General features: G+C 71.1%; 41 protein-coding genes and 1 pseudogene. 26 read left to right on the forward strand and 16 right to left on the reverse strand.

Annotated features, from left to right (window positions below):
- Positions 1-215: 215 nt before the first annotated feature.
- Positions 216-866 carry a nitroreductase gene (locus tag AB0M08_RS40635; RefSeq protein ID WP_364505582.1) on the forward strand — a complete coding sequence of 217 codons (651 nt, stop codon included), beginning with the start codon at positions 216-218 and terminating at the stop codon, positions 864-866.
- Between the two features lie 179 nt (positions 867-1,045).
- Here the strand turns inward: AB0M08_RS40635 and AB0M08_RS40640 are convergent, their stop codons facing one another.
- Positions 1,046-1,894, reverse strand: coding sequence for an alpha/beta hydrolase (locus tag AB0M08_RS40640; protein ID WP_364505584.1), 849 nt, complete (start codon positions 1,892-1,894; stop codon positions 1,046-1,048).
- Positions 1,895-1,953: 59 nt separating this feature from the next.
- On the opposite strand from AB0M08_RS40640, the gene AB0M08_RS40645 reads away from it, so the two are divergent.
- From AB0M08_RS40645 to AB0M08_RS40655, 3 genes are all read left to right on the forward strand, one after another.
- Complete coding sequence (locus tag AB0M08_RS40645) at positions 1,954-2,658, forward strand: TetR/AcrR family transcriptional regulator (RefSeq protein WP_364505586.1); 705 nt, start codon at positions 1,954-1,956, stop codon at positions 2,656-2,658.
- 53 nt (positions 2,659-2,711) lie between these two features.
- Positions 2,712-3,779: a serine hydrolase domain-containing protein gene (locus AB0M08_RS40650; RefSeq protein WP_364505588.1), complete on the forward strand. Its 1,068-nt coding sequence runs from the start codon at positions 2,712-2,714 to the stop codon at positions 3,777-3,779.
- A gap of 110 nt (positions 3,780-3,889) precedes the next feature.
- Positions 3,890-6,181, forward strand: a complete 2,292-nt coding sequence (locus AB0M08_RS40655; RefSeq protein WP_364505590.1) for an EAL domain-containing protein — start codon at positions 3,890-3,892, stop codon at positions 6,179-6,181.
- On the opposite strand, the gene AB0M08_RS40660 is transcribed toward AB0M08_RS40655, so the two are convergent.
- Together AB0M08_RS40660 and AB0M08_RS40665 are read right to left on the reverse strand one after the other, a co-directional pair.
- Positions 6,171-7,322: a DUF6596 domain-containing protein gene (locus tag AB0M08_RS40660; protein WP_364505592.1), complete on the reverse strand. Its 1,152-nt coding sequence runs from the start codon at positions 7,320-7,322 to the stop codon at positions 6,171-6,173. The genes AB0M08_RS40655 and AB0M08_RS40660 overlap by 11 nt on opposite strands.
- Complete coding sequence (locus tag AB0M08_RS40665; protein WP_364505594.1) at positions 7,319-7,726, reverse strand: YciI family protein; 408 nt, start codon at positions 7,724-7,726, stop codon at positions 7,319-7,321. The genes AB0M08_RS40660 and AB0M08_RS40665 overlap by 4 nt, the downstream gene beginning before the upstream one ends.
- A gap of 145 nt (positions 7,727-7,871) precedes the next feature.
- Here AB0M08_RS40665 and AB0M08_RS40670 point away from each other — a divergent pair, with 145 nt between their 5' ends.
- Entirely contained in the window at positions 7,872-8,522 is a 651-nt protein-coding gene (locus AB0M08_RS40670) for a class I SAM-dependent methyltransferase (RefSeq protein WP_364505596.1), read from the forward strand.
- Here the strand turns inward: AB0M08_RS40670 and AB0M08_RS40675 are convergent.
- The 8 genes from AB0M08_RS40675 to AB0M08_RS40710 form a co-directional block, all read right to left on the reverse strand.
- Positions 8,519-8,722, reverse strand: coding sequence for a DUF397 domain-containing protein (locus AB0M08_RS40675; RefSeq protein WP_364505598.1), 204 nt, complete (start codon positions 8,720-8,722; stop codon positions 8,519-8,521). The two genes, AB0M08_RS40670 and AB0M08_RS40675, sit on opposite strands and share 4 nt — an antisense overlap.
- Positions 8,715-9,668 (reverse strand): helix-turn-helix transcriptional regulator, encoded by a 954-nt coding sequence (locus AB0M08_RS40680; RefSeq protein ID WP_364505600.1) that lies wholly within the window; start codon positions 9,666-9,668, stop codon positions 8,715-8,717. The genes AB0M08_RS40675 and AB0M08_RS40680 overlap by 8 nt, the downstream gene beginning before the upstream one ends.
- Before the next feature lie 383 nt (positions 9,669-10,051).
- Positions 10,052-11,059 carry a HEAT repeat domain-containing protein gene (locus tag AB0M08_RS40685; RefSeq protein ID WP_364505602.1) on the reverse strand — a complete coding sequence of 336 codons (1,008 nt, stop codon included), beginning with the start codon at positions 11,057-11,059 and terminating at the stop codon, positions 10,052-10,054.
- Positions 11,046-11,684 (reverse strand): HEAT repeat domain-containing protein, encoded by a 639-nt coding sequence (locus AB0M08_RS40690; RefSeq protein WP_364505604.1) that lies wholly within the window; start codon positions 11,682-11,684, stop codon positions 11,046-11,048. The genes AB0M08_RS40685 and AB0M08_RS40690 overlap by 14 nt, the downstream gene beginning before the upstream one ends.
- A gap of 133 nt (positions 11,685-11,817) precedes the next feature.
- Positions 11,818-12,378, reverse strand: coding sequence for a hypothetical protein (locus AB0M08_RS40695; RefSeq protein ID WP_364505606.1), 561 nt, complete (start codon positions 12,376-12,378; stop codon positions 11,818-11,820).
- A 50-nt stretch (positions 12,379-12,428) separates the two neighbouring features.
- On the reverse strand, positions 12,429-13,439 hold the full coding sequence (locus AB0M08_RS40700) for a nitroreductase (RefSeq protein ID WP_364505608.1): 1,011 nt from the start codon (positions 13,437-13,439) through the stop codon (positions 12,429-12,431).
- 1 nt (position 13,440) lies between these two features.
- The gene (locus AB0M08_RS40705; RefSeq protein ID WP_364505610.1) at positions 13,441-14,388 is read right to left on the reverse strand and encodes a nitroreductase; all 948 of its coding nucleotides are present in this window, start codon (positions 14,386-14,388) and stop codon (positions 13,441-13,443) included.
- Positions 14,389-14,427: 39 nt separating this feature from the next.
- The gene (locus AB0M08_RS40710; protein ID WP_364505612.1) at positions 14,428-16,068 is read right to left on the reverse strand and encodes a GAF domain-containing sensor histidine kinase; all 1,641 of its coding nucleotides are present in this window, start codon (positions 16,066-16,068) and stop codon (positions 14,428-14,430) included.
- A gap of 54 nt (positions 16,069-16,122) precedes the next feature.
- Between AB0M08_RS40710 and AB0M08_RS40715 the strand changes: the two genes are divergently transcribed.
- From AB0M08_RS40715 to AB0M08_RS40750, 8 genes are all read left to right on the forward strand, one after another.
- Positions 16,123-16,779 (forward strand): response regulator transcription factor, encoded by a 657-nt coding sequence (locus AB0M08_RS40715; protein ID WP_364505614.1) that lies wholly within the window; start codon positions 16,123-16,125, stop codon positions 16,777-16,779.
- Positions 16,780-16,819: 40 nt separating this feature from the next.
- A complete protein-coding gene (locus tag AB0M08_RS40720) occupies positions 16,820-18,223 on the forward strand; it encodes a cytochrome ubiquinol oxidase subunit I (RefSeq protein ID WP_364505616.1) in 1,404 nt (467 codons plus the stop codon).
- A gap of 11 nt (positions 18,224-18,234) precedes the next feature.
- Positions 18,235-19,275 carry a cytochrome d ubiquinol oxidase subunit II gene (gene cydB, locus AB0M08_RS40725; protein WP_364505618.1) on the forward strand — a complete coding sequence of 347 codons (1,041 nt, stop codon included), beginning with the start codon at positions 18,235-18,237 and terminating at the stop codon, positions 19,273-19,275.
- Positions 19,272-21,095 carry a thiol reductant ABC exporter subunit CydD gene (gene cydD, locus AB0M08_RS40730; RefSeq protein WP_364505619.1) on the forward strand — a complete coding sequence of 608 codons (1,824 nt, stop codon included), beginning with the start codon at positions 19,272-19,274 and terminating at the stop codon, positions 21,093-21,095. Before cydB ends, cydD begins: the two co-directional genes overlap by 4 nt.
- A 98-nt stretch (positions 21,096-21,193) precedes the next feature.
- Positions 21,194-22,960 carry a thiol reductant ABC exporter subunit CydC gene (gene cydC, locus AB0M08_RS40735; RefSeq protein WP_364505620.1) on the forward strand — a complete coding sequence of 589 codons (1,767 nt, stop codon included), beginning with the start codon at positions 21,194-21,196 and terminating at the stop codon, positions 22,958-22,960.
- Between the two features lie 647 nt (positions 22,961-23,607).
- A complete protein-coding gene (locus AB0M08_RS40740) occupies positions 23,608-24,045 on the forward strand; it encodes a hypothetical protein (protein WP_364505621.1) in 438 nt (145 codons plus the stop codon).
- A gap of 21 nt (positions 24,046-24,066) precedes the next feature.
- Entirely contained in the window at positions 24,067-24,651 is a 585-nt protein-coding gene (locus tag AB0M08_RS40745) for a hypothetical protein (protein ID WP_364505623.1), read from the forward strand.
- A 363-nt stretch (positions 24,652-25,014) separates the two neighbouring features.
- Entirely contained in the window at positions 25,015-27,396 is a 2,382-nt protein-coding gene (locus AB0M08_RS40750; RefSeq protein ID WP_364505625.1) for a protein kinase, read from the forward strand.
- Between the two features lie 168 nt (positions 27,397-27,564).
- Here AB0M08_RS40750 and AB0M08_RS40755 read toward each other — a convergent pair whose 3' ends face one another.
- Positions 27,565-27,954, reverse strand: a complete 390-nt coding sequence (locus tag AB0M08_RS40755; protein WP_364505627.1) for a hypothetical protein — start codon at positions 27,952-27,954, stop codon at positions 27,565-27,567.
- 104 nt (positions 27,955-28,058) lie between these two features.
- Between AB0M08_RS40755 and AB0M08_RS40760 the strand changes: the two genes are divergently transcribed.
- The 4 genes from AB0M08_RS40760 to AB0M08_RS40775 all read left to right on the forward strand — a co-directional run bounded on the left by AB0M08_RS40760 (position 28,059) and on the right by AB0M08_RS40775 (position 32,741).
- Positions 28,059-28,955, forward strand: coding sequence for a nucleoside hydrolase (locus AB0M08_RS40760; protein ID WP_364505629.1), 897 nt, complete (start codon positions 28,059-28,061; stop codon positions 28,953-28,955).
- Between the two features lie 49 nt (positions 28,956-29,004).
- Positions 29,005-31,230, forward strand: a complete 2,226-nt coding sequence (gene pflB, locus AB0M08_RS40765; RefSeq protein WP_364505631.1) for a formate C-acetyltransferase — start codon at positions 29,005-29,007, stop codon at positions 31,228-31,230.
- A gap of 8 nt (positions 31,231-31,238) precedes the next feature.
- Positions 31,239-31,976, forward strand: coding sequence for a pyruvate formate-lyase-activating protein (gene pflA, locus AB0M08_RS40770; RefSeq protein ID WP_364505633.1), 738 nt, complete (start codon positions 31,239-31,241; stop codon positions 31,974-31,976).
- A gap of 105 nt (positions 31,977-32,081) precedes the next feature.
- Positions 32,082-32,741 (forward strand): helix-turn-helix domain-containing protein, encoded by a 660-nt coding sequence (locus tag AB0M08_RS40775; protein WP_364505635.1) that lies wholly within the window; start codon positions 32,082-32,084, stop codon positions 32,739-32,741.
- A gap of 27 nt (positions 32,742-32,768) precedes the next feature.
- On the opposite strand, the gene AB0M08_RS40780 is transcribed toward AB0M08_RS40775, so the two are convergent.
- Both AB0M08_RS40780 and AB0M08_RS40785 read right to left on the reverse strand, forming a co-directional pair.
- A complete protein-coding gene (locus AB0M08_RS40780; RefSeq protein WP_364505637.1) occupies positions 32,769-33,635 on the reverse strand; it encodes a phytanoyl-CoA dioxygenase family protein in 867 nt (288 codons plus the stop codon).
- A gap of 42 nt (positions 33,636-33,677) precedes the next feature.
- Positions 33,678-34,124: a hypothetical protein gene (locus AB0M08_RS40785; protein ID WP_364505639.1), complete on the reverse strand. Its 447-nt coding sequence runs from the start codon at positions 34,122-34,124 to the stop codon at positions 33,678-33,680.
- A gap of 389 nt (positions 34,125-34,513) precedes the next feature.
- Between AB0M08_RS40785 and AB0M08_RS40790 the strand changes: the two genes are divergently transcribed.
- From AB0M08_RS40790 to AB0M08_RS40820, 7 genes are all read left to right on the forward strand, one after another.
- Positions 34,514-35,707, forward strand: a complete 1,194-nt coding sequence (locus tag AB0M08_RS40790) for an MFS transporter (RefSeq protein ID WP_364505641.1) — start codon at positions 34,514-34,516, stop codon at positions 35,705-35,707.
- Positions 35,704-36,540 carry a MoaF N-terminal domain-containing protein gene (locus tag AB0M08_RS40795; protein WP_364505643.1) on the forward strand — a complete coding sequence of 279 codons (837 nt, stop codon included), beginning with the start codon at positions 35,704-35,706 and terminating at the stop codon, positions 36,538-36,540. Before AB0M08_RS40790 ends, AB0M08_RS40795 begins: the two co-directional genes overlap by 4 nt.
- Positions 36,541-36,554: 14 nt before the next feature.
- Complete coding sequence (locus AB0M08_RS40800) at positions 36,555-37,226, forward strand: MoaF N-terminal domain-containing protein (protein WP_364505645.1); 672 nt, start codon at positions 36,555-36,557, stop codon at positions 37,224-37,226.
- Between the two features lie 8 nt (positions 37,227-37,234).
- Positions 37,235-38,623, forward strand: coding sequence for an ethanolamine ammonia-lyase subunit EutB (locus AB0M08_RS40805; RefSeq protein WP_364505647.1), 1,389 nt, complete (start codon positions 37,235-37,237; stop codon positions 38,621-38,623).
- Positions 38,620-39,402 carry an ethanolamine ammonia-lyase subunit EutC gene (gene eutC, locus AB0M08_RS40810; protein WP_364505649.1) on the forward strand — a complete coding sequence of 261 codons (783 nt, stop codon included), beginning with the start codon at positions 38,620-38,622 and terminating at the stop codon, positions 39,400-39,402. The genes AB0M08_RS40805 and eutC overlap by 4 nt, the downstream gene beginning before the upstream one ends.
- Positions 39,403-39,537: 135 nt before the next feature.
- A complete protein-coding gene (locus tag AB0M08_RS40815) occupies positions 39,538-39,810 on the forward strand; it encodes a hypothetical protein (RefSeq protein ID WP_364505651.1) in 273 nt (90 codons plus the stop codon).
- Positions 39,807-40,133 carry a hypothetical protein gene (locus tag AB0M08_RS40820; RefSeq protein WP_364505653.1) on the forward strand — a complete coding sequence of 109 codons (327 nt, stop codon included), beginning with the start codon at positions 39,807-39,809 and terminating at the stop codon, positions 40,131-40,133. Before AB0M08_RS40815 ends, AB0M08_RS40820 begins: the two co-directional genes overlap by 4 nt.
- Positions 40,134-40,142: 9 nt before the next feature.
- Here AB0M08_RS40820 and AB0M08_RS40825 read toward each other — a convergent pair whose 3' ends face one another.
- On the reverse strand, positions 40,143-41,474 hold the full coding sequence (locus tag AB0M08_RS40825; protein ID WP_364505655.1) for an NAD(P)/FAD-dependent oxidoreductase: 1,332 nt from the start codon (positions 41,472-41,474) through the stop codon (positions 40,143-40,145).
- A gap of 323 nt (positions 41,475-41,797) precedes the next feature.
- On the opposite strand from AB0M08_RS40825, the gene AB0M08_RS40830 reads away from it, so the two are divergent.
- On the forward strand, positions 41,798-42,301 hold the full coding sequence (locus AB0M08_RS40830; protein WP_364505657.1) for a hypothetical protein: 504 nt from the start codon (positions 41,798-41,800) through the stop codon (positions 42,299-42,301).
- Between the two features lie 109 nt (positions 42,302-42,410).
- On the opposite strand, the gene AB0M08_RS40835 is transcribed toward AB0M08_RS40830, so the two are convergent.
- A complete protein-coding gene (locus tag AB0M08_RS40835; RefSeq protein WP_364505659.1) occupies positions 42,411-42,620 on the reverse strand; it encodes a hypothetical protein in 210 nt (69 codons plus the stop codon).
- Between the two features lie 280 nt (positions 42,621-42,900).
- Between AB0M08_RS40835 and AB0M08_RS40840 the strand changes: the two are divergent.
- Positions 42,901-43,304: pseudogene (locus AB0M08_RS40840) on the forward strand (NUDIX domain-containing protein).
- Positions 43,305-43,463: the final 159 nt, after the last annotated feature.

A 43,463-nucleotide genomic window follows, 5' to 3' on the forward strand; every position in this document is an offset into this window, starting at 1 on the left:
CACGGCTTCGGCTGCATCGACATAACCACACAACCTACCCACCCAGTCCCACGAACGGACACCAGCACCGAATAAGCCAGCAGGGTCACCCGTGAACGCCAGCCGCGAAGATCGATCCCTGGTTGATCACGAAATGTTGATCAAGTGCGGCCGTTGCTTGCGCGGGCCCGATGCGGCCGTGAGGGCCATTCGGGCTCGGCGGGCAGACTGGTGGGATGGATGTGTACGGGGCGGTGCGGACGCGGCAGTCGATCCGGCGGTTCGCGGGGCGGGCGGTGGCGCCGGAGGTGCTGCGGCGGGTGCTGGAGGCGGCGGCGGACGCGCCGTCCGGGAGCAACCTGCAGCCGTGGCACGTCTACGCGGTGACCGGGGAGCCGCTGCGGGAGCTGAAGAAGCGGGTGGCGTCGCGGCTTGCCGCCGGGGACTCCGGGGACGATCGGGAGTTCGCGATCTACCCGCCCGCGCTGCGGGAGCCCTATCTCCGGCGGATGGCCGCGCTGGGGGAGAAGAGGTACGGAGCGCGCGACGACGCGGTAGCGCGGAAACGGTTGCGGGAGGAGAACTGGGACTGCTTCGGTGCCGGTACCGCGCTCTTCTGCTATCTGGACCGGGACATGCCGGCGCCCCGCTGGTCCGATGTGGGCATCTACCTGCAGACCGTGATGCTGCTGCTGCGCGCCGAGGGGCTGCACAGCTGCACGCAGGAGGCGTGGGCCGAGTATCACCGCAGCGTGGCCGAGGTGATCGGCCCGCCGGACGAGCGGTTGCTCTTCTGCGGCATGTCGATCGGGTACGCCGATCCGGCCGTCACCCACCCGCGGATCCCCCGCGCCCCGCTCGCGGAGACCGTGACGTTCCTGGGCTGAGCGGCCTGAGCGGGCGCGGGGCCGGGTGGGGCTGAGCGGGCGCGGGGCCGGGTGGGGCTGAGCGGGCGCGGGGCCGGGTGGGGCTGAGCGGGCGCGGGGCCGGGTGGGGCTGAGCGGGCTGAGAGCCGGTGTCCCGCGCTCCCCGTGAAGCGCGGGACACCGGCCATTGTGAACAAACCTTACTGCACCGGCGTACGGGCCGGGGTGAAGAAGTCGGCGAACGGCTCGACCACCCGGGCCGGTGCGCGGTTGATGCCGTCGTGGCCGCATTTCGGGATCACCAGGCCCCGGGCGTTCGGCAGGGCGCCGACCAGGAGCCGCTGGATGTCCTGGTAGTACGGCGGGCCGCTGCCGCCGCAGGTGAACAGCGTCTCGGCGGTGATGCCGGCCCAGCGCTCCGGCGGGCCGTCGTGCTGCCCGATCAGCACGGTCTCGTCGAGCGTCATGACGAACAGGTCGCCCATCATCCGGCCGATCGGCGTGCGCAGGAACAGGCGGCACATCGCGATCTGCACGCCGAGCGGCAGCCGGCTGGCCGGTGAGTGGGTGTTGATGCCGGCGCTGGTGATCGCCATCGTTCGCGGGAGGTCGCCGGCGCGGGCGGCCTCGAGGGCGTCGGGCAGCCAGCGCCACGGGGCCAGGCCGCTCACCTGGAGTGCGGGGTCGTAGAGCGCGAGCCGGTCGATCGGCAGGCCCCGGGACGCGGCCAGCATGGCGAAGAACCCGCCCGCGCTGTGGCCGATGACGTTGCGGGTGCCGGTCTGCTCCAGCACCGCGGAGAGGTCGGTGATCTCGAACTCGCCGTCGTACGGCTCCGGGCGGGGCGCCGCGTCCGCCCGGCCCCGGCGGTTGTAGAGGTGCACGGTGAAGCGGTCGGCCAGCGCGGCGGCCAGTCGCCGGTAGATCCCGATGGTGACGCCGCCGCCGTGCACCACCGCGATGCCCGGCCCGGACCCGGTCGAGTGCAGCGCGATCTCCGCGCCGTCGGCCGCCGTGATCCGCCGGGTGGTCCAGTTCTGCTGTTGCACGAGAAGCCCCCTTCGGGCGAGCAAAACCGCGAACGCTGTTAGCAGTTTACAGTGTAGGCGTGAACGACGCAGCCCCTCGAACCCCGATCTGGTCCCAGCCCGAACGCGGCGCCCGCGGCCCGGCCCCGGCGCACTCCCGCGACGAGATCGTGGCGGCGGCCATCGCGATCGCCGCCGCGGACGGCCTGGCCGCCGTCTCGATGCGTGCCGTGGCGGCGCGGCTGAACACCGGCGCGGGGTCGCTCTACCGGTACCTCTCCTCCCGCGACGACCTGCTGGACCTGATGGCCGACCGGGCGACCGCCGGGCTGCGGCCCTACCCGGAGCCGGACGGGCCGTGGATGACCACGATGCTGGCGGTGGCCCGCGCGCAGCTGCGGTTGTACCGGGACCACCCGTGGCTGCTCGACCTGCTGAACCGGCCGACCGCGATCGGGCCGGAGAGCCTCGCCTGGTTCGACCACTGCCTGCGGATCCTGCAGCCGGTCCGGGTGACCGCCACGGCGAAGTTCGAGGCGATCGCGATGATGATCGGGGTGGTGTCGCTCTTCGCGCGCAACGAGGCAGCGGCACCGGCGCCGAGCTTCGCCGGGATGGACATGACCGCCTATCCGCATCTGACGGCGCTGTTCGCCGCGCCGCAGCCGGAGAGCCCGGTGGTGCCGCGCGATCTCTTCGAGGTCACCCTGCGCAGTGTGCTCTCCGGGCTGCTGGAGGAGACGGCGCTGTTGGAGGAGACGGCGCTGCTGGAGGAGACGGCCTGATCGGAGCGGGATTGTGCGACGGGGAGCGGTCGCGCCGGGCTAACCTGCGGCTGGTGCGAGGGGCGAGTGGTGAGCGGGCACCCGAGGAGCTGGACTTCCGGCCCGACGCGGTGCGCCGGGTGCGTGAACTGATCATGGCGCGCGGGGCGGCCGCGCAGCTCTGCGTGCTCCGCTACGGCGAGGTGCTGATCGACCGGTCGTACGGCGTACCGGAGAATGCGCCTTTTCTGCTCTTCTCTGCGGGGAAACCGCTCGTGGCGATGCTCGTGCATCAGCTCGCCGAGCAGGGGATGCTGAGCCTGGACGATCCGGTCGCGCGGCACTGGCCCGAGTTCGAGATCAACGGCAAAGGCCTCATTACGGTACGCCACGTGCTCCAGCACCGCTCGGGGCTGCCCTACGTGCGCAGTGTCTGGCGGGACGCTCTCAACGCCCCGGACTGGAACCGATCAGTGCGTGCCCTGGTCGGCGCCCGGCCGCACTGGGCGCCGGGCCAGGTGCCGGCGTACCACATCCTCAGCTACGGATTCCTGCTCGGCGAGCTGATCCAGCGGGTCACCGGGCGGCCGCTGCGCGACGTGCTGCGGGATCGGCTGCTGGAGCCGCTCGGGCTGCGCGACACCCACCTCGGGCTGAGCGCCGGTGTGCCGATGCGCGGCGCCGGGCACGGTGGGCCCCGGCTGCTGCAGACGCTGGCGAACCGGCGGCGGGTGCGCGAGGCGCTGATCCCGGCGGCGACCGTGTCCAGCACGGCCCGGGACCTCGCGACCTTCTATCAGGCCCTGCTCGACGGGCGGGCGCTCTCCGCGGCGACGGTCGCCGGGGCCTGCGAACCGTCCACCGACGGCGAGGTCGACCGGGTGCTCGGCAACCGGATCCGCTGGGCGCACGGCTTCCAGCTGGGCGGCGACGCCGACGGCGAACCGGGACGGCCCCGGCCGATGGGGCGGCTGAGCAGCCGGAAGGCCTTCGGGCACAACGGCTCGAACGCGTGCATCGGGTGGAGCGACCCGGAGCGCGGACTGGTGGTGGCGTACCTGACGAATCGCCTCGAAGCGAGCCCGGAGACGGCGCCGTATCAATGTGAAATGAGCGACGCGATCCTCACCGGCTGCAAGTGACATCTCGCCGACAGGCGACTTGCGGGATACCATCGCTCAGGTTCTCGGCCGGTCCGCCGATTCGCGGAAGGGGCGGGACTGCCGACAGGGCGAGGAGCCGGACGAGCGCGATGACTGGATCGGAAGCCGGCGCCCCTCGCGTACGTTATCTGCTCGTCGCCGTGGCCGCACTCGGGGCGGTCTTCGCCCGGCTGGCCTGGGCGGGCCCGGTCGACTCGGTCCTGGCCAACTCCGGCGGCGCGGTGGTGACCGTCGCCTGCACCCTCGCCATCCTCCGGATCAGCCGGCGGCCGCGCGCACCCCGGGGCCTGCGCGGCTTCTGGCGGCTCTGGGGCTGGTCCGGCGCGATGCTGGTGCTCAGCACGGTCGCGGCGATGGCCGGCGCGTACCGGGGCGACGACGGGATGCCGGTCTACGAGGCGGTCCCGACGCTGGCCAGCCTCGGCGCGGCGATGCTGGCCTTCCGGCACGTACCACTGAGCCGGCGCACCCGGCTGGACTGGGCGCGGCTGCTGCTCGACGGGTTCGCGGTCGCCGTCGCCGGCACCGTCTTCTTCGGGTACGTGGTGCTCAGCTGGGTGCCGGAGAGCACGCCGCTGACCACCCGCGCGCTGGCCGGCACGGTCGGCGTGGGCTGCCTGCTGGCCCTGGTGGTCTTCATGCGGGCGGCGGTGAACCCGGAGGGCCGGGTCGACCCGGGCGCCCTGGCGATCCTGGCGATCGGGCCGGTGGTCGGGATGATCGCCGTGGTGGTCTTCCTCGGCGGTACGCCCACCGGCGTGATGCTGCTGTCCGTGGTCGGCTACCCGCTGGTCGGTACCGGGATGTGCGCGGCGGCGTACCGGCAGGACCGGGTGCTCGCCGGGCGCAGCACCCGCTGGACGCCGAACCGCCCGCGCTGGTCGCTGACCGACCCGCTCCAGGCACTCGCCGTCGCGGTCACCGCCGGGCTCGTCATCACGGTGACCGCCCGGGACCTCGACATGCGCGGCCGGGCCGTGATCGCCGGCGCGGTGCTGATCGCGGCGATCGTGGTGGCCCGGCAGCTGCTCTCGCTCCGGGAGAACACCCTGGCGCTGCGCGGCATCCGGCGCCAGCAGGCCGAGCTGGAACGGCTCGCGCTCTCCGACTCGCTGACCGGCCTGCACAATCGGACCGGCTTCGCGATGGCGCTCGCCGAGCGGATCGAGGAGCACCGGCCGTCGTCGGTCCTGCTGATCGACGTCGACGACTTCAAAATGATCAACGACACGCTCGGCCCGGCCGCCGGTGACCAGCTGCTCTACCAGCTCGGCGACCGGCTGCGGGAGCTCTGCGACGCCGAGGAACTGCCCGCCCGGCTCGGCGGCGACGAGTTCGCGGTGCTGCTCCCGGCCGACGACCCGGCGGCGGCCGAGCGGGCCGCCACCCGCTTCCAGGCGGCGGTCAGCAAGCCGGTGGTCTACGGCGACCAGCAGCTGATGCTGCACGCCAGTGTCGGCATCGCGATCGCCGAGGACGGCGAGACCCCGGACGAGGTGCTGCGCAACGCGGACATCGCGATGTACGCGGCCAAGGAGGCGGGCAAGGCGTCCTGGGTCCGCTACCAGCCCGGCATGCGGCAGGACCTGGCCGAGCACGCCCGGCTCGCCGGCGAGCTGCACGACGCCATCGTCCGCGGCGAGCTGCGCCTGCTCTACCAGCCGGTGTACGACCTGGTCACCGGCCGCCTGCACGGGGCCGAGGCGCTGGTCCGCTGGCAGCACCCGGTGCGCGGTTTCGTCTCGCCCGGCGACTTCATCCCGGTGGCCGAGCGCTCCGGGCTGATCGTGCCGCTCGGTGCCTGGGTGCTGCGTGAGGCGTGCGAGCAGCTGGCCGCCTGGCACGGCACCTTCGGCGACGCGGCGATCGAGGCGATCAACGTCAACGTGGCCGTACGCCAGCTGCGCGGTCCGGAGTTCGTCGACGAGGTGGCCGCGTTGCTCGGCGAGACCGGTCTGACCTCGCGGAACCTGATCCTGGAGGTGACCGAGTCGTCGGTGGTCGACGGCTGGCAGGTGCGCGAGACGTTGCAGGCGCTGCACGCGATGGGGGTGAAGCTGGCGCTGGACGACTTCGGTACCGGGCAGTCCTCGCTGAGCCTGCTGCGGGCGTTCCCGGTCGACGTGCTCAAGCTGGACAAGTCGTTCGTCGACGGCATCGCGGACGGCGCGGACCGGGGCCGGCTCGCGGTCGCCGCGGCCGTCGCCCAGCTGGCCGAGTATCTGGAGCTCAAGGCGGTCGCTGAGGGCATCGAGGACCCGGAACAGCGGGACCGGCTCCGGGAGATGGGCTACCGGTACGGGCAGGGCTACTACATGGCCAAGCCGCTGCCCGCCGACGAGTTCGCCACGCTGATGACCGCCCCGGCGCTCACGCTCTGAGCTCCTGGTTCAGACGGGCCGCCTGCCGGGTCAGGTGATCACGTTCGGCCGGGTTGGTGGCCTTCCGCGCGGCCTCGGCGTACCGGGCGACCGCCCGTTCCCGGTCGCCGTCGCGTTCGTGCAGGTAGGCCGCGACGGCCGCGTACCGGGGCAGTGACCCGTCCAGCGCGGCGAGTGCCGCGAGACCCGCGCGAGGCCCGTCGGCCTCACCGACGGCGACAGCCCGATTGAGGCGTACGACCGGACTCCCGCCGGTGAGCGCGCTCAGCTCGTCGTACCACTCCACGATCTGCACCCAGTCGGTCTCCGCCGCGGTCGGCGCGTCCGCGTGCAGGGCGGCGATCGCGGCCTGGGCCTGGAACTCGCCGAGCCGGTCCCGGGCCAGGGCCGCCTGCAGGACCGCCACACCCTCGGCGATCAGCGCGGTGTCCCAGCGCCCCCGGTCCTGCTCGGCGAGCGTCACCAGGCTGCCGTCCGCGGCCCATCGCGCGCCACGCCGGGCGTGGTGCAGCAGCATCAGCGCCAGCAGCCCGGCCACCTCGGGGTGATCGATCGCGGACCCCAGCTGCCGGGTGAGCCGGATCGCCTCGGCCGCCAGATCCACGTCGCCGGAGTATCCCTCGTTGAAGACCAGGTAGAGCGTTCGCAGTACGGTGCCGACGTCGCCGGGACGGTCGAGGCGGCCGCCGGTGACCGTGCGCTTGGCCCGGCTGATCCGCTGCGCCATGGTCGCCTCCGGCACCAGATACGCCGCGGCGATCTGCCGGGTGGTCAGCCCGCCCACCGCGCGCAGGGTGAGCGCCACCGCCGACGCCGGGGTCAGCGACGGGTGCGCGCAGAGGAAGTAGAGCCGCAGCGTGTCGTCGGTGGACGCGGCCGGGCCGGGCGGCGGCTCCCCGTCGGCCAGGTCCTCGCGCCGGCGCCGGGCGGCGTCCGCCCGGGCCGCGTCCAGGAACCGGCGCCAGGCGACCGTGACCAGCCAGGCCTTCGGGTCGCGCGGCGGGTCGGCAGGCCAGACCCGGAGCGCCTCGACCAGGGCGTCCTGGACCGCGTCCTCCGCCGCCGCGAAGTCGGCTCCGCGGCGGCAGAGGATGCCGAGGACACCCGGGATGAGGCCTCGGAGCTGGGCGGGATCGGTCATTCGGCGGTGGTCGGGGTGTAGCTCAGGAACGGGCGCAGCTCCAGCCACTCGTGGATCGGCCGGCCACCCGCGCCGGGCGCCGCGGACAGCTCCCCGGCGAGCTCCACCGCGCGCTCGTACGTGTCCACGTCGATGATCATCCAGCCGGCGATCAGGTCCTTCGTCTCGGCGAACGGGCCGTCGGTGACCGGCGGGCGGCCCTCGCCGTCGTACGCCACCCAGGCCCCCTCCGGCGCGAGCGCCTGCCCGTCGACGAACTCGCCGGTCTTCACCAGCCGGTTCGCGAAGTCGTCCATGTACGTCATGTGCGCCGAGATCTCCTCCGGTGTCCACTTCTCCATCGGCACGTCGTTGACCGGGTCCGGAGCGCCGCGGTAGTGCTTGAGCAGCAGGTACTTCGCCATGATCGTTCTCCTCGGTGCCGGTGTGACCCATTGTGGCCACGTTCCACCCCGGGGACGGAGCCGATCGTGGGTTCTCGACATCGCTCGTCCTCCCGTGCGACGGCGTCCGTCGTCACCCCACGGCAGCCGGTCTATCGTGGCGCGCATGTCTGCCACCGGCTGGATCGACGACACCCGGAACTCCTACGACACCGTGGCCGCGAGCTACGCCGAGATGCTGCGCGACGCGCTGACCGGAGCACCGTTCCAGCGCGGCATCTTTGCCCTCTTCGCCGAACTGGTCCGCGCCCAGGGTGACGGGAAGGGCCCGGTCGCCGACGTCGGCTGCGGGCCCGGCCGGATCACCGCCCACCTGCACGACATCGGGCTCGACGCGTTCGGCGTGGACCTCTCGCCCGGGATGATCGAGGTGGCCCGGCGGGAGCATCCGGGGCTGCGCTTCGAGGTCGGCTCGATGACCGCGCTGGACATCCCGGACGCCTCGCTGACCGGGGTGCTCGCCTGGTTCTCGCTGATCCACGTCCCGGACGCCCAGGTCCCCGCGGTGCTCGCCGAGTTCCACCGGGTGCTCGCGCCGGGCGGGGCGCTGCTGATCGGGTTCCACGCGGGGGAGGGGAGCCGCCTCAAGACCGAGGGGTACGGCGGCCATCCGATGAAGGTGTACGTGCACCGGCGCTCGGCCACCCGGATCGCGGAGTGGATGCGGGAGGCCGGTTTCGTCGCGGACGCGGAGATGACACACCGCGAGGACGTCAACATCGAGGGCGCCTTCGTCTTCGGCCACCGCCCCGTCTAGCGGTCGAACCCGCCGGCCTTCACGTCCGCGACGAAATCCGACCAGGCGGCGCGCCGAAACACCAGCGTGCCGCCGTCACGATCCTTGCTGTCCCGCACCGCCACGAGCCAGGGCAGGTTGCCCGCCACCTCCACACAGTCCCCGCCACCGCTTCGGGTGCTCGTATGCCAGACGGCACCGACCAGGTCATGGCTACTCACGATGCGACCCTCCTCCGGCGAACAGGATGTCGGTGACCACTGTATTCGAGTCTTTCTCGGACAGGGCGAGGGCTGCCAGTTCGGCCCATGCCTCCTCATATGCGGCTATCTCATGCGGCCTGACCAGGTAGAGCGCGCCGGTCACACCCTCGACGTAGGCGGTCGGCGGCTCGCCCTTGAGCTTGTCGCCCCGTGCCGTATGAGGGAACTCGAGAATGGTGAACCCGCCACCGACGGCGGCTCGGAACGGTCTTACGGCCGCGGGAAGCACCCGTACCGAAATGTGATGTTGCTCGTTCGCCTTGATCAGATGCACCAGTTGCTGGTGCATTCCGCCCGGGTCGTTCACCTCGGCCCGCAGCGCTGACTCCCCGATGATCACCTCAAGGTCGGGTGGGCCGGGGAAATGCCGGCACAGTACCCGTTGCCGTTCCCGCCGGAAGGTGAGCTGTTTCTCCAGTTCTTCCTCGGACAGGTCGGGACCCCAGGTGCGCAGCACGGCCTCCATGTAGGCGGGAGCCTGGAGGAGGCCCGGCATCATGCACGGCTCGAATTTGCGGAGTCGGCTGGCGGCGCTCTCCAGGCCGACGTACAGGTTGAACCAGTCGGGAACCGTGTCGCCGTAGCTGTGCCACCAGCCCTTCTCGCCCGTGGCCTTGGCGAGGTTGATCAGCACCTGGGTGTACTCCGGCTCGGTGCCGTACAGCTCGCACAGGGCCTTGACGTCGAGGAAGCCGACCTTTCCGACGCCGCCCTCGATGCGCCAGATCTTCTGGGTCGAACAGTCCAGGGCCTCGGCGGCCTCCTCGATCGTGACCTTCCGGGGTGGCCTGCCGTCGCCGCGATCCCTCATCGTCTCCCGCTCCGTACGCAGGAAACGCGCGAGCTGCCGACGGGGCACCGTCGATCCGATCCGGTCGCCGTCCTTCTCCGCGTGACTTCTCATCCTGTGATCCCCACTCCCCGGAACATGGAATGCTGTCTCGCTCCTCGTTGGACGGTTTACTCCGGGGCCGAGAGAATTTCCAGGTCACAGGGGTGTGATGGTCGACGATGTGAGGTTGCGTCACTCTTTCGGGGTCGCCAGCATCGAACGCGGCTACCGAGGTGGAAGGGTGGGCACGGGTCGACATGCAGAGCGATGGCGTACCGCAGATTCTCGGGTCTCAAGAGATACGCGCCCGGCTCGGCGCGATAAGCCGCCAGCGCGCACACGCGATCATGGAGAAGCCGAGCTTTCCGGTGCCGGTCGCCACGCTGAGACAGGGGCGGGTCTGGCTGGCGTCCGAGGTCGAGGAGTGGATCAGGACCGAGCGCGGGGGCCGGCTGCTATCCGGGGTGGGGGCCGCGCTTCAGGAAAGCGGTGGCGACCAGGGCCACCGCGCGGTCGTCGTCGGCCGCCAGCTGTCGCAGGACGTCGCGGCCCGCGTCGGCGGGTAGCTCGACGAGGGCCTGGGCCAGGCGGATCCGGATCGCCGGGTCGCCGGGGTGGGCGGCGAGCGCGCCGGTCAGCGCGCGCACGATCGGGTCGCTGCCGCCGGGTTCCGCGGCGAACGCGCCGAGCAGCTCGGCCGCCTCGACGTCGTTGACGCCCTCGACCACCATGCCGACCAGGAACGGCACGGCGGCCGGCACGGACCGGGTGCCCAGGGCGAGGGCGGCGTGCCGGCGTACCGCGGGGTCGTCGTCGCCGAGCGCGGCGGTGAGCAGCGCGGTCGTCTCGTCGCCGGTGATCTCGGCGAGGGCCTGGACGGCGCGGCGGCGGACGGCGGGGTCGTCCGCGTGCAGCCCGGTGGCCAGCCCGGCCACGCCGTCGTCGCCGGTGCGGGCCAGCGCCCAGCGCAGCGCGCCGGCCACGATCGGATCGGATTCGGTCAGGAGCGCGTCGGCCAGCAGGTCGGCGGGCACCCGGACGTCGTCGGCGGAGGCCAGCACCGACCGCTGGCGGGCGGCGGCGTCGGACGAGCCGAGGCCGTGCATCAGCTCGACGATGCGCAGCACGTCCTGCCAGCCGGTGGGGGCCGAGGCGTCCACCCGGCGGAGGCGTTCGAGCAGCTCCCGTTCGCGGGCCAGCCGGTCCTCGGTCCAGCGGATCAGGTCGCGGACCAGGTCGGCCGGGGTGAAGGCGGGATCCTGCAGAGCGCGGCCGATCTGCCGCAGCGACAGGCCGAGCGACCGCAGGCTCTCCACGTGGAAGATCCGGCGGGCGTCCTCCGCGGAGTACTCGCGGTAGCCGCCGACGGTCCGGCCCGTCGGGCGGACCAGCCCGAGGGAGTCGTAGTGCCGGAGCATCCGGACACTCACCCCGGACCGCCGGGCCACCTCACCGATCAGCAAGCGCTGCTCCCCTCGCCTCCGCGACGGCCGCGTCGAAACCGGTGTCCGGGTCCTCGTACAGGATCGCGGTGACCCGGGCGTGCTCGCTGACGTTCGGGTCGTCGCTGTCGATCGCGGTCCGCAGGGCGGGCTCGATCACGTCGCCCAGGACGGCCAGTGCCCGGCTGAGGCTCATCCGCACGGTCCGGTCGCCGCGTCCCAGCTCGGTGACGAGCTCGGCGGCGAGCGCGGCCGCCGCGTCCTGCGGGACCAGGCCGGCGGCGGCCCGCCAGGCGGCGCGGGCCACCTCGTCGTCCGCGTCGTGCAGCAGCGCGCCGGTGATCGCCGGGTACACGCTCCTCTCCTGGATCTTGGAGAGCGTGTGCAGCGCCTGGCTGCGGGCCTGCGGCACCTCCGAGGTGAGCTCTGTCAGCACCCGGGGCGTGACGTCCCGCGCCGGGAGCCGGGTGAGCGCCCAGGTCAGCATGTCGCGGACGAAGAAGTCCGGCTCGATCGCGCACCGCTCGATCAGCGTGCCGAGATAGTCCGGGTGCGGATGCGTGCCGGCGGCCAGGGCCGCCCGGAGCCGCGTGGACGACGTGCCGGAACTCAGTGCCCGGAGCAGACCGCTGTCGGCCGATGTCATGGGAACCACCTCCAGCGCCGAGTCAAGACCCTGTCACAGTGTCAGGGTCAAGTGCCGTCGTGGGGGCGGAGGGGCGTACCCGAAAAAGCAAGCCCGGCCGAAACGGCCGGGCTGTGAGGTGGGGTGCCGGTGTTCAGATGAGCCAGCGGTTCTTCTGGACGAGGGGGAGCTTGGTCCAGAAGCGGCCGAGGCCCCAGGTGTGGCCGGCGTAGGTGAGGGCGATCAGGATGGCGCTGATCGCGTAGACGACGTGGTAGTCGACGATCGGGTTGCTGGAACCGCTGGTCAGCGGCCACTCGGCGGCCCACATCAGTGCCATCATGGCGGTGGCCGAGACGGCGGCGACGCGGAGGCCGATGCCGAGGATCAGGGCCAGGCCGATGCCGAGCATGCCGAGCATGAACGCCCAGTCGGCGACCGGGTTGCCGGCGATCGCGTTGAAGAAGCCCTTGAGCGGTCCGGCCTCCAGGCTCGACAGGAAGCCCTTGGTGGGCGAGCCTCCGTTGATCCAGGCGCGCTCCGACGTGGTCGAGTAGCCGAAGCCGAAGGTCTTGTCGAGGAACGCCCAGAGGAAGACGAACCCGGTGGCGAACCGCAGGACGGCCAGGGCCTTCGCGGCGGTGGTGGTGAGCATCGATCCGGGCGCCTCGACGTGCTCGAGGTGGGCGGCGTGGCTGCGGCCGATGGTTGTCATCGCTCCTCCTCCATCAATCTCTCTGCCCTTGACTCTGCTCCGTCTCCGCGTCATTCGACGGAGGCGAAACACCCGTCCTGCACGGGACTTTCGGCCCCCTCCTCGATGCCGACCAGCACGTCGACCACCCCGCGGCGCGGCGCCGGGTGGCCCGGCATGCCGTACCCGAAGCGGATGGTGATCTGGGGGTAGCCGGAGCGGCCCAGCGAGCGGCGCAACTGGTCGCGGGCGGCCGGGACCTCCACCGGCTGGCTGATCATCGAGGTGTCCAGGGCCGCCGCGGTCGCGGTGAGCAGCACCTTCTGCAGGGCCTGGCCGGCCACCACCTGGTCGAGGGGGCGGTCGCCGGGCACACCGAGGATGCCGATCAGCGGCTCGGGCTCGTAGTCGCGGCCGGGCGCGCGGCGGCGGTCGCTGAACATGCGCTGGGGGAGCAGGTCCTGCGGCTCGCCGACCGGGGCACCGGCCTCGGACGGTACGCCGTCCAGAGCGCCGTCCGCGTGCGCCCAGGCGGCCATCTCGGCCTGGTAGCGGGCGTCGCGGCGGAGCACCCGGTCGGCGCTGCGGGCGATCTCCGCGAAGCCGGTCAGCGCGGTCATCCCGACCAGCAGGTCCAGCCAGGCACCCTCGGCCCGGGCGGCGTCCAGCAGGCGGGCGCGGATGTCCGGGCCGACCGGGTCCGGCCAGAACGGCGAGCGGCTGCTGTGCCGGCGCGGTACGGCGGCGTACAGCTCCTGCTCGGCGTAGGTCGCCGGCCGCTCGTGCCCCGGGGCGAGCCGGGCGATCAGGCCGGGCTCGCGCGGGTCGGGGAGCAGGCGTACGTCGGCGGGCCGCCCGTCCGCCGCGAGGGCCAGCCGGGCGTTGTAGACCGCGGCGCCGCAGGCCAGCCGGGAGGCCCAGCCGGCCCGGTCGGCGACGGCGAGCTTCCGCTCGGGGTCGGCGAGCACCTCGATCGCGCCGTCCCGGAGCCGGAACAGCCAGGGCTGGCTGTTGTGCAGGGACGGCGCCCGGATACCGGCCTCGGCCGCCCGGTTCAGATCAGAATTCTGGTAACCGGCCATGTCATTCCACCTTCTGGACGACGTCGCGCGGGTCACGGCGCGGCATCGGGGGCAGGGGTTCGCGGTCGCCCAGGTAGCCGAGACGGACCACGATGTACGGTTCGCCGAGACCGGCGACCAGGCCCTTGAGGATCTGCCGGGGCCACTCGACCTCGACGGCGTCGCTCAGCGGGGCGGTGGCGAGACCGTCGGCGGTCGCGCGCAGCAGCAGCGCGGAGAGGGCCTCACCGGCGCGGAGCAGGTCCCGGTGGTGGTCACCGGGACCGAAGATGATCACGTACGCGGCACCCTGGTCGTGCTTCTCCCCGGCGGCGAGCCCGGCCTCGGCGTCCGGCGCGAAGTCCCGCAGCGGGACCCGCCGGGCCTCGGGGCGGACGGCGTTGGCGGCGGGAACCCCGTCGCCCCCGGTGCGGCTCGTCCAGTTCGCCAGGTCGGCGCGGTACTCGGGGTCCGAGAGCTCCGCGTCACCGGCCAGCTCCTGGGAGATCGCCAGGGCCGGGATCTGGTCCTTCGGGACGACGTGCAGGTAGACGCCCTCGGCCTCGACGGCCTTGCGCAGCACGGTCAGCTCGTCGTCGGTGACCGGCCGGTCGTCGTACGCCCGCCGGTCGGTCCGCCGCAGCGGGATCGCGGCCGCCAGCCGTTCCGCCTCCTCGTCGGCCGCCACGGGATTCCCCAGCCGGATGCGGGCCAGGACGTCCGGCGCGGGCATCCGCTCGACCGTCGCCGACCAGCCCGCCGCCGCGAGGAACGTACGGGCGTGGTGCAGGGCCGCGCCGCAACTGATCAGCAGCAGGTGATCATCGGGGTCGATGCTCTCCACCCGGCGGTCGGCCGCGGCGCGCAGCTCCATGCCGTCGCCCGTGATCCGCCAGCTCCACGGCTGGGTGTTGAAGACCGAGGGTGCGCGCTGTGCGGCCTGTGCGGCCTGCTCGAGTGGGGTCGTCATATCCCCAACGATGCGATTTCCCGCGACGGAGCAGCAGGGTCAAAGGTCCCTAAGTGGTGCGCGCCAGACGACCAGCGTCCCGTTTCCGCTGGACGCCGGCCCGATCTCGAAGCTGCCGCCGAGATCATAGGCGCGTTCGCCCATGTTGACGACGCCGCCCCGGGCCTTGCCGGGGTCGGTGCCCACGCCGTCGTCCTCGACGCTGAGCACCACCTCGTCCTCGGTGACCCGGACCGAGACCCGGGCGCAGCTGGCCTGGGCGTGCCGGGCGACGTTCGACAGCGCCTCGCGGAGCACCGCGAGCAGCTCCGGGACCAGGTCGTCGGGGATGGCGCTGTCCACCGGCCCGGCCGTGTCCAGGGTCGGGCGGAAGCCGAGCGACTCGGCGGCGGCCTCGGCGGTCTCCCGCAGCTCGCCGCGGAGCGACGGGCCGACCGGGGCGCGCAGCTCGAAGATCGAGCGCCGGATGTCGCGGATGGTGGCGTCCAGGTCGTCGACGGCCGCGTTGATCCGTTTGGCCGCCTCGGGCTTGGGCGCGTGGTGCACCGCGCCCTGCAGCTGCATGCCGGTGGCGAAGAGCCGCTGGATGACGACGTCGTGCAGGTCGCGGGCGATCCGCTCGCGGTCCTCCAGCAGGGCCAGCTGCTGGCGTTCCTCCTGGGCGCGGGCGCGTTCCAGGGCGAGCGCGGCCTGCCCGGCGAAGCTGGCGAGCAGGGCGGCGTTCTCGTCGCCGGTCTCCCCGGTGGTGACGATCAGCGCGCCGCCGGAGGCCAGCGGGGCGACGAGCGCGGGACCCTTCGGCACCGGGCCCGGCCACTCGGCGATCTCCCGCAGGTCGGTCACCCGGTCCTCCAGGGAGAAGACCGGGACCAGACCGCCGACCAGGCCCTCGCCGCCGTCCGCCACCTCGATCCGGTAGCGGTCGTGGCCCTCGTCGGTGAGCAGGACCATCACCAGTTCGGCGCCGGAGATCTCCCGGGCCCGGCGGGCGATCAACCGCAGGGCTTCGGTACGGCGTACGGTCCCGAGCAGCACCGTGGTTATCTCGGCGCTCGCGGCCAGCCACCGCTCCCGGCGCTGGGCGACGGCGTAGAGGCGGGCGTTGTCGATCGCGACACCGGCCGCGGCGGCGAGGGCGACCACGATCTCCTCGTCGTCCTCGCTGAACTCGGCGGCGCCCTGCTTCTCGGCGAGGTAGAGGTTGCCGAAGATCTGCTCCCTGGTGCGCACCGGGACGCCGAGGAAGCTGTGCATCGGCGGGTGCCCGGGCGGGAAGCCGTACGAGTGCGGATGCTTGCGGATGTCCGGCAGCCGGACCGGGTTCGGGTCGGTGATCAGCAGGCCGAGCACGCCCCGCCCGTGCGGCAGGTCACCGATCTTCGCGTGGATCGCCGGGTCCATGCCGTGGGTGATGAAGTCGATGAGCTCGCTCTTGTTCGGGCCGATCACGCCGAGCGCGCCGTACTTCGCGCCGGCCAGCGCGCACGCGGCCTCGACGATGCGCTGCAGGGTGCTACGGAGATCCAGGTCACTGCCGATGCCGACCACCGCGTCGAGCAGGGCGCGCAGCCGCTCCCGGCTGGTCATCACGTCACCGACGCGATCCAGCATCTCCTGGAGCAACTCGTCGAGGCGGACCCGGGACAGCGGACGAAGACCGAGTGAAGGCTGCTCCCCCATGGCAGGGACTTTAGTCCCTGTGTCCGCCGGGCCGCGTATTGGTATGAAGGGGGGATGATCCGAGTCTTCCTTCTCGACGACCACGAGGTGGTCCGCCGCGGCCTGATCGACCTGCTCGAAGCGGGCGGTGACATCGAAGTCATCGGCGAGTCGGGTTCCGCGCAGGAGGCGGCCCGGCGTATCCCCGCCCTCAAGCCGGACGTGGCGATCCTCGACGCCCGGCTGCCCGACGGCAACGGCATCGACGTCTGCCGGGACGTCCGCGCCATCGACTCGTCGATCAAGGGCCTGATCCTGACCTCGTACGAGGACGACGAGGCCCTGTTCGCCGCGATCATGGCGGGTGCCTCCGGGTACGTGCTCAAGCAGATCCGCGGCACCGACCTGGTCGACGCGGTCCACCGGGTGTCCCAGGGGCAGTCGCTGCTCGACCCGGCGGTCACCCAGCGGGTCCTGGAGCGCATCCGCAACGGCGTCGAGCAGCCGCAGGAGCTGGCCGCGCTCACCGACCAGGAACGGCGCATCCTGGAGCTGGTCGCGCAGGGCCTGACCAACCGGGAGATCGCCGGGAAGATGTTCCTGGCCGAGAAGACGGTGAAGAACTACGTCTCCAGTCTGCTGGCCAAACTGGGACTCGAACGGCGTACCCAGGCGGCGGTTCTTGCGACCCGGCTGCTCGGGACTTTAGGCCCTGATGGGGGTCATCACTGATCGAAAGACTCGGGGGGAACCAGCCCGAAAGGATCCCCCCGTGGACACGCTCGATCTTGCCCGTTGGCAGTTCGGCATCATCACCGTTTATCACTACTTATTCGTGCCGATCACGATCGGAATGTCGTTCCTGGTCGCCGGTCTGCAGACCGCCTGGGTGCGGACCGGCAGGGATCGCTGGCTGCGGGCCACGAAGTTCTGGGGCAAGCTCTTCCTGATCAATTTCGCCATCGGCGTGGTGACGGGAATCGTGCAGGAATTCCAGTTCGGGATGAACTGGAGCGACTATTCGCGATTCGTCGGAGACATCTTCGGCGCCCCGCTCGCGATCGAGGGTCTGCTCGCCTTCTTCCTGGAGTCCACGTTCCTCGGATTGTGGATCTTCGGCTGGGACCGGCTCCCTCGCCGCGTGCACCTCGCGACGATCTGGCTGGCCGCCACCGGAACGCTTCTGTCCGCATATTTCATCCTTGCGGCGAATTCGTGGATGCAGCATCCGGTCGGATATCAGGTGAATGCCGAGACCGGCCGCGCGGAACTCACCAGCATCTGGGCCGTGCTCACCAACTCGACGACCCTGGTCACCTTCCCGCACACGGTCACCGCGTGCTTCCTGACCGCCGGCGCGGTGCTGCTCACGGTGAGCGCCTGGCACGTCTTCCGCCGGAACCAGGACGACGTCTTCCGGCCCAGCCTCAAGCTCGGCGCGCTGGTCGTGCTGATCGCCGGCGTCGGCGTGATGGTCACCGGCGACCTGCAGGCCCGGGTGATGACCGAGCAGCAGCCGATGAAGATGGCGGCGGCCGAGGCGCTCTACGAGACGTCCGGCTCGGCGAGCTTCTCGCTCTTCACGCTCGGTTCTCTCAACGGAGATCAAGAGCTTGCGAGTGTACGTATACCGTCCCTGCTCTCGTTCATGGCGACCGGCGACCCCTCCGGTGAGGTCGAGGGCATCAACGACCTCCAGGCGCAGTACGAGGCGAAGTACGGCGAGGGTTCCTACAAGCCGATCGTTCCGGTCACGTACTGGTCCTTCCGGCTCATGATCGGGTTCGGTGGGCTGGCGATGCTGGTCGCCCTGGCCGCCCTCTGGTCGATCCGGAAGGGACGGACACCGCGCAGCCGGGTGCTCTGGATCGCCTCGATGTCCGCGATCGCGCTGCCCCTGCTGGCCAACTCGTTCGGCTGGATCTTCACCGAGATGGGCCGGCAGCCGTGGTCGGTGTTCGGCCTCTTCACCACCTCCGACAGCGTCTCCCCGTCGGTCTCGACCGGTGAGGCGGCCACCTCCCTGATCGTCCTGACCCTGGTCTACGGGGTGCTCGCCGTCGTCGAGGTGGGGTTGTTCGTCCGGTACGCCCGCGCGGGCGCTCCGTCGATCTCGGACATCGCCGATCCGTCATCTGCCTCATCCGAAGATCGCCCGCTCGCCTTCGCCTACTGAGGACGTCGACAATGGAACTCACCACCGTCTGGTTCAGCCTGATCGCCGTCCTCTGGGCCGGCTACTTCCTCCTCGAGGGCTTCGACTTCGGCGTCGGCATCCTGCTGCCCGTCCTCGGCCGCGACAACCGCGAGCGCCGCCTCCTGATCAACACGATCGGCCCGGTCTGGGACGGCAACGAGGTCTGGGTGATCGTCGCGGGCGGCGCCACCTTCGCCGCCTTCCCCGAGTGGTACGCCACCCTCTTCTCCGGCTTCTACCTCCCGCTCCTGCTCATCCTGGTCGCGCTGATCATCCGCGGCGTCGCCTTCGAGTACCGCGGCAAGCGCGACGACGACACCTGGCGCCGCCGCTGGGACTGGTGCATCATCGCCGGCAGCATCCTCCCCGCCGTCCTCTGGGGCGTCGCCTTCGGCAACATCGTCCGCGGCGTCCGGCTCGACGCGGCCCACGAGTACACCGGCGGCTTCTTCGACCTGCTCAACCCGTACGCCCTGCTCGGCGGCCTGACCACGCTGGTCCTCTTCACCCTGCACGGCGCGGTCTTCCTGGCCCTCAAGACCGACGGCGAGATGCGCACCCGGTCCGGCGCGCTCGCCGCCCGCCTCGCCCCGGTCACGGTCGTCGTCGCCGCCGCGTTCCTGCTCTGGACCGGCCTGTCGAACCGCGACGCGATCGGCGCGCTGCTCAGCCTGGTCGCGGCCGTCACCCTGATCGCCGCTTCGGTGCTGATCCGGGTACGCCGTGAGGGCTGGGCGTTCCTCGCCACCGCCACCACCGTCGTGTTCGCGGTCTTCGCCCTCTTCGTCACGCTCTTCCCGAACGTGATGCCCTCCACGATCGCCCCCGCCAACAGCCTCACGGTCACGAACGCGTCCTCCACCCACTACACCCTGACGGTGATGACCTGGGTGGCCGTCATCTTCACCCCGATCGTCCTGATCTACCAGGGCTGGACCTACTGGGTCTTCCGCAAGCGCCTCACCATCGACCACATCCCCGGTCCTGCCACCTCGCCCGAGCCGGTGCCCACCGCGAGTGGGCCGGCGTGAAGCCGTTGGATCCGCGGCTGCTGCGGTACGCCCGTGGCAGCCGCACCTTCCTCGCCGCCACGGTCACGCTGGGCGTCACGCTCGCCGCGCTGATCGTCGCCCAGGCCACGCTCCTGGCCTCCGGCATCACCGCGGTCTTCCTGCACGGCGCCGACCTGACAGACCTCCTCCCCACGCTGGCCTGGCTCTGCGCCGTGGTCCTGGCCCGCGCCGCCGTGGCCTGGGCCCAGGAGACGGTGGCCGTCCGCTCGTCGGCCGCGGTGAAGTCCGAACTCCGCCAGCGCCTCCTCCACCACCTCGTCGCCCTCGGCCCCCTCCGCTCACCCGCGCCCGTGCCCGTCGCGCCCACGGCCGGTACTGCGGCGCCCGTGCCCGTCGCGCCCACGTCCGGTACTGCGGCGCCCGTGCCCGTCGCGCCCGCCGCCGGTCCCGCCGTGGCTGCCGGGACCGGTGACGTCGTCGCACTGGTCACCCGGGGCCTGGACGCGCTCGATGCCTACTTCGCGCGGTACCTGCCCCAGCTGGTCCTCGCCGCACTGGTGCCCGCCGTGGTCCTGGCCCGCCTGTTCCCCGCGGATCTGATCGCCACCGCGACCATCGCGATCACCCTCCCCCTGATCCCGGTCTTCATGATCCTCGTCGGACTGCACACCGAGTCCGCCAACCGCCGCCAGTTCCGTCTGCTCGCCCGCCTGCAGCACCACTTCCTGGACGTGGTCGAGGGCCTGCCCACCCTGAAGATCTTCGGCCGCGCCCGTGCCCAGGCCGAGACGATCCGCCGGGTGAGCGACGAGCAGCGCCGCCAGACCATGCGAACCCTGCGTATCGCCTTCCTCTCCTCCCTGGTCCTGGAGCTCCTCGCCACCCTCTCGGTGGCCCTGGTCGCCGTCGGCATCGGCCTCCGCCTGGTCGAGGGCCGCCTGGACCTGACCACGGCCCTGCTGGTGCTGATCCTGGCGCCGGAGGCCTACCTGCCCCTGCGCCAGGTCGGCGCCCACTACCACGCCAGCGCCGAGGGCCTGGCCGCCGCCGAGGAGGCCTTCACCATCCTGGAGACCCCCGCCCCGAGCCACGGAACGTCGTCCGTTCCGTCCCTCGCGTCGCGGGGGATCGCGTTCGAGGACGTGGTGGTGCGTTACCGGGAGCGGGACGCCCTCCGGCTGTCGACTCACATCGAGCCCGGTGAGATCGTCGCGCTCACCGGCCCCTCGGGCTGCGGCAAGTCGACTGCTCTGAACGTTCTGCTCGGCTTCGTCACCCCCGACTCCGGCCGGGTCACCGTCAACGGCACCGACCTCTCCGCCACGGGCCTCTCCGCCACGGGCCTCTCCGCCACGGGCCTCTCCTCCATGCGCCTTTCCTCCGTGGACCTCTCCTCCATGGACCCCTCCGCCTGGCGCGCCGGGATCTCCTGGGTCCCGCAGCGCCCAGCGCTCTTCGCCGGGACGATCCGCGACAACATCGCTCTCGCCCAGCCCGCCGGTGACGTCACCACCGCCGCGAAGCTCGCCGGCGCGCACGATTTCATCGTCGCGCTGCCCGAGGGATACGACACCGTCCTCGGCGACGGCGGCCAGGGCCTCTCCGCCGGCCAGCGTCAGCGGCTCGCCCTGGCCCGGGCATTCCTCCGTGACGCCCCGCTCGTCCTGCTCGACGAGCCGACCGCCAACCTCGACACCGAAACGGCCCACGACATCATGAACGCCATCCGCCGCCTCTCCGCCGGTCGCACGGTGATCATCGCCGCCCACCGTCCGGAATTGATCGCCCTGGCCGACCGGGTCCTCGACCTCTCCCCCCAGCCGGCGGCGACGCGATGACCACGGCGTCCCGTGGCGCTGACGCGATGACCACGCCGTCCGCCGGCGTAGAGGCAGGGGGCGCGCCGTCGAGTGCCGGTGCGCGTCACGTCGGGTGGGTGCGGCTGCTGTGGCGGGCTTCGGGTCCCGCGAGTGGTGGGCTCCTCCTCGCGGTGCTCGCCGGGGCCGGGGCGGCAGGCGCTGCGGTCGGGCTGATGGCGGTGTCGGCGTGGCTGATCTCGCGGGCCGCGTTGCATCCGCCGGTGCTGCACCTGATGGTCGCCATCGTCGCTGTTCGGGCGCTCGGGCTGAGCCGGGGGGCGCTCCGGTACCTGGAACGGCTCGCCGGGCATGACGCCGCCCTGCGGGTGCTCGGGCGGCTCCGGGCCCGCATCTTCACCCGGCTGGAGGTGCTCGCCCCGGCCGGCCTCGCGAACTTCCGCCGTGCGGACCTCGCGCAGCGCCTCGCCACCGACGTCGACGCCGTGCTCGACATGCTGACCCGGGTGATCCTGCCCTATGCGGTAGCCCTCCTCGTCGGACTCGGTTCGGTCCTGCTCATCGGTGCCTTCTCCCTTCCCGCGGCGGCGGCTCTCGGCGCCGGGCTGCTGCTGGTCGGTGTGATCGTTCCGCTGCTGCAGGGCCGGGCCGCGCGCCGGGCCGACGGACGGCTCGCCCCGCTGCGCGGCGAACTCGCCACCGGGACCGTCACCCTGCTGCACGGGCTGCCGGACCTCGTCGCCCACGCCGCCACGGACGCTCACCTCGACCGCCTGGCGGCCACCAGTGCGGCCCTGCGGAAGGCGGAGCAGCGGTCCGCGGCGATGGCCGGTGTCTCCGCTGCCGTCACCGCCCTGGCCTCCGGTCTGTCGCTGATCGTCGGCCTGGCCGCGGGCGCGGTGGCTGTCCGATCCGGATCACTCTCCGGCGAAATGCTCGCGGTCATCGTGCTGACCCCGCTCGCGGTCTTCGAGAACGCCGCGGGCCTGCCGGTGGCCGCCCAGCGCTTCGCGTCCGCCCGCGCCTCGCTCCGCCGCCTGGCCGAGATCCTGTCGGCTCCGGATCCGCTCGCCGCGGCTCCTGCCCTTCCGCGGCCGCGTGATGGTGAACCTGAAGGTGGAGAGCTCGCGGCGGTGGCGGAGCGAGGCGGGGCGCTCCGGTCCGCGACGTCCGGCGCAGGCGTGCCGGCCATCCGGATGGACGGTGTCGGCGCGCGGTGGGTGGCGGGACGTCCGGTGCTCCGGGACGTCGATCTGGTGTTGCGACCGGGGGAGCGGGTGGCGCTGGTCGGGCCCAGCGGGTGTGGGAAGAGCACCCTCGCGGCGTTGCTGGTGCGGTTCCTGGATCCGGTTGCCGGGCGGATCACGATGGAGGGGACCGATCTGCGGGAGATCGCTCCCGACCGGGTACGGAAGGTCATCGGTTACCTCCCCGAGGACGCTCATCTGTTCGACACCACTATCGCCGCGAACCTGCGCGTCGGACAGCCGGACGCCCCCACTTCTGCGTTGCGGGCTGTCCTGGTGAAAGCACGCCTGGCTGACTGGGTTGACAGCCTGCCGGATGGCCTCGAAACCCTGGTGGGAGAGCACGGGATGGCCCTGTCCGGCGGGCAGCGCCGCCGCCTCGCACTGGCCCGGGCACTGCTCGCCGACTTCCGGGTGCTGATCCTCGACGAGCCCACCGAGCACCTGGACGACGAGACGGCGGCCGCCCTGACGCGGGACCTGCTGGACGCCGCCGGTGACCGTACGGTCCTGCTGATCACCCACCGCACCGACCTGCCGGACAACCTCGACCAGATCGTCCACCTGGACTCCGGGACCGCCACCACGGTGCGAAACACCGTCCCCGCGGCAGTGGGCGGGCGCGCTGGACACTCCTGACCCTGCTGGTCACATCTGGACCACCTGGGCGGTACGCCGGATCCCGTGACCGGGTGCCCGCCCGAGCCACTCGCCGCCCGCGGATCGCCGGCTCCGCCGGCCGGGGTTCGTTCGTGGACCCGGTCGGGCGGTACCCCGCGGGCGGTGAGCCGGCGGTCCGGGGCGCCTCGGCCGGCCCGGCTGGCGAATTCGGGGTGTCTCGGGCCGGTCCGGCTGGCGATCCGGGGTGTCTCGGGCCGGTCGGCTGGTGGTCCGGGGTGTCTCGGGCGCTCCGAGTGACCCGTGAACGCCAGCCGCGCCGGGAAAGCTGGCGCTCACGGGTCACTCCAGCCCGCCGACACACCCCTCACCACCAGCCACCAAGATCAAACCCGCAGTTGATCATGAAATGTTGATCAAGTCCGGCCAGACGGGGCCCACCCCGACCGGGGGAAACCCCCATCCCTAACGGAACAGTGGCACAAAACGGTGATCTTGGCCCGGGGCCCTGTGGATAAACCCTGGCTGTGGATAACCCCCGACCCGGACCGTGACCGAGAACGCCCACCCCGCGACCCCCGCCATCGACGATCCCGCCGGAATCGACCAGCGGGGGTCACTCCTGTCGGGTAGCCCGCGGGTGCGACGGTCTGGTTACGCTCGTGCCCGTGTCGAACGGACGGGGAGATGGCGGGCGGGAGCCGGTCATCACGGTGGACATATATGCAGCGCTCTATACCGAACGCAAGGTCTCGCTCTCCGAGGTGCCCGCTCTCTACGCGGCCCTCGGGGACTGGAACGCGGCGTTCACCTGGAACGACTGTGAGGACGAGGTTCTCATCGTCAACGTGGGGGAGGACTACTCCACCGCGACGATCCTGACGGCCGGGTCGTTCTACGATCTAGATCGTGGGGAAGGGGCCCCGGCGGAGGTGGGGTGGGAGCTGACCGAGGACGGGGAGTCGGTCTACATCGAGATGGCCGGCGATGTCACCGAGCACCCGATCGGGCTGGTCTCCTCGCGGGCGACCGGGCTCGAACTGCTGATGCGGATGCCGGACTTCGCCTCCGTGGTGGAGCGGTACCGGTGGCGGGTCGAGGAATGAGACTGCTCTAGTCTCCGGCGAGTGGACTCAGTGGAGGAACGGCGTCGGCGCCAGGCGGAATTGCAGGCGGAAGCCGAGGCGGTGATCGCGGATCTTCGGCTTGTCGACCTGCTGGGGAAGGCCGGGGAACCGCACCGGGTGGGTAGCTCGCGACTCGGGCTGATGGTGTGGCGCGATATCGACGTCACTGTCGTGTGCGAGCAGTTGGACGAGGCCACGGTCATCGCGATCGGGGCGGACCTCGCCGGTCATCCGGACGTACGGGAAATGGTCTTTCGGAAGGACGTCGGGCGGTGGAATGTCGATCCGCGGTACCCGGACGGGCTCTATCTGCGGCTGAGCTATCGCCGGGATGGTGAGCAGGAGTGGAAGCTGGACGTCTGGTTCGTCGACGAACCGGAGCGGCAGCCGGATCTGGGGCACGTCCGTTCGTTGCCGGAGCGGCTCACGCCCGCGGCGCGGGACGCCATTCTGGAGATCAAAGAGGCGTGGGCCGGGCGGCCGGAGTACGGGTCCGCGGTGACCAGTTTCGGTATCTACACCGCGGTGCTGGATCACGGCGTCGACTCGGTGGCGGCCTTCGAGGCGTGGCGCGCCGAACAGTGACGCGTGGCCGCGCCGAGCGGCAGTGCGGGGCGCGCCCGGGCGGTAGGGCATGACGTGCTCCGGCTGGGCAGTGCATGGCGCGCCGGGGGGTAGGGCACAGCGCGCCGTGCTCCACTGCCACACTATTGTTACTGTAAGCAAACACAACCGGTGGATAGTGATCTATTTCACAACACCCACAGGAATGGTGTCCGGGGCCCGGAATTGCCGGGGCCCGGACACTGTGCGGGTGCTATGAGCAGCACTGATTGCTGATGGTAGGTGCGATAAACAATCGATTGACGTACGCGTAGTGGGCACGTTGCGGCGTGGCGCGTCGCGTGCCGCACACTTCTGAACGATCGATGCCGGTACCGTGCCGCCGTGCTCGACGACCACGCTCGAATTGTTGCTGAACGTTACCGCCTGGTAGGCCAGATCGGCCAAGGCGGCATGGGCCGTGTCTGGACGGCCCGGGACGTGCTACTCGGGCGGGACGTCGCGGTCAAAGAGCTCGTGCCGCCGTCCGGGCTGACCCCGGTCGAGCTGGAGGCGATGCGCGAACGGGCGATCCGCGAGGCGCGCGCCATCGCCCGGATCGATCAGCCCAACGTGGTCCGGGTCTTCGACGTGGTCTACGACGACGGCGAGCCGTGGATCGTGATGGAGCTGGTGCCGTCCCGGTCGCTCTACGACACCCTGCAGGCCGAGGGGCCGATGGCACCGGAGCGGGTCGCCAAGATCGGGCTGGGCGTGCTCGGTGCGCTGCGGGCCGCCCACCGCGCGGGGCTGCTGCACCGTGACGTGAAGCCGGGCAACGTGCTGCTGGCCCACGACGGGCGGGTGGTCCTGACCGACTTCGGTATCGCGACGGCGGCAGGGGACTCCAGCATGACGAGCACCGGCATCGTGCTCGGCTCACCCTCCTATCTGGCGCCCGAGCGCGCGCTGGACGGGGATGTCGGGCCGGCGGCGGATCTCTGGTCGCTCGGGGCCACGCTGTACGCGGCGGTCGAGGGGAAGCCGCCGTACGCGAAGAGTTCGCCGATGGCCACCCTGGCCGCGCTGGCGACGGAGTTGCCGCCGCCGCCGTCACGTGCCGGGGCGTTGCGGCCGGCGCTGGTCGGGCTGTTGCAGCGGGATCCGGCGCTGCGGGCGGACGTGGAGACGGCTCGCCGGCTGCTGGTCGCGGCGACCGTCCCGAGCATGCCCGCCGGGTCCGAGGTGACGGTGTCGTTCCCGCCGGCCTTCGCGGGCGGGAACGCGGGTACGTCGGCCAGGCTGGTCGCGCCGCAGTCGCCGGCCGCGCCGAGCACTCCGGCACCGCCGGCCGGGCAGCAGCCGGCACCGTCGGCCGGGCAGCAACCGGCGGCGGGTCCGCGCGGGCCGCAGAAGCCGCACCGTCCGTTGCCGCTGGGCGGAGTGGCTGCGGCCGGAGCCGCGGCCTATCTGACGTCGACGACCTCACCGGTCCGGTTCGGCGCGATTCCGGAGTTCGGCGGCCCGCAGGCGCACGGCGGGAGTGCGGGCGGCCCGCAGGCGCATGGCGGGAGTGCGGGCGGTGTGCAGGCGCACGGCGGGGGCGCGGGCGGTGCGCAGGATCATGGTGTCGGCTTCGGGGCTGCGGAGGCGGAGGAGCTGGGAACCGAGCCGCTGGAGGCGCTGGACGACGAGCCGGAACTCGGGCCGGAGCCGGATGGTGGGCAGCCGTCTGCCGTCGATCCGGAGGATCTGCCGGAAGCGCCGGCGGCCGGAGGGGCGTCCGCCGTCCCGGAGCCGCCGGCCCTCGCCGCCGCGCTCCAGGTCGGCCTGGATGCGCTGGAGCCGGGCCGGGGCACCCCGGAGTTCGGGCGTGGCGGGCCGGAATTCGGACGGCCCGGGCGGGCCGCACCGGAGTTCGGGCGGGGTGGGTCGGAGTCCGGGCGGGGTGAGCCGGGAGTCGAGGGGAGCGCGGCCGGGGCGGGCTGGAACGACCCGGCCGGTGTGGCGCGCTACCGGACCGGTTACCGGCCCGGCGATGGGGAGGAGCCCTCGAACAAGCCGGCGATCGCGCCGCCGCGGACCGTGACCGTCACTCGGCGGCGTCTCAGCCGGCGGGGTGTGATCGCGCTCGTCTCGGCGCTGGTCATCGCCGCCGGGATCGCCACCCAGCCGCTGATCTCCGCGGCGCTCGCCGACGAGGAGACCGGCGTGTCGACCGTCGTCGCCGCGGCCGGGACCACCGCGCCGGCGCACGCCGCCACCCAGAAACCCGGGACCGCGGCGAAGCCCTCGCGCACCGGTACGAAGGCGGGGCCGACCACCGTGGTGACCAAGACGAAGAAGCCGAACGCCGCGGCCACCACCGCCACGGCGACGGCCACCGCGACCACCGACGAGACGGACGCGGACACCGACACGGTCACCGGGTACCAGGTCAAGAGCATGGGTACGGGTACGTGCCTCTACGCGCCCACCGAGACCGGTTCCGTTCAGCTCTGGGAGTGCAACGACTCGGACGGCGAGAAGTTCAGCTTCGACTCGGACGGGACGATGCGGGTGCGCGGCCGGTGCGTGTCGATCGCGGGGACCGACGACGGGACCACGCTCAAGCTGGCCACCTGCAGCGGATCGAAGGCGCAGCTCTTCACGTACAACAGCTCGTTCGACATCGTCAGCGAGTGGGCGTACAAGTGCGTGGACGTCCCGGACGGCAGTACCGCGAACGGCGTCATCGCGCAGATCTGGGAGTGCGAGGGCACCGACAACCAGAAGTGGTCCATCTGACCGGCCCGGTGGCGGGCCTGCCCCGGGGACCGGAGACGGGACGGGGGAGGCCGGAGCCGTGGCGGGGATGGGACGGGGGAGGCCGGAGCCGTGGCGGGGACGGGACGTGGACGCCGGAGCCGTGGCGGGCCTGCCCCCAGAGCCCGCCCGGTCCGTGCGTCGACGAGGTCAGTCCAGCGTGGCCAGGTCGATGTAGCAGCCCACCGCGCGGGTGTCGCTGCCGTCGGCCACCGTGTCGCCGTCGACGATGATCTTGCAGGTGGCGGTGTCGCCGTCGGCGGCGAGGACCGTGACGCTGGCGCGGCCCTGGAGCTCCTTGACGGTGACCGTGGTGGACCACGGGGTGACCGCGTTGGCGAGCGAGGACGTGTTCCAGGTGATCTTCAGGGCGGTGTCGCTGCCGGTGTCGGCCTCGAAGCGGATCTCGTGGTCGGCGAACGCCCGGTACGTGAAGAAACCGGCGGTCAGCAGCACGGCGACGGAGGCCGCCACCGCGATATAGGCACGGGCCGGGGACCGCTGGGGTCCCGTGCCCGGAGAGGCATGACTATCGATCATGGCCGGGAAGGATAGGAGTCGCGGGATACGGCGATGATTCGGCCAGATGTCCGGATCGGGCACGGTGCTTCCGGCGGCCCGCGCGGGCGTGTAACAAGAGAGCCATGCTGATCTACCTGGACTGTGACACGGGGATCGACGACGCGGTGGCGATCGCCTACCTGCTCGCGCGGGAGGGCGTCACCATCGGCGGGATCGGGACGGTGAACGGGAACACGTCTGCGGTGCAGGCGGCGGCCAACACCCTGGGACTGCTCACCCTCGCCGGGCGCGAGGACATCCCGGTGGCGGTCGGCGCCGGCCGCTATCAGGGCGGGGCGCACGGCGCACACGGGGACAACGGCATCGGTGGCGTGGTGCTTCCGGCCCGGGCGGTGCGCGATGGCCGTACCGGAAAGGAGATGTTGAAAGATCTTGCCCGAGAACACGCGGGTGAGCTGCACGTGATCGCGACCGGCCCGTGCGGCAACCTGGCGGAGGCGCTGGTGGAGGCGCCGGAGATCACCACGCAGGTGGCGTCGGTGACCGTGATGGGCGGGGCGGTGCGCGCACCCGGAAACCGCACCCCGGTCGCCGAGTCGAACATCGCCGACGACCCGGCGTCCGCGCAGATCGTGTTCGACGCGCCGTGGCCGGTGACGCTGGTGCCGCTCGACGTGACCATGAACCACTGCTGGTACGAGCCGGACCGCGACGCGCTGATCGAGACCGGTGACCGATTGAGCATGGCGATCGCGGGCATGCTGCCGACCTATTTCAACTCCTACGAGCCGCGGCTCGGCGAGCGCCGGATCCCGCTGCACGACCCACTCGCGGCGGCGATCGCGCTCGGCGACGTCACCCCGGACGACGCACCCGAGCTGGGGATTCGGGTCGATCCGGGGACCGGGCAGACGATCGAGGACCCGGGCGCGCCGAACCGGCTGCGCGTGGTGCTCTCGCTCAAGGAGCCGGCCGGGCCGATGCTTCTCAGCCGTATCACGCGGGACCTTCGGCCCTAACTGATCAGTTTCCCGGCGAGCAGGGTGGAGGTGACGCAGGGAGGATCTGATGACGACAGCGTGGCGTGGCTTCCGTGGTTCGGACTGGCGGGACGGCATCGACGTGGGTGCGTTCATCCACGACAACGTCGTGCCCTACACCGGCGGACCGGAGTTCCTGAGCGGGCCGACCGCCCGCACCGAGCGGATCTGGGGCAAGCTCCAGGCGATGTTCCCCGAGGAGCGCGAGCGCGGGATCTACGACGTGGACACGCACACGCCCTCGTCGCTCACCTCGCACGCGCCCGGCTACATCGACGAGGGCGACGAGCTGATCGTCGGCCTGCAGACCAGTGCGCCCCTGCGGCGCGCGATCATGCCGGCCGGCGGTCTGCGGATGGTCCAGCAGGGATTGGCCGCCTACGGTTATTGCCTGGATTCCACCGTACGCACGATCTACTCCCAGTACCGCAAGACGCACAACGACGGTGTCTTCGACGCGTATCCGGCCGACGTGAAGGCGGCGCGCCGCTCGCACATCATCACCGGATTGCCGGACGCCTATGGCCGCGGCCGGATCATCGGGGACTATCGGCGGGTCGCGCTCTACGGGGTGGACCGGCTCCTTTCCGAACGCAAAGAGCGCAAGGCCTCTCTCGACGCCTCCCTCAGCAGTGAGGACGTCATCCGGGATCGCGAGGAACTGGCCGAGCAGATCCGCGCGCTCGAGGATCTGCGGTACATGGCGAGCCGCTACGGATACGACATCAGCGGGCCGGCCACGACCGGGCGCGAGGCGATCCAGTGGCTGTACTTCGCGTATCTCGGCGCCACCAAGGAGCAGAACGGCGCGGCGATGTCGCTCGGCCGGACATCCAGCTTCGTCGACGTCTATCTGCAGCGGGACATCGACGAGGGCACGCTCACCGAGGAGCAGGCGCAGGAGCTGATCGACGACTTCGTGATCAAGCTGCGCATCATCCGGTTCCTGCGGACGCCCGAATACGATCAGCTCTTCTCCGGCGACCCGACCTGGGTGACCGAGTCGCTCGGCGGCATCGGGTGCGACGGGCGGCCGCTGGTCACCCGGAGCAGCTTCCGGTACCTGCAGACGCTCTACAACCTGGGGCCCGCGCCGGAGCCGAACCTGACCGTGCTCTGGTCGCCGGCGCTGCCGGACGGGTTCAAGCGGTTCTGCGCCCAGGTGTCGATCGACACGAGCGCGATCCAGTACGAGAACGATGATCTGATCCGGCCGGCGTACAGCGACGACACGGCGATCGCGTGCTGCGTCTCGGCGATGCGGGTCGGCAAGGACATGCAGTTCTTCGGCGCGCGGGCGAACCTGGCGAAGGCGCTGCTCTACGCGATCAACGGCGGTCGCGACGAGATGAGCGGGGAGCAGATCTTCGATGCGCCGCCCATCACCGATGACGTCCTCTCCTTCCCCGATGTCATGGAGAAATACGACAAGACGCTCGACTGGCTCGCGTCGACGTATGTCAGCGCGCTCAACGTCATCCACTACATGCACGACAAGTACGCCTATGAGCGCCTGGAGATGGCCCTGCACGACCACCCCGTGCACCGGTTCCTCGCCACCGGGATCGCCGGGCTCTCGGTCGCCGCGGACAGTCTCGCCGCCATCAAGTACGCCCAGGTCAAGGCGCTGCGCGACGAGAACGGCCTGGTCGTCGACTACGCGATCGACGGCGAGTTCCCGGCGTTCGGCAACAACGACGACCGGGCGGACGCGATCGCCGTCGACCTGGTCGAGCGCTTCATGGAGAAGATCCGCAGGCAGCCCACGTACCGGAACGCCGAGCCGAGCCTGTCGGTGCTCACCATCACCTCGAACGTCGTCTACGGCAAGCACACCGGCAACACGCCCGACGGCCGCCGCGCCGGTGAGCCCTTCGCGCCCGGCGCCAACCCGATGAACGGCCGCGACAAGCACGGTCTGGTCGCCGCCGCGCTCTCGGTCGCGAAGCTGCCGTACCGCTCGGCCCGTGACGGGATCTCGCTCACGACCACGGTCACCCCCGACGGGCTCGGCCACAATCGTCCGGATCGGATCACCAACCTGGTCGGCGTCCTGGACGGGTACACCGACGGCGGCGGCTTCCACCTGAACGTCAACGTCCTGAACCGGGCCACGCTGGAGGACGCGATGGCGAACCCTTCGGAATACCCGCAGCTGACCATTCGGGTCTCCGGTTACGCGGTCAATTTCGTCAAGCTCACCGTCGAGCAGCAGAAGGACGTCATCTCGCGGACGTTCCACGGCTCGCTATGACCGCGGTCGTGAAAAGCAGCGTCGGCAGCCTGCATTCGTTTGACATCTCCACCGGTGTCGACGGGCCGGGAACGCGATTCGTCGCGTTCCTGGCCGGCTGCCCGCTGCGCTGCCAGTACTGCCACAGCCCCGACACGTGGTTCCGGCGCAGCGGCAAGCCCATCACCGCCGACGCTCTCATGGCCGAGATTCAGCGCTACGAGCGCTTCATCAAGATCTCCGGCGGGGGCGTCACCCTGAGCGGTGGCGAGCCTCTTCAACAGACTTCCTTCGTACGCTCGATCCTGCATTCCTGTCACTCAAAAGGTATTCACACGGCCCTGGACACCAGCGGCTTCCTCGGGGCCCGTGCCGACGACTCGCTATTGGCGGATGTCGACCTCGTTCTGCTCGACATCAAGTCCGGCGACGAGACGACCTACCGGACGGTGACGCGTACCGGAAGATTGGCTCCCACCGCGGCCTTCGCCCACCGCCTCGGCGACCTCGGCAAGCCGATCTGGGTGCGCTTCGTGCTGGTCCCGGGCTTGACGGACGCGGTGCCGAACGTCGAGGCGGTCGCCGCGCTGGCCGCCTCGGTCCCCACCGTCGAGCGCGTCGAGGTCCTCCCGTTCCACCGCCTCGGCGTCGGCAAGTACGAGGCCCTGGGCATCCCGTTCCCGCTGGCGACCACCGCCGCCCCGGCCCCCGAACTGCTGGACCGGGTGCACGCCCAGTTCCGCGACCACGGCCTCACGGTCTACTGACCCGCCCATGATCAGGCGGCCGCGACATCGGCCGGCCGGCCGGGAGGTGAGGCGAGGCGACGTGGGCGCCCGGGAGGGCGGGGCGGCGCCGGTAAAATCTTGATCATGCCTGCCGCCGATCATGCCGACAGACGCCTGCGCCGCAAGTACGCGTCGCCGATGCGTGAGGCGGCCGCGGCCGCGACCCAGGCCCGGATCTACGAGGCCGCCGCCCGTCTCTACGCCGAGCGGGGCTATCTGGCTACCACGGTCGCCGACATCGCCCGGGAGGCCGACACCTCGGTTCCCCGGGTGAGCCTCGCCGGGTCCAAGGCGAGCCTGCTCATCGCGGCGTACTGCCTGCGGGCCGGCGGCGACCCGCAGGCGCGGACGATCTCCGACGCGAACGTGGTGACACGGATACAGAGCCTGCCGGTCGACGAGGCGCTGCGCAGCTACACCGAGTGGCTCTTCGACTTCCACGAGGCCACCGCCGGTCTCCGGATCGCTCTGCGCGAGGCGGCACCGGGCGATCCGGACGTCGCCGGCCTGCTGGTACGGATCGGCCGCCAGGGGTTCGAGGAGTGCCGGGAGGCGATGACCTGGGCGCGATCGCAGGGGCTGTTGCACGGCGACGTCGACCTCGACGATCGGGCGCACGCCTGGATGGCTCTGGGCAGCCCGGAGAGCTGGAGCCATCTGGTCGGCGCCGGCGGTTGGGACAAGGGGAAATACAGCGCCTGGCTGTTGCGTACGTTCCCGGCGGCCGTCTTCGGGCCGGCCTGACGACGGCCGCCGGGGATGCCCTGACCGTCAGGCCGGGTTCTCGACGGCCAGCAGCCCGGTGACGTCGGCGTCGGAGAAGGAGATGTCCTCCACCTCGTCACGGAAGACGGCGAGCGGGTGCTTGAAGTCCGGTCCCAGGCCGAAGCCGGGCGCGGCCACCTCGTACCCCATCAGCTTGAGCAGGTCGTCGTCGAGCGTGGCGGCGACCTCCGGCGGGACCACGATGTACTGGTTCTCCTCCTGCCGCAGCCAGCCGACGCAGTAGGCGAGGTTGACGGCCTGGCGCGGCTTGCCGGAACGGTTGGACGATCCGGCGTGGTAGGTGGATCCGAGCCAGAGCAGCACCGAACCGCGCTCCATCTCGGCGTATTCGACCCGGTCGTCGGGGTAGGTGGCGCGGGCGCCGTCGAGGTGGCTGCCGGCGACCACCCGGGTCGCGCCGTTCTCCTCGGTGAACGCGGTGTTGAGCGGCCACATCGTGCTCAGCTCCACCTCGAAGCCGGGCGGGAACGGGAACGGGTAGGCGTCCTGGTCGCGGTGCAGGCCCTGGGGCGACTCGCCGTCGCCGATCGAGATGAGCTGGGTGTTGCTCAGCTGGATCGCGTCGCACTTGGCCATCACCTGCTTCGCGACCTCGAGGATCAGCGGGTGCATGATCAGCTTCTGGACGCTCGCCGAGCGGGCGATCAGGTTGGGTACGCGTACCGTCCTGTAGCCGGCGAAGGCGAACGTGCCCGGTCGTCCCGCCTCGATGTGCGGGTCCATCTCCGTCGTGATGTCGTCGAGCACCTCGGTCGGCACGGCCTCGGTGAGGATGCAGCCGCCGTCGCGCCGGATGAGCGCGGTGATCTCCTCGGCGGTCGCGGTGGTGGCGGAGATTCTGACGAGAGCCACGATGGGCTCCTTTCCTGGGTTTCTCGGAGGTGGATCGGCCGGTCAGGCCGGGGCGAGGCGGTCGAGCATCGCCGGGACGTCGAAGAAGAAGACGTCGATGGCGTCGATCCGGCCGTCGGCGACGACGTACCGGTCGATCACCGGCACGTCGAGCGCCTCGTGTGCCGGCGTCGCGGGAAAGCGCATGGCGGTCGTGCGGAACACCACGTCGCCGTCGGCGGCGTAGCTGTCGGGGGCCGCCGTCACCGGGGCACCCGCGGCCTCGGCGAAGGCGACCAGGGCCGCGGTGCCGGCCACGCACAGGTCGCGGATACCGCGGCTGCCGCCGGTGAAGGTGCCTCCCCAGGGCAGCGCGGGCGTCTCGCGGCACACCGCGCCGGGCGTCAGGTAGGGGTCGACCGCCGCCTGCACGACGTCCGGGTCGCCACCCGCGGCCATCGCGCCGGCCAGGGCCGCGTTGTACGCCCGGACCAGGGTGATGTTCTCCATCGGAGCTCCTTCCTCGTTCGGCTTCCAGGGAAGCCAGCCGGGCGGCGCACCGTCAATGGATGCAACACACAATTGACTGTACGGAAATATAGCCAATTCTCATCACGGCTCTGACCTGCACTTTTGCCGCCGATGTCGGTGTCCGGCGGTGAAGCCACCCCGCTTCGGCAATCGGACGAATGCGGACTCAGTGGTCCAAAAGTAATTCGCTATATGTCCGTACAGTTAAATCTGTGTTGCTCCGCGCCGGAATCGTTGACGGGTCGCACCGGGCGCCGTTTACCTGTTCCCAGTTCGTTTCTCCGCCGAACGTGGCCCACAGAGAGGCAATAGAGTTGGTCGACCAGTTGAACGTGTCCGAGATAGTCGCGGAAAGACCCTTCCCTCAGATGACCCGAAAACGCTTCATCGGCTTCCTCGTCACCATTTTCGCGACCACCTATGTGGTGTTCTCGGCGATGGTCGTCATTCCGGTGATCGGCAACTTCTACGAGCTTTTCGGCGACAACCTGCTGATGGTCAACTACATCGTCTCGGGCGGCCTGCTCATCGCGATCATCGCCAACCTCGTCGGCGCCCGGCTCATGCGGCGGGTCAGCAAGCGGACGCTGCTGATCGTCGGGACGGCGGTGTTCACCGTATCCAGCTCCCTGCAGGTCGCGGTGCTCGACGTCGCCTGGATCGCGGTGATGGCCACCCTGACCGGGGTCGGCTGCGGTCTCGTCGTCGTCGCCGCGCCGGCCCTGCTCTCCGAGGCGTACCCGGACGAGAAGAAGCGCGGCACGATGCTGGGCTGGTACAACGCGGCCGGCGCCGCGGTCGGGGCGGCGTTGAGCGCCGTCGCCGGGGTGATCGCCGCCGGCTCCGGCTCGTGGACCGCCGTGTACCGGCTCTACCCGATCTCCGCTCTGGTCCTGGTCCTCGCCATCGTCTTCGTCCCCCGGACCCCGACCGGCCGTGAGCTGCATGAAGCGTCCGAGGCCGTCACGGTCCGGGAGAGGGTGCCGTTCCTGCCGATGGCCGGCCTCGGCGCCGCCGGGTTCGTGCTGAGCCTGGTCTACATGGTGCCGGTCTACCTGATCGCGCTGCTCGTCGCGGAGAAGGGGCTCGGCGACGAGTCGGTCAGCGGCCTGCTCTCCTCGGCCACGACGCTCGGCTCGGCCCTGGGATGTGCGGCGTTCGGCCTGATCTACCGGCGGATCGGCCGTGCCGCGGCCACCGTCGCGTTCGCCGTGATGGCCGTCTCGGTCGCACTGCTCGAGGTGACGAACGTGGGAGCGGTGGCGGCCGGCTGCTTCCTGCTCGGCGTCGCCTATGGCATCGGGTTCGTCTACTACACGGTGCGGGCGACCGCGATCGTGCACCCCTCACGGGTCCCCGACGCCCTGGCCGTCTCGTGGGCGGCCATCAACCTCGGCGGGTTCGCCTCGACGTACGCGGTGAGCGCCGCCCAGAACGGCCTCGGCATCGCCACCGTCGGCGGTGTCCTGCCCCTCCTGCTCGGCCTGGTCCTGGTGGCCACCGTCCTGTCGATCGGCTTCGGCGTACGCGCCCTCACCATCAAGAAAGCGGCGAACCGATGAATCTCGAGGATCTCCCCCGCGAGCTGGACGGGCTCACCCAGTTCGCCAAGCCACCGTGCCACGAACTCGACGGCGAGCGGTTCCACCTCGTCATGGACAGCGGATTCGACATCGACCTCGAGTTCGGCCGCGCCATGTGCGTCTGGAACGGATGGAGCGCCGAGTACCACTGCGTGAAGGCGGACGACGACACGTACCTGGTCACCTTCATCGCCGACCCGGACGGCGTGCGGGAGTGCCACTCGTTCGTGCTCGACCTGGAGCAGCGCCTCGTCACCCACCACACCTGCGCGGCCGGCCGCAATCCCCGGCACCCGCTGCTGATGACCGACACGTACGACTTCGGGGCGATCGAGACCGAGGGGTACGCGCTGCCGTACCGGCGGCACTGCTTCACCGGCGATCTGCTCGGCACCCAGGTCCAGTGGCACTGGACGACCGACCTGGTCTCCCGGCACGCGTACCTCGAGCCCAGCTTCTACCGGGTCACCTGGGAGGAGGGCGGCCGGATGGAGGAGACCTTCGACGAGGAGATGTCGATGATCCCGGCCACCGACGAGCTCGCCCGGTACATCAAGATCAAGGATCGGATGTACCTGTTCGTGGTCACCGAGGAGAAGGTCGAACGGCTTCTCGGCGACAACCAGCCGTTCCGCAGCGACAGCATGCTCTTCATCGAGAACTTCGACCGCATGTTCCACGTCGGCCGGGCCTTCGGCGCCATGATGGTCGGCGGCGTGCCGGAGCCGCTCTACATGATCTACGGCGCGTTCGGGAAGCCTCTCGAACTCCCGGAGAAGCTGCTCTCCCTCCCGAACCGGTACACCGTCTGATGCGGAGCGAATCTGTGACCCTGGCCAACACCGGCGAACAACACGGAATCGGGCAGTACCGGTTCCCCCGCAGCTATTTCCTGACCGGAAAGTCGTACGGTCTCACCGCCGCCGACGGCGCCCGGATCCGGCTCGAATTCCTCGACCGCGAGCGCGTCCGCATCGATGGCGAACTGTCCTTTTTCGACTGCGTCCCAGCGGCCGAGGACGTCTATTTCGTCAGCCTTCTCGTGGCGGCACGATTCATCGTTCTCGACCTGAAACGCGGCCACGCGGTCGTCGTCGACGACACCCTCGCGTTCTTCGCGATCGATGGCCTGCGCGACGCCGGCGACATCGCCGCCGGCCTCACCGACGAGATGACCGGCACGTCGGTGCGCTGGCACCTCGGCGCCGAGCGCTACCTCGACCAGCAGTACGTGAGCGACAAGGAGAGCCGGCTCGCCTGGTCACCCCGCCCGGACAAGGCGCGCTCCTGCCGTACGGCGTTCGCCGCTCTCGGCGACGGCCTGTTCCTGATCGAGGCGGACAACCACGCGGTACCGGGACTCGACGTGCCCCAGGGCCTGGCCCGGCTCGTGATGGTCCAGGACTTCCATCGCGTACTCGTAACGGGATGTGCCTACTCGTCGGTGTTCAACGACCGGATCCTGTTCTCCGGCTACGGCGAGTTCGCCGGTCGGTAGGGAAGACGATGCGCTACCGCCAGCACCTGCACGGCCGCACCCACCAGTTCGACGGGCTCGTGGAGGTGATGGCCAAGGCCACGCCCCTGCGGTCGGGTGACGTACTCGCCGGGTGTGCCGCCCGCACCGACGCCGAACGTGCGGCGGCCCGCTGGGTCCTCGCCGACGTGCCGCTCGCCGCGTTCCTGAACGAGCCGCTGATCCCGTACGAGACCGACGACGTCACCCGGCTCATCGTCGACGGCCACGACGCGGCCGCGTTCACTCCGGTCGCCGGCCTCACCGTGGGCGAATTCCGGGAATGGCTGCTCACCGTGGCCGCCCGGCCCGGCGCGAGCGCGATCCTGACCGCGCTCGCGCCCGGGCTCACCCCCGAGATGGTCGCGGCCGTCGCCAAGCTGATGCGCAACCAGGACCTGATCGCGGTCGCCGCCGCCACCAGCGTCGTCACCGCGTTCCGCACCACGCTCGGCCTGCCCGGCCGGCTCTCCACCCGGCTGCAGCCCAACCATCCCACCGACGACCGGGCCGGGGTGGCCGCCGCGCTGCTCGACGGTCTGCTGCTCGGCTCCGGTGACGCGGTCGTCGGCATCAACCCGGCCTCGGACAACCCGCGGACGGTGGCGGGCCTGCTGCACCTGATCGACGACGTGCGGGAACGCTACGCGATCCCGATGCAGTCCTGTGTGCTGACGCACGTCACCACCACCGTCGACCTGATCGGCCGGGGCGCCCCGGTGGATCTGGTGTTCCAGTCGATCGCCGGCACCCAGGCCGCCAACGCCGGGTTCGGTGTGGAACTGCCGATGCTCGCCGACGCGAAGGCCGCCGCCGAGGCGCTGAACCGCGGCACGGCCGGCCGGAACGTCATGTACTTCGAGACCGGGCAGGGCTCGGCCCTCTCCGCCGGCGCGCACCACGGCGTGGACCAGCAGACCCTGGAGGCGCGTGCGTACGCCGTGGCCCGCGCCTTCGACCCGCTCATCGTCAACACGGTGGTCGGTTTCATCGGGCCGGAGTACCTCTACGACGGCAAGCAGATCCTGCGCGCCGGGCTGGAGGACCACTTCTGCGGCAAGCTGCTCGGCGTCCCGATGGGCGTCGACGTCTGTTACACCAACCACGCCGAGGCCGACCAGGACGACATGGACACGCTGCTCACGATGCTCGGCGTGGCCGGCTGCACGTTCGTGATCGCCGTGCCCGGCGCCGACGACGTCATGCTCGGCTACCAGTCGACCTCGTTCCACGACGCGCTCTACGTGCGCAAGGCCCTCGGGAGACGGGCGGCCCCCGAATTCGAGGAGTGGCTCGACCGGACCGGATTGCTCGCCGCGGACGGCGGCATCCTCGCCGTCGACCCGGCCTCCTGCGCCCTGCGGGCGATCGCCGCATGAACGACTTCTGGACGCCGCTGCGGCGGACGACTCCCGCCCGTATCGGCCTGGGACGCGCCGGGAACGGTGTCTCCACCCGGGCGTTGCTGGAGGCCGGAGCGGCACACGCGCTGGCCCGCGACGCCGTTCACCGCGCGCTCGACCACGCCGCCCTGGTCGGGGAGCTCGCAGCGCTGGGCGCCGTACACGTGGCCTCGGCGGCGCCGGACCGTGCCACCTATCTCACCCGGCCCGACCTGGGCCGCCGGCCGGACCCGGACGTCCCGCTGCCCCGATCGGCCGGGCCGGTCGACCTGGCCGTCGTGCTCGCCGACGGCCTGTCGGCCACGGCGGTGCACCGTCACGCCGTACCGCTGCTGCGGTCTCTTCTCGCGGCCCTTCCGCCGGGCACCACCGTCGGGCCGCCGGTGGTCGCCACCCAGGCCCGGGTCGCGCTCGGCGACCATGTGGGCCGGGCCCTCGACGCCGCGATGGTGCTGGTCCTGATCGGTGAACGCCCCGGCCTGTCCTCCGCGGACAGTCTCGGCGCGTATCTGACGTGGTCCCCGAGGCCGGGCATCGCGGACTCGGCCCGCAACTGCGTCTCCAACATCCGCCCACCGCACGGCCTCTCCTACGCGGCGGCGGCCCGCACGCTCGCCGGGCTGATGGCGGGTGCCCGCGAACTCGGCACGACCGGCGTACGGCTCAAGGACCTCGGCCCGGGCAGGGAGCTCGGCCCGGGCAGGGAGCTCGGCCCGGGCAGGGAGCTCGGCCCGGGCAGGGAGCTCGGCGGCTGACGTCCTCAGCGATTGGCCGACAGTTCGTCGACGCCCTCCCGACGACCGCCACCGGCAAGATCCTCAAGCGCGATCTGTCCTGATCGCCGTCGAGGATGATGGCAGCGTGTAAAACAAATGTTATACGCTGCTGAGGTGGGGTATGACTGGCTGCCGGAGGCGTTGCGAGCACTGCGCGGTGTCGAGGTGTCCGAGGTCGGCCAGGTGCTCGGTGCGCCGCGGCGCATGCCGATGGCCGCCGAGTCGGCCGGTGTCCGGTTCCTCACGATCAGCGGGCGCACCCGCGCCGGGCGGCCGCTGGTCATCGCGGTCCGGCTGCTCGGTGGCCTGGACCAGCAGATCATCGGCGCCCGGGCGATGAGCCCGGACGAGCTCGCGCGGTTCGAGGCATGGGAGGCGTCGTCATGACGGAGCAGCACACCCCCGACCAGGTTGCGGCCGCCGCCGCGGCGTTCGCCGGGGGCGACGTGACCTATCACCCGGCCACACCGGTGCAACTGCCGCCGCCGGCGGAGTCCGAGCCGACGGTCACCATCGCCCTCCGCGTCCCGGCGTCGCTCGCGCAGCGCACCCGCCGGGCCGCCGAGACGCAGGCCATCACCCTCTCGGAGCTGGTGCGCGGCTGGATGGAGATGGGCCTGACCGAGCTCGACGCCCCGGACAAGACGGTGTCCCTGGCAGAGCTGCGCCGGGCCATCGCCCACGCGGCGCAGAGCACCCGCGCCGCGTAGCGACACTCCTCAGGGCCGGGCCGTCAGGTGGGCCTCGCGGCGCAGGGCGTTGCGGGCGGCGACCTGCTGGGTGGTGATGATCGCCTCGGAACGGGACCGGCCGAGGAAGCTGACCATCCAGCGGAACAGGACGGTCGTCTTGTTGCGCAGGCCGTACAGGTACCAGAGGTGCACGCCGATCCAGATCAGCCAGGCAGGCGTTCCGGCGAGCCGGATCCGGCCGAGGTCCGCGATCGCGAAGTGGCGCGACACCGCGGCCAGGTTGCCCTTGTCGAAGTAGGCGAACGGCTTCACGGCCCGGCCACCGGCCAGGCGGCGGGCGATGGTGCGGCCCGCGTACCGGCCGCCCTGGATCGCGACCTGGGCGACGCCGGGCAGGCCGTCCAGGCTCATCGCCTCACCCAGTACGAAGATCTCGGGATGACCGGGCACGGTGAGGTCCGGCTCGACGAGCACCCGCCCGACCCGGTCGACGGGCGCTCCGGTGGCCTCGGCGAGCCGCCCGGCCACGCCGGTCCCCGCGACGCCCGCGCACCAGATCTTCGTCATGGCCGCCTCCGTCGCCGTGCCGTCGGCCGTCTCGATCTTCACGCCGAGCGCGTCGAGGCCGACCACGCGGGCGTTGAGCCGGACGTCGACGCCGATCCTGCGCAGCCGCCGCTCCGCCGTGGCCGACAGCCGCGCGTCGAAGGTCGGCAGGATCCGGTCGGCGGCGTCGACCAGGATGATCCGGGCCTGCCGGGGGTCGATGTTCCGGTACTGGCCGGGCAGGGTCCGGTGGGCGATCTCCGCGATCTGCCCGGCCATCTCGACGCCGGTCGGCCCCGCGCCGGCGACCACGAAGGTCAGCCAATGCTCGCGTTCCGCCGGGTCGGCGGCCCGTTCGGCCATCTCGAAGGCGCTGAAGATCCGGCCGCGGATCTCCAGGGCGTCGTCGATGGTCTTGAGGGCGGGCGCGTACTCGGCGTACTCGTGGTGACCGAAGTACGACTGGGTCGCCCCGGCGGCGACGATCAGCGAGTCGTACGGCAGCCGGTCGGTGGTGACGCCGTCCCCGGCCCGCACGGTGACGGTCCGCGCGACGGGGTCGACATCGGTCACCGTACCCAGGACGAACTCGGTGTTCCGCTGCCGCCGGACCGCCTCCCGGACCGGGACCGCGACCTCGCCGGGGGAGAGGATCCCGGCGGCGACCTGATAGATCAGCGGCTCGAAGATGTGATGGTTGGTCCCGTTGATCAGCGTGACGTCCACCGCCGCCCGCTTCAGGGCGCGAGCCGCGTACAGCCCGCCGAACCCCGCTCCGACGATGACGACGCGATGCCGTGCCTGACCCGTCATGCTGCTCTCCTCCGTGCCTCGCCGCGCGGCGGTCGGCTCTCGCGCCGCCCGCCGCTGACAGGACGACGTCCCGGGGCCGGATGTGACGGATCTGGATGTGTCGTACCTGACAGGCGATCGCGGTTGCGGGATCCGTCAGGTCGCTGATCGGCCGGGCAGCGTGCGGCGGTTTCGCCGAAGGAGCCTGGTGAGCCAGCCGAGTCGGCCGGGACCTGAAAGGGGTACTCGCGGTACCGTCGTCGCTGTCGCTGCTGACCGCGAGTTTCCCCGAGGGGCACCGGCGGGCCAGGGCCGTCGCCGCCTACAGCGCGGCGTTCCTGCCGATGTCCGCGGTCGACTTCGTGGTCGCGCTGCGGGTCAACCGGGTCGTGGGCCGTTTCGGCGCGACACCGGTGCTGACCGCCGGTCTCGCCGTCACCCTGGCCGGGATGGTGTGGCTGAGCCGCGCCGGCGACGACAGCGGCTACCCGGTCGCCGTGGCACTGCCGATGGTGCTGATCGGTGTCGGTCAAGGGCTGGCGTTCGCACCGTTGACCTCCGCCGGGCTGGCCGGGGTGGCGGGCACCGACGCGGGCGCCGCCTCCGGCCTGGTCAACACCTTCCACCAGGTCGGCAGCGCACTCGGCCTCGGCGTGCTCACCTCGGTCGCCGCCACGTCCGCCCTGGTGGACCGGGTCGGCACCGCACTGACCGGCAGCGCCGTCATGCTGCTGATCGCGCTGCTGCTGGTGGTGATGCTGATCGCCCGCGGCCGGTCCCGCCTCGCGCCGCCCGCCGAGGGGAGTACTGCCGGTACCCTCCCCGGCATGCCCTCCCTGCAACGCTGACCAGGGTGTTTGCTGAGCTCCTGACCGGCGCTCGCCGTGGCGACGCCATCGTTCCAGGCATGACCGGCATCCCACCCAGCCGACCGTCACAGCAGCGAGCCGGGTCTGGTCAGCGCCGCATCCAGTCGGCGCGCTGTTTCACCTGTCCGTGCCGCGTCAGCCGGCCACCACCACGATCCACGCAGATCTCGCCGGCTTCCCGATCGATCCAGTAGCTTTGCCCGGCGCCGATGAAGGTCGGCTCTTCCAGATAGAAATGGTGATCCACGACGTTGACGAGGATCAGCCGATCAGCAGTCCCACGCTCGACCATCTCCACCCTCTCGCCCCGGCGCCACACCCCACGACCTCGGCAAGCGTACGTCGGTCGACGCCCCTCATCACGTACGACCAGACGCCACCACCGCCCTTCGGAGACCTCCATCCTCGGGCGTTCGTTCCGGTGGCGCTGTCCGCCTCCATCACCGTGATCCCTGCTCCGGTCGGGTTCGTCGCCGGGAGCCGGATGCACGACCAACGATCAGCCACGCCGACACGGCGCGCCCGACCAGCGGCAGTTGCGGACGTTCTTGTCGGAGGGTCGTGCCAAAATCCCGCCCATGCCTGAGATCGTCACCGCAGCGCTGGTTCGCGAAGGTCAAGTCCTGCTCGTCCACCGAAGTCCGAACAAACATGCTTACCCGAACGTGTGGGGTCTGGCGGGTGGGCACATCGATGCAGGCGAGACGGAGCTGGCTGCGCTCGCAAGGGGGTGCACGAAGAACTGAGCGTACAGATAGCAACAGGGTCGGCCATTCATTTGTGTAGGCTGGTTATAGGCCACGCAGAGGAACCTGTGCGCTTGAGTGCCTGGATCGTCAGTGAGTGGACGGGCACACCGACAAACGCCGCTCCCGATGAGCATGACGAGATCCGTTGGTTCCAGCCGGATGAGTTACCTACTCTCGCCCACGAACCCGTACGCACGGCGTTGATGGAAGCCATGCGGGGAACCCGCGCCTAAACCGTCAACGCTCAGTCTCATCGGACACATCCGGGAGCCGATCTGCCGCGCTGGCCGTCACGCTCCGGAACCTGTCAAGTCAACTGAGACAGTTTCTTGATTTTGTTTAGCTTTGTGCTGGTGGAAGGCTCGTCGCCGTTGTGATGGTGGCCTGGCCGG

It is taken from the genome of Actinoplanes sp. NPDC051851, from assembly GCF_040681165.1.
GTDB lineage: Bacteria > Actinomycetota > Actinomycetes > Mycobacteriales > Micromonosporaceae > Actinoplanes.

Bases quoted from the DNA above. Each gene is read 5' to 3' on its own strand.
- AB0M08_RS40795 (WP_364505643.1), top strand. From the start codon at position 35,704: ATGAATCTCGAGGATCTCCCCCGCGAGCTGGACGGGCTCACCCAGTTC.
- AB0M08_RS40665 (WP_364505594.1), bottom strand. From the start codon at position 7,726: ATGGCGAAGTACCTGCTGCTCAAGCACTACCGCGGCGCTCCGGACCCG.
- AB0M08_RS40775 (WP_364505635.1), top strand. From the start codon at position 32,082: ATGCCTGCCGCCGATCATGCCGACAGACGCCTGCGCCGCAAGTACGCG.
- AB0M08_RS40825 (WP_364505655.1), bottom strand. From the start codon at position 41,474: ATGACGGGTCAGGCACGGCATCGCGTCGTCATCGTCGGAGCGGGGTTC.
- eutC (WP_364505649.1), top strand. From the start codon at position 38,620: ATGAACGACTTCTGGACGCCGCTGCGGCGGACGACTCCCGCCCGTATC.
- AB0M08_RS40790 (WP_364505641.1), top strand. From the start codon at position 34,514: ATGACCCGAAAACGCTTCATCGGCTTCCTCGTCACCATTTTCGCGACC.
- AB0M08_RS40660 (WP_364505592.1), bottom strand. From the start codon at position 7,322: ATGACCGATCCCGCCCAGCTCCGAGGCCTCATCCCGGGTGTCCTCGGC.
- AB0M08_RS40700 (WP_364505608.1), bottom strand. From the start codon at position 13,439: ATGGCCGGTTACCAGAATTCTGATCTGAACCGGGCGGCCGAGGCCGGT.
- AB0M08_RS40715 (WP_364505614.1), top strand. From the start codon at position 16,123: ATGATCCGAGTCTTCCTTCTCGACGACCACGAGGTGGTCCGCCGCGGC.
- AB0M08_RS40785 (WP_364505639.1), bottom strand. From the start codon at position 34,124: ATGGAGAACATCACCCTGGTCCGGGCGTACAACGCGGCCCTGGCCGGC.
- AB0M08_RS40710 (WP_364505612.1), bottom strand. From the start codon at position 16,068: ATGGGGGAGCAGCCTTCACTCGGTCTTCGTCCGCTGTCCCGGGTCCGC.
- AB0M08_RS40680 (WP_364505600.1), bottom strand. From the start codon at position 9,668: ATGAGAAGTCACGCGGAGAAGGACGGCGACCGGATCGGATCGACGGTG.
- AB0M08_RS40635 (WP_364505582.1), top strand. From the start codon at position 216: ATGGATGTGTACGGGGCGGTGCGGACGCGGCAGTCGATCCGGCGGTTC.
- AB0M08_RS40690 (WP_364505604.1), bottom strand. From the start codon at position 11,684: ATGACATCGGCCGACAGCGGTCTGCTCCGGGCACTGAGTTCCGGCACG.
- AB0M08_RS40820 (WP_364505653.1), top strand. From the start codon at position 39,807: ATGACGGAGCAGCACACCCCCGACCAGGTTGCGGCCGCCGCCGCGGCG.
- pflB (WP_364505631.1), top strand. From the start codon at position 29,005: ATGACGACAGCGTGGCGTGGCTTCCGTGGTTCGGACTGGCGGGACGGC.
- cydB (WP_364505618.1), top strand. From the start codon at position 18,235: ATGGAACTCACCACCGTCTGGTTCAGCCTGATCGCCGTCCTCTGGGCC.
- AB0M08_RS40655 (WP_364505590.1), top strand. From the start codon at position 3,890: ATGACTGGATCGGAAGCCGGCGCCCCTCGCGTACGTTATCTGCTCGTC.
- AB0M08_RS40705 (WP_364505610.1), bottom strand. From the start codon at position 14,388: ATGACGACCCCACTCGAGCAGGCCGCACAGGCCGCACAGCGCGCACCC.
- AB0M08_RS40760 (WP_364505629.1), top strand. From the start codon at position 28,059: ATGCTGATCTACCTGGACTGTGACACGGGGATCGACGACGCGGTGGCG.
- AB0M08_RS40755 (WP_364505627.1), bottom strand. From the start codon at position 27,954: ATGATCGATAGTCATGCCTCTCCGGGCACGGGACCCCAGCGGTCCCCG.
- AB0M08_RS40805 (WP_364505647.1), top strand. From the start codon at position 37,235: ATGCGCTACCGCCAGCACCTGCACGGCCGCACCCACCAGTTCGACGGG.
- AB0M08_RS40830 (WP_364505657.1), top strand. From the start codon at position 41,798: ATGTCCGCGGTCGACTTCGTGGTCGCGCTGCGGGTCAACCGGGTCGTG.
- AB0M08_RS40695 (WP_364505606.1), bottom strand. From the start codon at position 12,378: ATGACAACCATCGGCCGCAGCCACGCCGCCCACCTCGAGCACGTCGAG.
- AB0M08_RS40670 (WP_364505596.1), top strand. From the start codon at position 7,872: ATGTCTGCCACCGGCTGGATCGACGACACCCGGAACTCCTACGACACC.